A 55540-nucleotide genomic window follows, 5' to 3' on the forward strand; every position below is an offset into this window, starting at 1 on the left:
GAGTTGCCTACGCGTCACAGACACAGTCGTACCGGGTTTCACCCTCGGACGAAGGCAGAACCCGAAGACTGATCACAACCTCACACAGGCCCTAGTGCTGTGACCGAATAGGTTCGCCGGGTTGGATCACGCGGCGAGGGAGGGTCTACCGCCCCAGCGGATTCCTTTCTCGCTGCGGATGCGGGCGCGTTCTCGGCGTTGGGCTGCAAGGACGGCGGGGTGACGGGCGTTGGCGTTGCGCCAGCGCAGGTAGCGGTGCAGTGCGCGGGTCTGGACGGTGTGGTTCGGGTGGTTCGAGTTGGCGAGTGTGAACTGTCGCAGAAGTCCGAAGTGCGCCTCGATCGGGTTCGCCCAGGAGGTGTAGGTCGGGGTGAAGCACAGGTGGACGTTGTTGTTCCCCGCCCAACGGTGGATCTTCCTGCCATTGTGGGCGGAGAGGTTGTCCAAGATCACGTAGACCGGGGCCCCGTCCGGACGGACGGCGCGGATGGATCTCAGGGCGGCGAGGGTGTTGGCGATGCCTTTACGGCGGTGGTTGACGCCCCAGAGGGTGTCGTCGCCGAGTGAGTAGCAGCCGTGGAAGTAGGTGACGCCGTGGGTGCGCGTGTAGGGCGACGGACGTGGGCCGGACTTCCGTCGACGCCCCGCACGACGCCGTCCTCGTCCCGGACGAAGCCGAACTTGGTGGCGACGAAGGCCTGCTCCCGGCGGCCGGAGAGTGCCGTGGCGAGCAGCTTCTCGTCGCCTCCGCAGGCGTACATGTCCGCGGTGTCGAACATGGTGAAGCCCAGTTCCAGGGCCCGCCTGATCGTGGCGACGGCCTCGCCCTCGTCACCGGGGCCGTAGAACTCACTCATCCCCATGCAGCCGAGTCCCAGGCCGCCCACCTTCGGCCCGCCCGGGCCCAGGGTGCGGGCACGCATGATCATTCCTCCTGTTTCGGTCGATACCGGATTCGATCGCAGCGGGCCCGGGGCAACCGCCGCGGACGCGGGCCTGCCGGTAGGCCGGTAGGCCCGCGCCTGGTGCCGGTTCAGGTGAGCTGGCCGGTCGGCATGATGGTGACCTGCTGGAGGTTCACCCGCGGCGGCAGCGAGGCCAGGAAGCCGATGGTCTCGGCGACGTCCTGCGCGGTGAGCCACTCCATGGTCTCCTTCGAGCCGGCCAGCCAGTCCCGCGCGCCCTCGTCGGTGACATGGCTCTGCAGCTCGGTGCCGACGATGCCCGGCTCGATCGCGGCCACCCGCACGTTCTTCGGGCCCAGCTCCGTGCGCAGATGGCGGGAGAAGTGGGTGACGTACGCCTTCGTGGCGGAGTAGACGGCGAAGTTGGGGAAGATGTTCTGCGCCGCGATCGACGAGGTGTTGACCAGGTCGGCCACGCCGCGCTCCCCGGCCGCCCGCACCAGCTGCGGGACGAACGCGCCGGTGACGTTCATCAGGCCGGCGATGTTCAGGTCGATCTGGTGCTGCCACTGGTCGGTCGCCAGCTCCTCGACGGGGGCGGGCAGCATGACGCCGGCGTTGTTGAACAGCAGGTCCGCGCCGCCGAGTTCGGTCTCGACCCGGTCGGCCGCCGCCTGGACGGCCGCCTTGTCGGTCACGTCGGCGGCGATGGCCACGGCGCTGCCGCCGTTCCTCTCGATCCGGGCGACCAGCTCACCGAGCCGCTCGGCCCGGCGGGCCAGCACGACGACGCGGGCCCCGAGTTCGGCCAGCCTCTCGGCGGATGCCTCGCCGATGCCGCTGGAGGCTCCGGTGACGACGGCGACGCGGCCCTGAAGTGCCTTGGCGTTGCTCTGCGTTGACATGGTGCGGGTACCTTCCGGACGAAGTGGACGAAGTACGGGTTCGTGCCGTCGGGTCGTCCCGGGCACAGCTCAAGCACACCAGTCCGCCTCCCCCGGCGGGGCGCCACAACAGGCCCTGGCCAGGCAGGTACTGGCAGGGCCACCCCGGGGCTCCCCGGCGGGACACCGCCGATCCACACTGGGACCATGGACCGCAGCAAGGAGATCGCCGGCTTCCTCCGCAGCCGTCGCGCCGCGATCGGGCCGGACCGGGCCGGGCTCCCCGCCGACGGGCGGGTGCGCCGCGTCCCGGGCCTGCGCCGGGACGAAGTCGCCCGTCTGGCCGGGGTCAGCACCGAGTACTACACCCGCCTGGAACAAGGGCGCGCCCGCAACCCCTCCGCCGAGGTCGTCGCGGCCCTGGCCCAGGCCCTGCGGCTCGACGCGTCCGAGCGCGAGCACCTCACCGACCTGCTGCTGCCCGACCCGCAGGCGGCGCGCCGCACCCCGAACCGGCCCCAGCGGGTCCGGCCCGGCCTGTACCTGATGCTGGAGACGCTGAGCCGGGTGCCGGCGTTCATCCTCGGTCGCCGCACCGACGTGCTGGCCGCCAACCACCTCGCCAGGGCCGTCCTCACCGACTTCGAAGCCCTGCCCGCCACCCGGCGCAACCTCGCCCGCTACTACCTCCTGGACCCGCAGGCCCGCGAACGCGTCGGCGACTGGGAACGGATCGCCGCGGAGACGGTGGCCGTCCTGCGGCTGGAGGCCGGCCGCTACCCGGGCGACCGCCGGCTCGCCGACCTGGTCGGAGAACTCACCCTTGGCTGCCCCGAGTTCTCCAGGTGGTGGAACGACCACAAGGTGCTGCGCCGTACCCACGGCGCCAAGCACTACGTCCACCAGGTCGCGGGCGAACTCCACTTCTCCTACGAGTCGTTCCAGGTCACCGGCGACAGCGAGCAGACCCTGTGCGTCTACAACGTGGAACCCGGCTCCGACACCGCCCGGGCACTCCGGCTCCTGAGCGACTGGACCGCGCCCGAGCTCGCCGCCCCGTCCACCGGCTGAGGTGACCGCCGGCGGGCAGGGGCGTCCCACCGCCGTGGCTCCCTCCCGGGAGGGAGGCGCGGCCCCGCCCCGGCGGGATCCGCGGGGCTCGCCTCCCCGGTTGACTCGGGGCATCGACGACCGGGGAGGCAACCATGCCGCGCAAGCGAATCGGACGACTACTGGCTCAGGCCGGGGTGGCGGTCCTGCTGGCCGGTGCGGCCGCGGTGCCCGCCGCGGCCGCACCGGGGACGGGGCCGGCCGACATCCGGGCGGCCGTCGAGGCGGTGCCGGGCCTGCGCGTCGTGGAGGAGAAGCCGGCCGCGCCCGGGTTCCGGTTCTTCGTCCTGACCCTGCACCAGCCCGCCGACCACCAGCACCCGGAGAAGGGCGGCTTCGAGCAGCGCCTCACCCTCCTGCACCGGGGCACCGACCGGCCCACCGTCCTGTTCACCAGCGGCTACACCGTCCCCACCGCGCAGTTCCGCTCGGAGCCCACCGAGCTGCTGGACGCCAACCAGGTGAGCACCGAGCAGAGGTTCTTCGGCGCCTCCCGGCCCGAGCCCGCGGACTGGACCGACCTCGACGTCCGGCAGGCCGCGGCCGACCACCACCACGTGGTCGAGGCCCTGCGCCAGGTCTACCGGGCGGCCTGGATCTCCACCGGCGGCAGCAAGGGCGGCATGACCACCGTCTACCACCGCCGCTTCTACCCGCAGGACGTGGCCGGCTCGGTCGCCTACTCCGCGCCGAACAACGTCGACGACCACGAGGACTCCGCCTACCTCGACTTCCTGCGCACCGTCGGCACCCCCGGATGCCGTGACGCCCTCCAGGCCGCGCAGCGGGCCCTGCTGGAGCGCCGCACCGCCCTGGTCGCCAGGTACCAGGCCTGGGCGGACTCCCGGGGCGACGGCTTCCAACTGGTCGGCAGCGCCGACAAGGCCTTCGAGATCGCCGTGCTGCGGGCCCCGTTCATGTTCTGGCAGGGGCGCGGCCAGGGCGCCTGCCCGGCCGTACCGGCTCCGGACGCCACCGACGACGCGCTGTACACCTGGCTCTCCGACGTCGCCCAACTCCCGGTCTACGCCGACTCGGTGGCGAACCAGTTCGTCCCGTACTTCTACCAGCTGGGCACCCAGCTGGGGTACTTCCCGGTCGAGACGGCCCACCTGGCCGACCTGCTCCGACACCCCGGCGCCACCGAGCCGCGCACCTTCGTCCCCCGCGACATCCCGCTGCGCTACCGGCCGCAGGCGATGCGCGACGTGGACCGCTGGGTCCGCACCCGCGGCGACCGGCTGATGTTCGTCAACGGCGCCGCCGACCCGTCCGTGGCCGAGCCGTTCCGGCTGGGACAGGGCACCCGGGACTCCTACCTGTACCAGGTGCCGGGCGGCACCCACGCGGCACGCATCGCCCAACTGCCCGCCGCCGACGCCGCGGCGGCGACTGCCACCCTGCGCCGCTGGGCGACGGGGTAGCGCCCGGGAGTGGCGCCCGGTGCGAGGCGGGCCCGGTGTCCGATTCGTTCAAGACCGGGCGGGTGGGGGCGCCTAGCGTGGCGGGCATGGACAGCACATCTGCACCGCGGTTCGCCTTCGTCGGGTTGGCCGTTTCGGACATGGCGGCCTCGGTCGCCTTCTACCGGCGGCTGGGGGTGGGGTTCCCCGAGGGGGTCGAGGGGGAGCCGCACGTCGAGGGCGGGTTGCCGGGCGGGCCGCTTCTGGTGCTCGACAGCGAGGCCACCATCCGGTCGTTCCACCCCGGCCGGCGGCCGCCGAGTGGCGGTACGCGGGCCGCGCTGGCGTTCCGCTGCGCGGGTCCCGCACAGGTGGACGCGCTGTACGAGGAGCTGACGGGCGCCGGGCACCACGGGGAACTGGAGCCGTGGGACGCCTTCTGGGGGCAGCGGTACGCCGTGGTGCACGATCCGGACGGCAACGGGGTGGACCTGCTCGCTCCGCTGTAGCGCTAGAGGAGCAGCGCGGTGACCGGCATGCCCGCCAACTCGCGTACGTCACGGGCCAGGTGGGACTGGTCCGCGTAGCCGGTCCGAGCCGCCGTGTCGGCGAGCGGGACGCCGGAGCGGGCGAGCGCGAGGGCGCGCCGCATGCGCAGGATCCGGGCGAGGGTCTTGGGACCGTAGCCGAAGGCGGACAGCGAGCGGCGGTGGAGTTGGCGCGCGCCGAGGCCGACCGTCTCGGCCGTCGCGGCTACGGACCGTCCGGCGGCGAGGGAGGCGGCCACCGCGCGGATCACCGGGTCCTCGGGCTGCGCCTCGGCGGCCAGGCGCAGGGCCAGTGCCTCCAGTGCGGCGGCCGGATCGGGGGCCGCGTCGATGCGTCCGGTGAGCTGCCGGACCTCGGCGGCGGGCCGCAGGTCGGCCAACTCGACGCGGCGGTCCCGTAGTTCGTGCGCCGGGACACCGAGCAGGGCGGGGGCGGCGCCGGGGCGGAAGCGTACGCCGGCCCACGGGCCGTGCAGTCCGGGGCCGGGGTGGAAGGCGCGGGTGTCCGGTCCGGCGACCAGCAGCCGCCCCTCCGTCCACAGCAGGTCCATGCAGCCGTCGGGCAGGACGGGCCCGGCCTGGGCGGAGTCCGTACGCTCGGCGCCGGTACGCACGAGGGCCCGCTTCGTCCAGACGGCCGCGCCGGGTAGCCGGGACGCGCGCTCCCGGTACTCGGAGGGGATGGAGGACATGACGCGAGGCTACGCCCCGCAGGACGGGGGCGTGGACGCCGACGGCCCCGGCCGCACGAGGCGACCGGGGCCGGACGGGACGGACGGGCCGTGAGGGCCGGGCTCAGCCGACCGGCTCGGCCGTGGGCTCCGCCGGCACCCCGGCCTCCGCGGCGGCGGTCTTCCGCCCGTCGCGCATCAGCACCAGGGTGAGCGCCGCGGCCGCGACGACCGCGATACCGCCCACCGTGAAGGTGGTGGAGGTGGCGGTGTTGAACGCCTCCCGGGCGGCGGCGACCAGTCCGCCGTCCCCGGTGGAGCCGGCCACCGCGAGGGCGCCGGTGATGTCGTGGCGGGCGGCGTCGGGGGCGGCGTCGGGCATCGCGCCGGTGTAGGTGCTGGAGAGCACGGTGCCGAGGATGGCCACGCCGAGCGCCGCGCCGGACTGCTGGATGGTGTCGTTGAGCGCGGAGCCGACGCCGGCGTGCTCGCTGGGGATGGCGCCCATCAGGGCGTTGGCGGCGGCCGGCATGCCGAGGCCGGAGCCGATGCCGAGCACCAGCATGGCCATGGCGACCTTGGTGAAGCCGTCGCCCACCGAGAGGGTGGCCAGCAGGCCGAAGCCGCCCGCGATGATCAGCATGCCGATCGAGGTGAGCACCCGCGCCGGGACCTTCTTGCCGAGCACCGCGCCGAGCGCGTTGAACACCAGCGAGGCGATGGCCAGCGGGATGAAGGCGAGGCCGGTGTCGGTGGGCGAGAACTCCAGCACGAACTGGAGGTACTGGGTGAGGACCAGCATCAGTCCGCCGGTGGCGAAGGTCAGCAGGACGAGCGAGAAGCTGGCCCCGGTGAAGACCCGGTTGCGGAAGAGCTTGATCGGGACCATCGGAGAGTCGGTGCGGACCTGCCGGACGGCGAAGCCGGCCAGCGAGGCCACCGCGAGCAGCAGCGCGCCGAGGGTGCTGGCGCTGGTGAAGCCGTCCCGGGGCAGCACGATGATCGACCAGACCAGCGCCGTCATGCCGACCATCGACAGCACCATGCCCGGCAGGTCGGGGCGGCGCCACGGTCCCTTGGACTCCGGCATCAGCAGCATCGCGGCGACGATGGCGACCGCCGCGATCGGCACGTTGAGCAGGAAGACCGCGCCCCACCAGAAGTGCGCGATCAGCGCGCCGCCCAGTACCGGGCCACCGACCAGGCCGATCATGGCCACCGCGCTCCAGGCGGCGATCGCCTTCGGGCGCTCCTCGTCGTCGAAGACGGTGATCAGGATGGAGAGCGTGCTCGGCATGACCAGCGCGCCGCCGACGCCCATCAGGACGCGCCCGGCGATCAGCTCACCGGGGCTGCCGGCGTACGCGGCGACCAGTGAGGCGGCGCCGAACAGCACCAGTCCGACGATCATCACCTTCCGCCGTCCGAAGCGGTCGGAGAGGCTGCCCGAGGTGAGCAGCAGGCCGGCGAAGACCAGGATGTACGAGTCGATGATCCACTGGATGTCCTGCGCCCCGGCCTTGAGGTCCTCCGCGATCGGCGGGATGGACACCGTGAGCACCATGTTGTCGATCACCAGCACCAGGCTGCTGAGGCAGAGCACGACCAGGATGAGCCAGCGCTGCGGATGCCGTTCCACGGCGTTTCCCCCTTCGGACTTCGGATTCGGTGCGGGGCACACCGCCCTCCGTCCCCAGGGGAACGGTGTGCGCCGCTCCGAACACTGTACGGACACCGCACACTGTTCGCAACGCCGTACGCCGTTCGATCTCCGCACAGCGTTCGCCCCGCCGTACACTGTTCGCATCAGCCTGTGGCGCTGTGCCGGACCGGCCCCGGTCCGGACGACTGGTGAGGAGAGCCCGATGACGGCCAAATCAGAGGACGGAACGACCCCCGGCATCCCCACGCCGTGGAACCGCCCGCAGCGACGGCGGGAACAGCCCGCCCTCAGCCGCGAGCAGATCGTCTCCGAGGCCTTCGCCCTGCTGGACTCGGACGGCATCGAGGCGCTGAGCATGCGCAAGCTCGCCGCCCGTCTGAACGCCGGCGCGACCTCGCTGTACACCCACGTCGCCAACAAGGACGAGCTGCTCGCCCTGGTCGTCGACCAGATCTTCGGCAGCCTCCCGCAGCCCGACGCCGAGGGCTGCGAGGCGCCCGACGTCTGGCGTGCGAAGGTCATGGAGCTGGCCGAGGGCATGCGCGCGGCCATCATGCGCCACCCGTGGATGGTCTCGGTGATCGGCGACGTCGGGATGATCTACCTCGGACCCAACTGGATGCGGCTCTCCGAGACCTTCCTGACCGTGATGGAGACGGCCGGCTTCGACACCGGCGAGGCCAACGACGCGATGAGCGCGGTGATGGGCTACACCATCGGGACCGCCTGCGTGGAGGCCTCCTGGGTGCACGCGCTGGCCCGCAGCGGCCAGGACGAGCAGGAGTGGATGAACCGGCTCCTGCCCGCCGTCATCGAGGCCACCAAGGAGTTCCCGCGACTGCACCGGCTGTACACCACCGAGGTGCCGGACGAGATCGCCGCGGGCCGGGACAACGGCTTCGCCCGCGGGGTCAACGTCATCCTGGACGGGGTCGAGGCGTCCCTGGCCGCCCGGCGCCGGGGCTGAGCGGCCCCGCCCGGCCCCCGACGGCACCCGCGCAACTCCCGCTCAACTCCCGCTGAGCGCCTGCACGTCCGCGTAGCCCGGCACCGGCCCGACCGGCTCGCCCGCCGCGACGGCCGCCGCCGTGGCCAGCGCCGCCGCCAGCGCCGCTCGGTACAGCAGCGAGCCCAGGCTGACCCGGGCCACCCCGAGCGCGGCCAGCTCGGCGAGGCCCGGGCCGCCCGGCGTCCAGAGGACGTTGAGCGGGGCGGCGACCGCGCCGACCAGTCGGCCGATGACCGCCGGATCGGCCGGCCCGGGGACGAACACGCCGTCCGCGCCCGCCTGCTGGTAGGCGTCCAGGCGCCGGAGCGTCTCCGCTTCGGGGTCGTCCTGGTCGCACCAGTAGGTGTCGGTGCGGGCGTTCACGAACAGCTCCGGTACGGCCGCCTTCACCGCCGCGATCTTCGCGGCGTGACGGGCGGGCGCGGTCAGCGTGCCGTCCGCCCGGCCGTCCTCCAGGTTGATGCCGACCGCTCCCGCGCTGGCCAACTCCGCGGCCAGCTCGGCGACTTCGTCCGGGTCGTCGCTGAACCCGGACTCCACGTCGACGCTGAGCAGGAAACCGCCGCGTCCGAGCCGGCGCGCCAGCCGTACGGTCTCCGCACGGGTGGCGGAGGCGCCGTCGGGCAGGCCGGCGACGGCCGCCACGCCCAGGCTGGTGGTGCCGATCGCGGGGTGGCCCTGGGCGGCGAGGGCGACGGCCGAGGCGTGGTCCCAGGCGTTGGGGAGCAGCAGCGGGTGGCCGGGGCGGTGGTGCAGGGCGGCGAAGGGGGTCATCGGGTCGTCTCCCTCGGCTCGTTCGCGAGGGCTCCGGTCGCGCCGAGCGGGCCGGCGGTCGTGCCCGCGGGGCTTCCGGTCGTGCCCGTCCGGCCTCCGGTCGGGTTCGCCGCGCTGCCGGCCGGTCCGGCCGCGCCCCCGGACGGGTCGGCCAGGTGCCCGACGGAGTCCGCGTAGTAGTACCCGGCCTCGGAGACGTGGCAGACGATCTGCCGGAAGCTCCAGCCCGTCCCCGGCGAGTCGTCCAGCCGCTCGTCCGGCAGCGCGGCGACCCGCCGGGACCAGATCCCGGCCAGCCGGGTCAGCCGGCTGCGGGCCTCGTCCAGGTCGGCGGTGGTGAACGGGGCGAGGTCGGCCGGGGTGGTGATGCCGGAGGCGTGCCAGCGGTCCGGCTCGGTCGGTTCGCCGACCAGCCGGGCCTCCAACTCGGCCAGGTGGTCGAGGAGATGGTCGGTGATCCGGCGAACCGCCTTGTGCGGCGTGTAGGTTCGGCCGTCGCCGTTGACGACCGGGCGGCCGTCCCAGACCGTCCAGCCGGCCGCCTGCGCGAGCACGTGGCCGACCATCTCCGGTACCAGGGCGGCGAGTTCGGCCTTCCCGAGGTCCAGAGCCGGAGGCGTTTCGGTGTCCGCGGGATCGGAGGCGCCGTACTGGATGCCCTCGGCGATGGCCAGGGCCTGCGAGCGGCCCGGGCAGCTCCGGGGCGGGGCTCCGAAGGTGAGCGCGACGCCCTCCGGCGCGCCGGCCTGGGCGGCCGCGACGTCCAGCAGGACCATCGTCCCGGCCGGTACCGCGACCCCGCCGACCTCGGTCGGCCGGGCGGCGAGCCGCCGCATCGTCCGGACCGGCGGGTCCGAGCGCAGCACACCGGCCGGCCCGTCGCCGTTCCGGCGGGCGGCCTCGACCAGCGCGGCGGTGGCGTCGCAGGCCTGGACGAGCAGGCCGATCCGGTTCGCGGCCGTCTCCTCGTCCCCGTCCCCCATCGCGGGCAGCAGCCGGGCCACCGCCGCGTCCGCCGCCGTCACGTCCGCCGAAGGGTCCGCCGCCGGGTCGTCCGACATGTCGGCGAAGTACGCCCGGGACACCGCCGCGACATCCCGGGCCACGGCCTCCGGGTCGGCCAGGCCGAGCTCCGCCGCGAGCACCCGGACCACCCGCAGCCGCACGTCGGGCTCGAAGCCCCCGGCGGCGGCCACCCGCAGCCGGGCCGGGTCCAGCCGCTCCAGGTCGGCCAGCACCAGCGCCCGGCGCCGGGCGTGCGCCTCGCCGGAGCTGAACCGGGCGACGGCGGACCGCAGCCAGGCCACCGTGCCGGGGGCGGCGCCGGGCGCGAGGGGCGCGGCGGGCAGCGGGACCAGCGCCGGGTCGGCCAGGGCCGCCGTCACGTCCTCGTAGCGGGAGAAGGTCATGGTCGCGGGGTCGGAGACCACCGTGGTTTCGCTCATGCCGTCATCGTGGCCCCGGGTCGTTTCGGCGCCGGCCGAACCGTGCCGGGGCCACCCTGGAGGCATGTCTCCGGCTCCGCTCCCCCACGCGGCCCCTCACCTGTCCCCTGCCCCGTCCCCTGAACCGTCCCCGAGCCCCGACCATGGAGGCATGACGCTCGCCGCCCTCGCCGCCCTGCTCGCCGACCCCACCCGCGCCGCCTTCTGCACCGCGCTGCTCGACGGCCGCGCCTGGACCGCCGGCGAGCTGGCCCGGCACGCGAGCGTGGCGCCGTCCACGGCCAGCGAGCACCTGTCCCGGCTGATCGCGGGCGGGCTGCTGGCCGAGGAGCGGCAGGGCCGGCACCGGTACGTCCGGCTGGCCACGCCCACGGTGGCCACGCTGATCGAGGACCTCACCGTCTTCGCCGAGTCCGGCTCCGGCCACGCGACCGCACCCCGCAACCTCGGCGAGGCCACCCGGCTGAGCGCCGAGGCCCGCGCCCGTACCTGCTACGACCACCTGGCCGGGCGCCTCGGCGTGGCCGTGTCGGACGCGCTGCTCGCCCGGGGCCTGGTCACCGAGGAGGGCGGGCTGGCCGTCACCGGGCGCGGCCGGGACTGGCTGGCCGCGCAGGCGATCGAGCTGCCGCCGCGCGCGGGCCGTCGGGGCGGACGCCCGGTGGTGCGCGGCTGCCTGGACTGGACGGAGCGCCGCACCCACCTGGGCGGGGCGCTGGGCGCGGCGCTCTGCCGGGCCGCGCTGGACCGTGCCTGGGTGGAGCGGATCGGCTCCGGCCGGGCCCTGCGGGTCACCCCGGACGGCGGCCGGGCGCTGCGCGATCTCCTGGGCGTGGAGCTGCCTTGACCGTCGTCCGGGCGGCCGAGAGCTGCCCGGCCGGCCGACCACCACCGGAGCCCGCTCAGCCCATCGACTTCGCCCCGTCCAGCGACTCCCGGATGATGTCCGCGTGCCCGGCGTGCTGCGCGGTCTCGGCGATCAGGTGCAGCAGCACCCGCCGGACCGACCAGGCCGTGCCCGGCGGGAACCAGGGCGCGGGCGGCAGCTCGTGGGCGAGGTCGAGGTCGGGCAGGGTCCGGATCAGCTCGTCCGTCCCACGCGCCACCCGCTCGTACTCGGCGAGCAGCCCGGCCAGCGTGTCGCCCTCCACCATCCGGAACTGGGCCGCCCAGGTGTCCGCGTTGTCGGGGCCGTGCTCCCCGTTCCGGCCCCGCATCGCCTCCGCGCCGCCGGTCATGAACCGCGCCCAGCGCGCCTCGACCGCCGCCACGTGCTTGAGCAGGCCGCCGAGGCACAACTCGCTGACCGTGGTGCGCTCGGCCGCCTGCGCGTCGGTGAGGTCCCGGGCGGTGCGCCGCAGCAGGTCGCGGTGCTTGTCCAGCGTCTCGACGAGTTCCTCGCGCTCACCCACGGCCCACCCCGGTCCGTCGCCCCGCAGGCCACCGTCCCGCAGCCCGTCCTCCCACACCCCACCGCCCCATCAGACGTCCACCGTCTTCGGCGGCTCGCCGACCGTCCGCCCGAGGTCGATCAGCCCGAAGGCCGCACCCTGCGGGTCGCCGACCGCCGCGAACCGGCCGAACGGGCTGTCCATCGGCCCGACGTACACCTTGCCGCCGCGCGCCGTCAGTCGCTCGATCGCGGCGTCGGTGTCGTCCACCGCGAAGTAGACGCTGATGTACGAGGGGGCCTGCGGCGGCAGGAAGTCGCCCTCCGCTCCCATCCGGCCCAGCACCGGCCGGTCGCCGACCTGGAACATCCGGTAGTCGAACTCCTCGGAGTCCATCCTCGTCACGCCGTACGGGAACACCGCCGGGAAGAAGGCGTCCGCCTCGGCCGGTTCGCGGGTCACCAGTTCGGCCCAGCTGTACGCGCCGGGCTCGCCCTGCTTCTCGAAGCCCTCGTGCCGCCCGGCCTCCCAGACGCCGAACACCACCCCGGCCGGGTCCTTGGCGATCACCATCGTGCCGAAGTCGCCGATCTGCATCGGCCCCATGACCACCTCGCCGCCGTTGGCGCGGATCCGCGCCGCGGTGGCTCCGGCGTCCGGCGAGGCCAGGTACAGGCACCAGGAGGACTGGGCCTCCACGCCGGGCATCGGCGGCACGACCGCGGCGACCGCCTTGCCGTCCGAGTACGCCTGGGTGTAGCTGCCGAACTCCGACGAGCTCTCGCCGAAGGTCCAGCCGAGCACGTCGCCGTAGAAGGCCTTCGCGCCCTCCACGTCGGTGAACATCGCGTCGGCCCAACAGGGTGTGCCCTCAGGTAGCGCAGCCATCTCTCTGCCCTCGTGTGTCGCGAAGTGCGCGCGCCGGAGGGCGCACGCCGACCCCCGGTTCGCCAGCCTAGCCACGGGGCGGCGCACCCGCGCGGCCTGAACTCCGCGCGGGTGCGCCGCCCCGGTGGCGGGCTTCAGCGGCTCACGGGCTTCAGCGGCTCACCGGTGTCACGGGCGCGGCGTGCCCGTCCCCGCACGCGGCGAGGGCGCGCCCAGGCGCAGCGAGGACGTGCCCAGCCCGGTCGGCCCGAGCGGCACCGCGGGCGCCGGCACCGCCGTGGAAGGCGTGGAAGCCGTGCGAGCCGTCGGCGCCTCGGCCGCGGCCGCCGTGGCCGCCCGCCGGAGCTGCGAGGCCTCCGCCAGGTCCCGCTCGGCGCCGAAGTGCCGCTCCAGGTCGGCCGTGCCGTAGCGGAGACAGCCCTCGTGCCAGTTCAGGATCCCCGCGAGCCAGTTCTCCAGCTCCTCCACGTACCCGTCGAGCATTTCCCTGGCCGCCTGCGTCAGCCCGAAGTCCTCGTACACGACCGGGAGTTCCTTCTGCGCGACGTGCTGGAACTGGTCCAGCCGCGAGTGCATCAGGTCGTCGACGATCCGGACCGCCGACTCGTAGTCGCAGTTGAAGAAGTTCTGCACCACCAGGACGACGTTGTGCAGCTCGCCCTCGTACTCGACCTCCTTCTGGTACGAGAAGAGGTCGTTCATCATGCACGCGTAGTCCATCGCGGAGTTCTCCAGCGCGCGCATCGAGCCGTGGTCGTACACCTCCTGCGGGACGGCCTTCCCGTGGCCGAGCCGGGAGAGGCTCGTGGTGAGCTCGGAGCCGAAGGTGGAGCGGCGCATCTCCAGGTAGTCCACCGGGTCCGGGATCCGGTTCTGGATCTGGTTGGTCAGCTCCCAGATCCAGCTGTCCAGCATGGTCTCGACCGCCACCCGGAACCGGCCCCGGGCCTCGACGGTCATCGGACCGGCGGTGCGCTCCCAGAGGTCGGCGAGGCTGCGCTCCAGCGCGTTGCCCGGCTCCGCCGCGGGGGTGCCGTCCACCGGCATGAACAGCGACAGCCGCGCGTTGGCGACCTTGGCGCCGGCCAGGTCGCGGGTGTGCCCGAAGGCCCGGGGGTAGTAGTCGTCGGCCCAGGTGCCCCAGGCCAACCAGGCGGAGGCGATGTCGAGTTGGTCGGCCGTGGCGTCCGGGTGGATGCCGGCCGCGCAGAGCGGGAGGTCGTAGTCGCGCATCGACTCGGCGTCCCAGATGCCGGAGGCGGGAACGCCCGGCTCCGCCGCCAGCAGACCCATCCGCTCGGCCCACTCGATCACCCGCTCCCGGGCGCCGTCCAGGTGAGGGCTCAGCCGGAGGTCGTACGGCAGCCTGAACTCGGGCAGCAGGGAGGGGCCGACGGCCCGGTACGGCACGTGGCTGTACGACCGCGCCCGCCGCCGGGCCGGGCCCGCCGCTCCCCGGGCCGCCGACCCCGCGCCCTCCTTCGCGGAGGCGGCCTGGCCTGTCGAGGCCCCCGCGGCCGTGCTGCGCAGGATTTCCAGCGCCGCCGTGCCGATGCCGCCGATCGCGTACTGGTCCCACCAGTTGCCGCCCCCGGACCCGCCCGGCAGCCCGGGCAGACCCTCCGGTGCACCGCCGGAGCCGGGCGCCACTCCGCCCGAACCGCCCGGACCGCCGAAGCCTCCCGAACCCGCCGCCGCGCCACCGCCGTTCATGTACCGGCTGGACCGCAGGTGCCACTCGTGCCCGCCGGACTGCCAGTCCTGGAGGCCCTTGACGTACGCCATCACCCGGGCACGGCCCGCCGGGTCGAGCCCGGTCTCCGCGAACAGCACGGGCAGTTCGGTGAACACGGTGCTCTCGAACTGCTGGAGCCGCGAGGTGAGCAGGTCGTTGACCGCATCGGCGGCCTCCTGGGTGGAACACTCCAGGAACCGCTCCAGCACCAGGATGCCGTTGCTCAGCTCGCCCTCGTCCTCCACCTCCCGCTGGTACGAGAAGATGTCGTTGCGCAGGTGCACCCCGTCGGAGAAGGCGTCCATCAGCACCCGCAGCGCCCGCGAACCCGACACCTCCGCGGGCACCTCGGCACCGGCCGCGTACTCGACCAGCTGCGCGGACCAGGGGGCTCCGCCGACCTTCCGGCGCATCTCGATGTACTCGACCGGGTTGGCCACCCGGCCCTCGTTGATGTTGGCGAGCTCCCACAGCGACTCGTTGAGCAGGTTCCGGGTGCTCTCGGCGAACCGGATGCGCCAGTCCTCGCCCATCACCGGCACGGTGCGCCGCCACAGGTCGGCCAGGCCCGCCTCGACCGGGTTCTCCGGCTCGGGCAGCTCGGCGGCCGGGTCGGCCGGCATGAACAGCGGCAGCCGGTCGAGGTGGGCCTTGCCCGCCTCGCGGTCGTTGGTGCGCTTGTACATGTCGAGGAAGTGGTCGTCGAAGAAGAAGACCCACACGTACCAGTCGGTGACCAGCGACAGCGCCTCGGCGGAGGCGTCGGGATGGGTGTACGCGCAGAGCAGGCCGTAGTCGTGGGCCTCCAGATCGGCCTGATCCCAGATCCCAGAGCCTTCCAGCATCCCCATCTCCCGGGCCCAGCCGGTGGAATGGGACCGCGCCTCCTCCAGATGAGGGTTGAGACGTGCCGGGTGCGGCACGTAGAAGGACGGCAGTTCGAACGGCTGGGTCACGGCTGCAAGCCTTTCTGGACACGTCGAGTGGACCAAGGATGACCCGCCGTCAGCTCACCGCACCGGCACAACAGAAACAGTCATATGAAATGACTCGCTCCACCCACGCAAATCCACTCCCCCGGCCGAGCGCTCCCACACCCCGCGTCCGCCCCTATGCAGCCTGTGCCCGCCCCACACGCCTGACCTGGCCGCCCTCCAGGTAGGCTCCAGCCGTCACTCCTGAGCCTCACCACCCCGCCCGTGTTCCGGGGAATCCCCGTTCATGGAATGACCGTTCATCGGCCCCTCGAACTTCGCGAAGCTTCCGCCAGACTCCTTGGTCGCGCACTCGTCCGCCGATCCAGGCTGAGCGGGCGCGCCACCGTCCTCCCCCAGGAGCTTTTCCCGGATCAACCGGGCGAACTCCGGTCGGCCAACCGCTTTTGTGCATGCGGCCACCCGGTGTGTGTAAACCTTCCGCTCGACGGAATCCTCGGCCAGATCCACGTCGTCCAGTAGTTGCCTCAACGGCCCGATCACGGCCGGCCCCCCGGTCGGACCGTATGGCCCCACCGGCGCGGGCGGACCGGCAGCGGTCCCATCCTCATCGTCGTTCCCATCGTCGTCCGGGAAGGAATCCGCTCCAGGCACCAGGTGTTCGTAGAGCTCGCTCACCGGCTCGTCGTTGGCCGCCGCCGAAAGCTGCGCGAGCGGGCCGATCATGTCAACGGCGTCCCTGACCTTGTCATCGTGACGAGCCAGCCACCACACGACCGCGCTGCCAGGCGACTTCAGGACGTCATCGCCCAGATAAGCCCTCCGATTCTGCTCGAACCGAAGTTCGGACTCCCAAACCTCCTCGGACTTCCGCACTTCGGACAGCTTCCCCAAGCGGTTCCGGTCATCGTCCGAAAGCCTGAGTTCGACCCGACCGCCCATCGCTTCCACCAACCCCAACGGATCACGGCTCGGAATGCCCAGAGTCCCGTTCAGGCGGTGCACCAGAAGGTCAGGCCGGCCCGGGTCCCCGTGCTCGGTCACCTCCTGGGCCCGGGCCAGCACCATCTCGGCGGCGAGCCCGGCGGGATCGGCATGCACCAGCCCGGTTGAGTTCGGAATCGGACGCCACCACACCCTCGCCGAGAAGATGAAGTCGTAGTCCGGCGCACGGCTCGGCAGTGCCACCTCAGCCACGTACGCGTCTTCCCAGGCCCGCTCCGTCAGCTCCGGCTCAGCGGGTGTCCCGGGCTCCACATGCGGCTTCGGATTCCGCGCCGACGCGATCAGGACGGCCAGTACTACGGCCGTCATCGCCGGCATCGACCACAGCCAGGCCGGCCACCTGGACGACACCCCCAGCACCACAGTCACCGCCCCTGCCGCGAGTGCCATCCCGACCAGCGGCAGCTTCCCCGTGCCTGTCATCGTCCGCTCCCCTCGGCCGTCCCGACCAACGGCTCGATTCCCTGTGCTCGGTCGATCGCCTGGCAAAAGCGCGTGGCCACCTCCGTCCGGGGCGGCAGCCCCGGAGCGTCGTCCGACACGGTCGCCCAGTCGTACGCCAACAGGTAGTAGTGACTCAGCGTTTCAATCCCGCCGTCAGCTGCGGCGATCAACAGTTCCGCCAGCCGCTCACCGCCGTCCCGCTCCTGGCGTGCGGCGGACAGCCAGGCTTCAACACCGGTGGCCCAATCCGTCCGCGGTACCAGTTTCAGTACCGATCGCCATCCCCGCACGAAGTCCGGCGTCCGTACCCGCCCGGGTTGGTGTGAGACGAGCGCCAGGAAGATCTGTGCATCCTGCAGCCAAGGCTTCTGCTTTTCCATCCCGTCGCACACCCGACCGAGCAGTCTCAGGTACAGCCTGGTCTCCGAACGAGCAATCTCGAGGAGGGCGCCCAGAGCCTCTGGAGCTCGCCGTGCCATGTGGTGGATCCGGACGAGTGCCTGTTCGGGGTGGCTCGGCGCCATCACCTCCGAACAGACCCGAACCAGGGTCTGGACCGTGGAGGGCTCCAGCTTCTCCTTCGTGACCTGCTCGTAGATCCACCCGCGGAAGTTCGTTCCGTGAAGTTCGTGTGACAGCGCACGTTCCAGGACCACGGTTGCCTCGTCTCGACGTTCAGGGTCCGCGGCCCACGCTCCAGCAAGCCGTTGCAACACGTCGAGATCTCCGACGCGAAGGCTCTGATCGGTGAACCGGCCCACGAACGTGGCCCGGTCCTCCAGGTCCAGGCATCTCCCACGATCGTTGACCGTCTCCGCCACCCATGCCCCGAAGTGTTCTCGAAAGGCCGGGAAGTAGGTCCAGAAGTGATCCCGGACCGCTCCGCCGTACGCCAGCGACGTGAAGCGGATGCGTCCGGCGGGATCCACCTCCACGGACACTTCCGCCAACCGCTCTGCCAGATCGGCACATTCAAACCCCGGCTTTTCGTCAGGGGTGTGCTCAACTTTCCCGAGCAGGGTCTCAGTGCACCGGAAGACCGCATCCGTGGTGGCGGTTCCTTCGAGCATGGCCGCCGCCAGGAGCAGTGCTCGCTTCCGGCCCGTGGCGAGTGCGGCCACAATCCGTGCGGCTTCCTCAGTGCGATTGCTCCACGCAGCGAGCGCTGTGGCGAGCCAACCGCCGATCCCAGCCGCCCTGTCCAGCACCCGGGCTTGGCCAGTCAGAATCGCAAGGCGCTGAATGTCACGCATAGCGAAGTCGGCCAGCTGGTCGAGAAAGCCGAGCTCCCGAAGCTCCATCGGATCGTACGGCACTCCCTCGACATCGAGATGCCGACGAAGAACCGCCAACTCACGGGGCCTTCCGATCTGTTTCACCACCGTGCGCAGCTGCGGCGGAACCAGTTCGTCCTTCAGCGAGGGAAGCGCAACGGCAAGCCTGGCTTTACTGTTCTCCGTCCGCCCCCAGAACTCGCTCAACAGTTCAGCCGCTTTGGGGTAGGCATCCTCCGCAAGTGCGGAAAGATCGAGCAGGCAGAAGTCGTCCGCCGCCAGGCCGGGGTAGTCTTCCCGCTCACCGGAAAAGGGGATTTCAACCACCCGTCCCCTGCCGTCCGCAACCCAGTGCAGCGCCATCACAGCAGCCGTTCGGCGTCCGCATCCCGGCGGCCCGTCGACCAACACGACCCTGCCCGACTCGGCGAGGTCGGCCTTCAGGTCCCCGAACCCGCTCGGCGGAACGAACCTGGCGCCGAGCCGGCGGCGCTGGTCCAAGGCCACCGACCTCGGATCCGATGGGGGCCTTCTCCCCCATGGTGATTCACTGCCGAGGAAGATGTTCTGGGCGCCATTTCCGGTGTGGGTTGGACCGAACGCCTCTCCGATACGGGTCCCGCCCGAGGAGTCGCTCACCGACGCCGGCCCTCGCGGTCGCCGCGAGGACCGAAGTTGTTGTTGACAGTGCCGCGTTCGACGTAGTTGCTGCCGTCGCCGTGGAACTCGACGCCACCGTTTCGAATCGTGTTGTGCTGCGTGCCGTTCCCGGTGTGGACGGGACCGCTCGCGTTGTTGATGAACGTCCCCACGTCGCGTCCCACGTTGCCGATCCCGCCGCTCTGGTCGTGCCGGTAGTCCCCGGCCTGCACCACGCTGCCGTTCACCCGGCCGATCTCGTTGTGGGTCTCCGCCGCGCCCGCCGCCCTGGCGATCTGCCGCTCCGCCTCCGCGAGCCGGGGGATCGCCTCGGCCAGGTCGTCGCCGAGACGTCGCAGGCAGCTCTCGGCGTCGCGGTTGGAGTACCGGCGGTACTGGCAGTCGGCCAGCTCGGCGATCTCCGGCGGGAGGAGCCGTCGGTCGAGCCGTGTCGTGCTGCCGACGAGCACCGGAACCACCCGGGCTCCGCTCTCGAAGGCCTCGATGATCTCCCGCCTGGTCCAGTCCTCTGGGTCGTCCAGCGCACGTCGGCCGTCCGCCGTACGGGCGTCGGCCCAGCCCGGACCGATGACCGCGATGAGCACGCTGCTGCGGCGGACGGCGGTCAGCAGTTCCCGGGGGAAGGAGCGGCCGATCTTGATGGACTTGCTGGCGCGGAACACCCGCTCGGTTCCGAACCGCCGGGAGAGCTCGCGCTCGATGACGGTGGCGGCGGTGTCCTCGTCGCTGGTGCGGTAGTTGACGAAGATGTCGGGCATGACGGAATCACCTCTCCAGGTGAGTTAGTGAGGGAGGGATGGCGTGGCGGCCCGGGGACGGGCCGGGGCTCGGACGGTCTACGGGTGCAGTGCCCGGGCGAGCAGGGGCTGGAGGTCCTGCACGGGTCGGCTGGCCCGGAACCGGTGCAGCTCGCGGGCGAGACTGCGGACGTCCGATCGGATGGTGGCCGACCGCAGGGCCGGGATCAGGGGCAGGAGCTCCGCGGCGAGTGCGCAAGCATGCTCCGGTTCGCCCGCGGCCGCGTGGGCGAGGGCGCGCCGGATGCCGTACCGGGCACGGCTGCGGACGGCGTGCGCCGGGATCCTCGGATACTCGTGGTCCAGCACCTCGGCGGCCTGGCCCGGGCGGCCGAGGTCGTACAGGCACCAGCCGGTGACCATGGCGGCCGGGTCGGCCAGGTGGGTGGTGCCGAGGAGGGGGGCACCGCCGTTCTCGGCGTCGGCCCTGGCCAACAGTTTGCGGGCTCTGTCGAGGCTCCGCAGACAGGCGGTGTGGTCGCCGGTGAGAGCGTGGCCCTGCGCTTCCCGCTGTGCCGCGAGGCCGCGGATCCGTGGCGGCAGGGCGTCGTCCTGCGCCGGTTCGACCAGTTGTACGGTCCGGGTCCCGTCGCCCGCGTAGAAGGTGACCAGGGCGCGTCGGACCAGCGCGTACGACGCCAGGTCGCGGTCTCCGCCGGCCTGTGCGAGTTCGACGGCCCGAGCGGTCCACCACAGCGCCGAAGCGTTGTCGTCCGCCTCCTGCGCCATCCAGCCCGTGTACTCCGCGTACCGCGCGGCCAGCACGAGCAGTCGGCCCCGGTTCACCGGGTCGGTCCGGTCGGCGAGTTCGCGCAGGGTGTGGGTCTGGACGGTGAGCAGCGGGATCAGCGTGCCGGGGTCGCCGGACTGGCCGAGCTGCCGCATCTGGTCGAATTGGGCCCGGAAGATCTCCACCGGGGCGGACTCCGTGACGGCGGTCGCCGAGGCCGCCGTCGGCAGGGGCGCTCCGAGGCCGCCGCCGAGCAGAGAGGTGGCCCCGACGGCAAGCAGTTGCCGCCGTCCGAGGGATCCTGGCCGACCTGAGTCCTCACGGTCTCCCCCGAGCGGCGGCTCCCTTTTGTCACGGGTGCCGTTCCGGGTGGGGCCGCCGGACTGCGACGGCTCGGCCGCGCCGCGTACGGCCAGCAGCCGCTCCAGCTCGCCACCCGCGTCGAGCTGCACGTCACAGCGGCGGGCCAGCTGGGGTGGGGGCGGCTTGTGGCCGCGTTCGATCTTGCTCAAGTGGCCCTTGCTGTAGCTGAGCAGTTCGGCCAACCGGGTGAGGGTCAGCCCGGCGGCGATCCGGCGTCTCCGCAGCTCCGGCCCGAACTCGCCGGACGACGATCTGGACGCGCTCATGCCAACCCCCATCCTGGATCCGAATGCCCTGGCATCTGCTGCGTGGTGGGCCGGAAGCGGTCACCCCTCGCTTCCGCCTGGAATCTTGGCATGCGATCAAGCCGGCCAAACGGGGATCGGCAGGGTTTCCCGTTTCCTCTTTCCACCTCGAATGGCCATGCGAACAAAACGAGTTGCCGACATGTCCACGCATGGGAACGACACGAATGAATGAACACGCGCCCCGCCGGGGCGGGCCGAGGTCGGCCCGCCCCGGCGGGGCGGAGGCGGCAGCGGAGCGCGGGCGGAGGCCCTGCTCAGGCCGCGAAGGCGAGGACGAGGGAGGCGGCGACGGGCGCCATGTAGACGAGGGGGAAGGGGACGTGGGCGTAGGCGCGGGCGCGGAGGACGGTGACGACGGCGCCGAGGAAGTAGAGGACGATGCCGACCGCGGCCGCGTAGCCGACGGCCGGGACGGCGAGGCCGACCAGCAGACCGAGGGCACCGGCCGCCTTGGCGACGCCGAGCCAGGTCCACCAGGCGCGCGGGACGCCGTATTCGGCGAGGGGCTTCACGACGTACTCGGCGCCGGCGAAGACGGAATAGGCCGAGAAGCCGACCATGAGGGCGCCGAGGACGGTGACGACGGTGTGGGCGACGGACATCGGAGGGCTCCCCATTCGACGGCTGTTCGGTTCGACACTCCCCTGACCCGGGGCGCCCGGCGGGTGTGACAGGCGCGGGCAAAAAATTGTCCGCCTCACCCCGTTGCCCCGCCCGAAAACCGCTCCGCCGACGAACAATGCCGCTCTGACAAGGCCTTGAACAGACAAGACTTCCCCGGATACGGGCGTGTTGACCGCGTACGCCAACGCCGCTTCCACCAGACTGGGCGCCGACCCGACGTCAACTCCGAGGAGGGCAAGCCCATGAACGTCACCGTTCGGCTCGCACAGCAGCCCGAGGCCGACGAGCTGCTCGGACGCAGTGCGCTCGCCGCGCTCGTCGGCATGCTGCTGGACCAGCAGGTCCCGATGGAGTGGGCGTTCACCGGCCCGCTGACCATCGCCCAGCGCCTCGGCCACGACGACCTGGACGCCCACGAGATCGCCACCTACAACCCGGAGGAGTTCGTCGCGCTCCTCTCCGCGAAGCCCGCGGTCCACCGCTACCCGGCCGCGATGGCCAAACGGGTGCAGCAGCTCTGCCAGTTCCTCGTCGCGCAGTACGACGGCGACGCCGCCGCGCTGTGGAAGAACGTCCGCACCGGCAAGGAGCTGCTCAGCCGGCTCAACGCCCTCCCCGGCTTCGGCAAGCAGAAGTCGCAGATCTTCCTGGCCCTGCTCGGCAAGCAGTACGGGGTGCGGCCCGAGGGCTGGCGGGAGGCGGCCGGGGCGTACGGCGAGGAGGGCGCGCACCGCTCGGTGGCCGACATCACCGGCCCCGAATCCCTCGTCCTGGTACGGGAGTTCAAGCAGGAGGCAAAGCGCGCCGCGAAGGAGGCCAAGGCCGCCGCCAAGCCGCGCACCACCACCCGCACGACCGCCGCCCCCGCCCCGTCCGGTGCGCGCTGACCGACGGCCGATCCACCCGCCCGACCGCACCGGGGCCGGGCCTTCCCAGAGCGCGACGCGGGCCCCGGCCGCGCCGCGCGACCGGGGCCCGCGAACGGGAGTGCTCCGTCAGGCCAGGACGGGCTCCCGCTCCTGCGCGCCGGAGCCGGCCACCGGCCCGACCGCCCTGCGCCGCCGCGGCAGCGCGAACATCAGCAGGAACACGGCGAGCAGCACCCCGGTGACCCACCACATGGCGTGTACGAAGGCCCCGCCGAACGCCGTCCCGACCGCCTCCGGCGCGACCACGTCGTCCATCGCCCCGAAGAAGGCCACCGACACCAGGCCCAGCCCGAGCGCGTTGCCGACCTGCTGCACGGTGTTGATCAGCCCGGACGCCGAACCGGCGTGCTCACGCGGCACCTCCGCCAGCACCGCGTCGGTGATCGGCGCGACGATCAGCCCCATCCCCAGGCCCATCACCACCAGCGGCAGCGCCATCTGCCAGGCCGCGATCGCCGTCCCGTACCGGTCCGCCTCCCAGATGTAGACGAGCACGCCCGCCGCCATCACCAGCGCGCCGGTCTGCAGCACCTTCCGCCCGAACCGCGGCACCAGCTTCTGCACCGACAGCCCGGCCGCCGTGGAGACCGCGATCGAGAACGGGATGCCGGTCGCACCGGCCTTGAGCGGGCTCCAGCCCAGCCCGACCTGCATGTAGAGGGTCCAGACCAGGAAGAAGATGCCGAGCGCCACGCCGAAGGCCAGCTGCACGCAGATCCCGGCCGCGAAGGACTTCACCCGGAACAGCGCCAGCTCCACCAGCGGCGAGCCGTCCCGCCGCGTCTTGACCTTCTCGTACACCACGAACAGGACGAACACCGGCAGGCTCCCGGCCATCGACAGGTAGCCCCACAGCGGCCAGCCGGCCTCCCGGCCGTGCGTCAGCGGGTAGATCAGCATCAGCAGGCCGAGGCTGGCCAGCGCCACGCCCACCAGGTCCAGCTTCAGCGCCTGGTCGGCCTTCGACTCGTCGATGAAGCGGCGGCCGAGCAGCAGCCCGGCGATGCCGACCGGCAGGTTGATCAGGAAGATCGGCCGCCAGGCCAGGCCGAACAGGTCCCACTCGGTGAGCAGCGCGCCGATCATCGGACCGGAGACCGCGCCCAGCCCGACCACCGCGCCGAACAGGCCGAACACCTTGCCGCGCTCCTCCGCCGGGAAGGTCGCGTGGATGATCGACAGCACCTGCGGCACCATCAGCGCCGCCGTCCCGCCCTGCAGCAGCCGGGTCGCGACCAGCATCTCCGGGTCGGCCGCCAGCCCGCACAGCGCCGAGGCCAGCGTGAATCCGCCGATCCCGATCAGGAACACCCGCTTGCGGCCGTGGATGTCGCCCAGCCGGCCGCCGGTGATCAGCCCGATCGCGAAGGCCAGCGCGTAGCCGCCGGTGACCCACTGGAGGGTGCTGAAGGAGGCACCGGTGTCCTGCTGGATGCTCGGGATGGCGATGTTGACGATGGTGACGTCCACCAGGTCCATGAAGGAGGCGACCATCACGATCGTCAGCGCGATCCACCTCCGCCGGTCCGCTGCCGCGGTGGTCATTCCGTTGTCCTCTTTCTTCTTCACGTCCGGGACGGTAACGGGGATATAGGTCAGGAGCTGTCCTAGTGGGTCCGGCATCCTGGACGGCATGAGTGACACCCCGGCCCGGCTGCTGAACCTGCTGTCCCTGCTCCAGACCCCGCGCGAGTGGCCCGGCAGCGAACTCGCCGAGCGGCTCGGCGTCAGCACCCGCACCATCCGGCGCGACATCGACCGGCTGCGCGAGCTCGGCTACCCGGTGCGGGCCAGCATGGGCGCGGTCGGCGGCTACCGGCTGGTCGCGGGCACCGCGATGCCCCCGCTGCTGCTGGACGACGACGAGGCGGTGGCCATCGCGGTCGGGCTCCGCGCGGCGGCCGGGCACGCCGTGGTGGGCATCGAGGAGGCCTCGGTCCGGGCGCTCGGCAAGCTGCTCCAGGTGCTGCCGGGCCGGCTGCGGCACCGGGTCGGGACGCTCAACTCCGCGACCATGCCGCTGCTCACCGGGGACGGGCCGACCGTCGACCCGGAGGACCTCACCGTGCTCGCCCGTGCCGTCACCGCCCGGGAGCGGCTGCGCTTCGGCTACCGGGCGTACGACGGCGCCGAGACCAGGCGGCAGGTCGAGCCCGAGCGGCTGGTCTCGGTGGGGCGGCGCTGGTACCTGGTCGGCTACGACCTGGACCGCGCGGACTGGCGGCTCTTCCGGGTCGACCGGGTGAGCGACCCGGCCGCCACCGGCGTCCGGTCCACCCCGCGCCGGCTCCCCGCCGAGGACGCCGCCGCGTACGTGGCGAGCAAGCTGCACCGGCCCTCACCGAGCGGCACCGTGGTCGCCACCGTGCACGCCCCGGCCGAGCGGGTCCGCCACAGCCTCAGGTCGGGTGACTCCGAGGTCGAGCCGATCGACGGGCACAGCTGCCGGCTCCGCTCCCGCTCGGACTCGCTGGAGTGGACGGCGATGCGGCTGCTGTCGCTGGACTGCGCCTTCGAGGTGCACGAGCCGCCGGCGCTGCGCGAGCACCTGCGCGGGCTCGCCGCCCGCGCCCGGCACGCGGCGGGCGCGGAGGGCACGGAGGGCGCGGCGGGCGTGGAGGGCTAGGAAGGCCAGGACGCCGGAACGGCCGTGGGGGTCAGGCCGCCACCCGGAACCAGCCGTCGCCGGACCGGAACCAGAGCACGCCGTCCCGGCCGTACGCGCGCTCCCGGTCGAGGTCCCCCGGGGCGGCCACCCGCTCGCGGCGCACCTCCCGCCAGCCCTTCCGGCTCTCCCGTTCGCACCGGACCAGCTCACCGTCGGGCTGGAGGAACACGGCCCGGTCCCCGGCGATCGCGAAGCCCACCGGCTGCCGGGCCGGCAGCCGCATGACGACCGGCTCGTCCCCGGTGGGGTCGATGCCGGTGAGGTGGCTCCGGTCCCCGTACCAGGCGAGCCAGGCCCGCCGTCCCTCGGTGGCGGCGGCGAGGCCCTCCAGGGGTTCGTCGCCCAGCGCCTTGAGGTCCGGCCGCCAGACGGTCCGCCCGGCGGTGTCCAGTCCGAGCAGGCCGCACCGGCCGAGCGGGTTGTCGCCGTAGTTGCCCTCGTCCCCGAAGGCCAGCCAGATCCGGCCGTCCCGGTCGGTGATCAACGCCTGGACGTCGTCTCCGAGTTGCAGCTCCCGGGCCGGTCGGCCGTCCGCGCCGAACACCTGGCCGTTGTGCTCCCAGCCGTCCGCAGTCTCCTCCGCCCGGCGCCCGGCCAGCAGCACCCGCCCGCCGGGCAGCAGCGCCAGCAGGTCCGGCGAGACCTGGGCCCCGGCGAGCGGCACCCGCCACTCGCCGTGCGGGCCGTGCACCACCACCTCGCCGTCGAACGGCAGCCGGGCGGCCGGCCACGAGCCGACCGGCGCCAGGCACCGCTCCGGTACCAGCAGGACGGCCAGCTGCCCCTGCGGCCCGACCGTCCAGGTCGGGGCCCGGCGGCCCGCCCGGACGTCCTCCTCGGGCAGCCGCCAGACCTCGACCGGACGATCAGGCGTCACCAGTGCTCAGACCCCGTACTCGGCCGTCAGCAGCGCCCGGCCCAGGGTGTGGAAGGTGAGGTTGAAGCCCACCTGGGCGGGCGGGGTGTCGGCGGCGACGTCCAGCTTCTCCACGTCCAGCGCGTGCACCGCGAAGACGTACCGGTGCGGGGCACCGGGCGGCGGGGCGGCGCCGTCGTACCGGTTGCCCGGGAAGTCGTTGCGGCCGTGGAAGGAGGCCTCGCCGGGCAGGCCGGCGTCCGAGGAGCCGGCGCCGCGCGGCAGCCCGGTGGTGTCGGCGGGCAGGTTGAGGGCGAGCCAGTGCCACCAGCCGGAGCCGGTCGGCGCGTCCGGGTCGTAGCAGGTGACCGCGATGCTCCGGGTGCCCTCCGGCAGGCCCGACCAGGCCAGCTGCGGCGAGAGGTTGCCGCCGGCGTGGACGAACTCCTGGCCCAGCGTGCCGCCTTCGGTGAGGTCCTGGCTGCTGAGCTGGAAGGACGGCACCTGCGGCAGGAACTCGTACGGCAGCGGCGGACGAACACTCATGGGGTGGTCACCTCTCACGGTCGGAATGACACGAGTCACTGTAATGGGGTGCACGGCCGATCCCGGCGCCCCTACAGTCGGTGCCATGGCCGCCAAATTCGCCCAGTTGTTCGCCGATTCCCGTCGCGCACTGTTCACCATGCTCGGCATCCAGGCCGTCATCTGGTCGGTGCAGGTGGTCAACTGGCTGGACGACTACGGGCTGTCGCGGGAGTTCGGCCTGCGCACGGAGCAGGTCGGGGACCTCCCCGAGATGTTCACCATGCCGTTCCTGCACTTCAGTTGGAGCCACATCGAGGCCAACTCCTGGCCGCTGTTCGTGCTCGGCTTCCTGTCCGCGTACCGCGGCATGAAGAAGTTCCTGCTGGCCAGCCTGGTGATCCTGGTGTCCGGCGGGCTGCTGGTCTGGCTGCTGGAGAGCCCGAACACGGTGACCGCCGGGGCGAGCGGCATGGTCTACGGCTATCTGGGCTACGTGGTGCTGCGCGGCGTCCTGGACCGCAACGTGCTGGACGCGGTGGTCGGCGTCGTCATCGCGGCGGTCTACTCGACGATCCTGATCGGGGTGCTGCCGGTCACCCCGGGCGTCAGCTGGCTGGGCCACCTCGGCGGGCTGATCGGCGGACTGGCCGCCGCCGTGCTGCTCCGCGAGCGGCGGGCCGCCCGGAAGGCCGCGCCGGCGACCGTCCCGCAGGCGACCGCACCCGACAGCCCCGGATCCGCCCTGCTCAAGCAGTTGGACGAGCTCGGCCTCTGAGGCCGTCCGCCGCGTCCGGAGCATCAGGTATAGACCAATCCCACCCCTGCGGCTAGCGTGGATCGCTCACCCTCCCAGCTCCGGAGCCGCACCGTGCAGTCGTCCGTCCTCGCCTTCGCCACCGACCTGCTCGACGAGGGCGCCGACACCTTCTTCGGCAACCTCGCCGACCGCGCCGGGGTCGGCGGCGTCACCCTCGCCTCGGTCTACCACCAGGCCCGCGACGTCTTCCCGCACAACCCCCGCCGGGTGGTCCGCTACCTGGAGCCGGGCGCCGCCTACTTCCGCCCCGACCCGGTCCGCTGGCGGGGCCGCCGCCTGGCCCCCGTCCCGTCCACCGCGCTGGGCGGGCGCGACCCCTTCGCCGAGGCCGCCGAGGAGGCCCGCCGCCAGGGCCTGAACCTGCACGCCTGGACGGTCTTCTGCCACAACGACCGGCTCGGCTTCGCCCACCCCGACTGCGCCCCGGCCAACGCCTTCGGCGACCGCCACCTCACCGAGCTCTGCCCGGCGAACCCGGAGGTCCGGGAGTACGCGCTGACCCTGGTCGCCGAACTGGCCCGGTACGGCGTGGACGCGATCCGCGCCGAGTCCCTGCACTTCCACGGCCTGCGCCACGGCTACCACCACGAGCGCTACTTCGAGGAGCTGGGCCCGAGCGCCGAGGCGCTGCTCGGGGTCTGCTTCTGCCCGCACTGCCGCGCCGCCGCCACCGGTGCCGGCGTCCCGGCCGAGGAGGTGGCCGAGGCGGTCCGCACCGAGCTGCGCCGCCGGCTGGCCGACGAGTCCGCGGCCGCCGAGCCCGCCGACCTGAGCGCCCTCGCCGACGGCGCCTTCGCCGCCTACGTGGACGCCTCCGCGGCCACCGTCACCTCGCTCGCCGCCGAACTCACCGAGCAGGCCCGCCGGCACGGCATGCGGCTGAGCTTCATGGACGGCGGCGGCCCTGGCACCGGCTGGCTCTCCGGCATCGACCTCCCGGCCCTCGCGCTGGTCACCGACCAGATCGAGACCCTCGGCTACGTGAGGACCCCGGAGGCGGTCCGGGAGAAGATCGCCGCCTTCGCCCTGCACGGCGTCCACCCGCGGTCCATGGCGGTGATCATGCGCCCGATGTCCTCCGACTGCGACGGCCCGGCGAACCTCGCCGCCAAGATCGCCGTGCTGCGCCGACTCGGTGTCCCCGAGGTGGAGTTCTACCACTACGGCCTGATGCGGCTGTCCTCCCTGGACCGGATCGGCGCCGCGCTCGCCGGCTGACCGGATCGGCACCGGGCCTGCCGACCGCCCCACCGACGCCCCGCCGACCGCCCCGTCAGCGACGCCGCTTGGACGTCCCGAACAGGCTGCGCGAGATCTCCTGCCCGAGCTGCCGCCCGGCCGAGCGCGCGAAGGACTTCACGGTCGGGTTGTTCAGCAGCGACCCGAGCAGCCCGCCCGCACCCGACTGCTCCCTCACCCGCTCCCCCGACTCCGCCCGATCCCCCCGCCCCGGCGCGGGCCGCTCGGCCGGCTCGGGCCCGGTCGGCGCCGCCTCCGGCCGGGGTGCGCGCGCCGCGAGCTTCTCGTACGCCGACTCCCGGTCGACGGCGTCCCGGTAGCGCGCCGTCAGCGGCGAGGCGTCCACCACCGCCCGCAGGTCCGCCGCCTCGATCGGCCCCATCAGCGACCGCGGCGCCCGCAGCCTGGTCGCCGCGACCGGCGTCGGCGCGCCCTTCTCGGAGAGGACGGTGACCACGGCCTCGCCGGTGCCCAGCGAGGTCAGCACCGCGCCGAGGTCGTACGAGGAGCGCGGGAAGGTCGAGACGGTGGCCTTGAGCGCCTTGGCGTCGTCCGGGGTGAAGGCGCGCAGCGCGTGCTGCACCCGGTTGCCCAACTGCGCCAGCACGTCGGACGGGACGTCCCGCGGCGTCTGGGTCACGAAGAAGATGCCGACGCCCTTGGAGCGGATCAGCCGCACGGTCTGGGTGATCGCCTCCAGGAAGGCCTTGGAGGCGCCCTTGAACAGCAGGTGCGCCTCGTCGAAGAAGAACACCAGCTTGGGCCTGTCCAGGTCGCCCACCTCGGGCAGCTCCTGGTAGAGGTCGGCGAGCAGCCACATCAGGAAGGTGGAGAACAGCCGCGGCCGGTCCTGCACCGCGGGCAGTTCCAGCACCGAGACCACGCCCCCGCCGTCCGGGGTGGTCCGCAGCAGCTCGGCGGTGTCGAACTCGGGCTCGCCGAAGAACGCCCCGGCACCCTCGTTCTCCAGCACCGTGAGCGCGCGCAGGATCACCCCGGCGGTGGCCGCCGAGAGCCCGCCGATGGTCCGCAGTTCCTCCTTGCCCTCGGGCGAGGCGAGGAAGGCGATCACCGCGGTGAGGTCCTTGAGGTCGTAGAGCTCCAGGCCCTTGCCGTCGGCGTAGTGGAACACCAGGCTGAGCGAGGACTCCTGGGTCTCGTTCAGGTCGAGCACCTTGGCCAGCAGCAGCGGCCCGAAGCTGGTGACGGTGGCCCGGATCGGGATGCCCGTACCCTGCCCGCCGAGCGCGTAGAACTCAGCCGGGCAGCCCCGGGGCGCCCACTGCTGCCCCACCTCGGCGGCCCGGGCGGCGGTCCGCTCGCTCGGCGTCCCGGGCGCGGCGACGCCGGAGACGTCCCCCTTGATGTCGGCCAGGAACACCGGCACGCCCTGCTCGGAGAGCTGCTCGGCGATCAGCTGGAGGGTCTTGGTCTTCCCGGTGCCAGTGGCCCCGGCGACCAGCCCGTGCCGGTTGAGCACGCCCAGCGGGATGCGCACCCGGGCGTCCGGGTACGCGGTGCCGTCCAGCAGCACCGCGCCGAGTTCGAGCGCGGGACCGGTGAAGGCGTACCCGTCGGCGATCTCCCGGACGGCCGGCGGGGTGAGGTCGGAGGACATCGGTGCACACTCCTGAGCGGATCGGAACGCTTCGGAACGGTTCGGCATCGGCTCGGAACCCGATCGGCACCGGGCGATGTTCGCGACATTTCCCATCAAACAGCCGCATTCGTCCACGCGCAGTTCACACCGGCGCGCGTGGCGGCGCCGCGGCTGCTGCGCCATCCGCCGCCCAAACGGTAGGCTTTCCGTGTGATCTTCAAGCGCATCGGCAATGGGCGGCCGTACCCGGATCACGGCCGGACGAGCACCCGCCAGTGGGCTGACGTCGCCCCGCGCCCGGTGCGACTCGACCAGCTGGTGACCACCAAGGGGCAACTCGACCTCGAAACCCTCCTGGCCGAGGACTCGACGTTCTACGGGGACCTCTTCGCCCACGTGGTGAAGTGGCACGGCGACCTCTACCTGGAGGACGGCCTGCACCGGGCCGTCCGGGCCGCGTTGCAGCAGCGCCAGGTGCTGCACGCCCGCGTCCTCGAGATGGAGTGACGGCCCCCGCCACCGGGACCGTCGGACCGCCACGGGCTTTTCCGGACCGCCCCCTCGCCACCCGGCGGAGGGCGGTCCGCGCGTACCCCGGTACCCCCGTTCGGGTACCGGGGTACGCCAGATGATGATCGTTTAGTACCTTCGAGGCCGTACGGCACTACGCTGCTGACTACGGCCGCGACCAGGGGATTCCGCCCGCAGCGGGGGAAGTCCCCACCCGGCCGATCCGTCATCCCGACCCCGCCCCGGCACGAGGGGGAGACAAACCGTGAGCATGTTGACTCCCCAAGGCCTCAAGGGGAAGCAGTACCGGGTCACCGGCAACACCTACCCGCGGTTGGGCCGGCCCCCGAAGAAGAGCCGCAAGGTGATCGCCGCGCTCGCCGGCCTGCTCGCCCTGGCCCTGATCGGTCTCGGTGGCGTGCAGCTGTACGACATCTTCACCGGCAGGAACAAGAACGCCTCGGCCCAGGCCTGCGCGACCCCGTCCGGCAAGGCGCTGGCCGCCCCGACCCCGGGGGCCACCCCGGGCGCCTCCGGCGCGCCCGCCGCCGCGCAGGGCGACCCGCACGCCGTCCCGCAGCCCGCCGCCGTCACCGTGAACATCTACAACGCCACGACCAAGGCCGGTCTGGCCGGCCGGACGGCCGAGGAGTTCAAGAAGCGCGGCTTCGTCATCGGCAAGGTCGGCAACGCCCCGGCCGAGCTGGACAAGAAGGTGCCCGGCACCGCCCAGGTGATCGCCGGTCCGGCCGGCGCCGGCGCGGGCACGCTGGTCGGCTCGCAGATCGCCGGGGCCGCCGTCACCGCCGACGCCCGCACCGACGCCACCGTGGACTTCGTGATCGGCGACAGCTACAACGCCCTGCTGGACGAGACCCAGGCGGCCGCCGCCCTCGCCCTGGCCACCAAGCCCTCCCCCACCCCGACCGCCACCGGCAGCTGCTGAGGCACCGGACACCGAGAGCCCCCGGCAGACGCAGTGCCGGGGGCTCTCGGTGTTCGGTGGTTCGGGTGGGGAGGCTCAGCCGGCCGTGCCGTACAGGCGGTCGCCCGCGTCGCCGAGGCCGGGGACGATGTAGCCGTTCTCGTTGAGCCGCTCGTCCAGGGCGGCGGTGACCACGGTGACCGGCAGGCCCGCCAGCTCCCGCTGCATCACCTCGACGCCCTCGGGGGACGCCAGCAGCACCACGGCGGTGACGTCGGTGGCTCCGCGCTCGATCAGCATCCTGATCGCGGCGACCAGGGTGCCGCCGGTGGCCAGCATCGGGTCGAGCACGTAGACCTGGCGGCCGGAGAGGTCGTCCGGCATCCGGGTGGCGTAGGTGGAGGCCTCCAGGGTCTCCTCGTTGCGGATCATGCCGAGGAAGCCCACCTCGGCGGTCGGCAGCAGACGGGTCATCCCGTCCAGCATGCCGAGGCCGGCCCGCAGGATCGGGACCACCAGCGGTCGCGGGTAGCTGAGCCGGGTACCCAGCGTGACCGCCACGGGGGTGGTGATCTCCACCTCGTCAGTGCGGACGTCCCGGGTGGCCTCGTAGGCGAGGAGGGTCACCAGTTCGTCCGTCAGGCGACGGAAGGTCGGCGAGTCGGTGCGCTCGTCGCGCAGGGTGGAGAGCTTGTGGGCGACCAGGGGGTGGTCGACGACGTGGAGACGCATGTACCGAGGTTAGCCCGGTCCTGGACGGGTGTACGACCCGCCGTGCCCCAGCCGCGCGCCGGTCCGGGTGACGTTCCCGTGACACGCCGTGACCCACCGCGAATGTCCGGACGGAACTGCCCCCTGTGGTATCAACCGGGCCGTTCGGGGAATGTCACCTCTTATGACGAGCAACCCGAACGCCGGGGACGGCTCGAAGGACGAGCCCGTCGACGGGACGGGCCGCAGCCCGGGCCCGCCGTACGACCACCCGGAGACCGAGGCGGAGCGCCGCAAGCGGCGGGCCGTCTTCCTGCGCGAGCTCACCGAGGCCCGCGAGCTCCGGGAGCGGGTGCAGCCCCGACGGACCAAGGAGCGGCGGATGCGCGAGGCGATGCGGATGCGGACCTTCCGGATCTGACCCGGCCCGGACGAGGCCCGGGCACCGCCCCGCACCGCCCGACGCGCTCCTGACGCGCGCCCCGCAGCACCCGGGGCGGCCCGCGAAACGGCCCGCCACGACCCCGACGGGCGTTCGGAGCAAATTTCGACCGGCCTCGGACCGGCCCGCCGCGGCTTCGCCGTCCGCCACCCGGTCCTTCCGACACGACCTGCAAAGACGCGCTGCCGAACACCCCCCGCGAGGGCGGGCTTTCTGTCACGATTCCGATGGGACGGTCCGAACAAGCGGGCCGCCTCTGGCGCGGGGGCGGCCGGATTACCGCGTTGCCCGTACGCGCCGACAGCCGAGGCCGATGATCTTGGGAGTGTCCCTGGTGGCGTACTTCGCTGCAGTGCTTGCTCGCACCGAGGACGGGTGGGATGTGAGCGAGACGGAACTCGACGACGTCGAAACCCTGGCCGATCTGACCGATCTGGCCCGCGACGCCGCCCAGGACGACGACAGCGTCCTGATCTTCATCGAACAGGAGGACGTCTGGTTCGCCGTCGTCCGCGTGGACGGCGAGGAGGACCCGCGGATCTTCGTGTCGGACGGCGCCGCGGCCGCCCGCAGCTCCTACGGCTCCGTCCTCACCGACGAGTTGGTCGACCAGGCCGGCGAGAGCGAGTTCGGCGACCTGGACCACCTGCTGGACGAGACCGAGGAGCAGGCCGAGGAGCGGGACGAGGAGGACGCCGACGCCCGCGGCGGCGTCCCGGTCGGCCCGCTCGGCGACGCCCACCTGCTCACCGAGTTCGGCTTCGCCTCCGACGCGCTGCTCGCGCTCAGCGGCGAGGGCGCGGTGCCGGGCGACGCCCTGGAGGAGATCGCCGAGGCCCTGGGCTGCGGCGAGGTCCTGGAGGCCGTCCGGTAGCGGGGTCGGTCATGCCGGTGTCCTCCACCGGATACCCGACACTGGATGCCATGCAGCCCGCATCCACCCCACTCACCGTCCCGCCCGTCACCCCGCTGCCCGCCCCCGTCCGCCCCGACCCGGTCCGCGACCGCTGGGCGGCGCCGATGCGCCTCGCGATGGCCGAGGCCGCGCTGGCGCCGGCCACCGGGGACGTACCGGTCGGGGCGCTCGTCCTGGACCCGGACGGCGAGGTGATCGGACGCGGCCACAACGAGCGCGAGGCGGTCGGCGACCCGACCGGGCACGCCGAGGTGGTCGCGATCCGGCAGGCGGCCGAGAAGACCGGGCAGTGGCGGCTGAGCGGCTGCACGCTGGTCGTCACGCTGGAGCCGTGCACCATGTGCGCCGGCGCCATCGTGCTGTCCCGGATCGACCGGGTGGTCTACGGCGCCCTCGACGAGAAGGCCGGCGCGGCCGGCTCGCTCTTCGACGTGATGCGCGACCGCCGGCTCAACCACCGCCCCGAGGTGATCTGGGGTGTCCTCGCCGACGAGTGCGGCGAGCAGCTGCGCGCCTTCTTCGACACCCACCGCTGAGGCCCGCCGATCGCCGTAGCGGTACGGATTTCGTGACTGCGCCACACCTCCGGTAGAGTTCCTCTCGGTAGCGTGTCCGAGCGGCCAAAGGAGCACGCCTCGAAAGCGTGTGTGGGGGCAACTCCACCGTGGGTTCGAATCCCACCGCTACCGCTCGAAAGCCCGAGGGCCCGTCCGATCCGGACGGGCCCTCGGCGTTTTGTGCACCAGGCGCGACTCACGCCCGGTGCCGGGCCTGCGCGGGCACGAGGAACGGCTCCGTACGCCGGGCTGATGACCACCGGTGCCCGGTCCGTACGGAGCCTGGAGGGGGAGCGGCTCGGGGGGACTGACCGCTCCCCCCACGGAGTCCCACAACCGGCGCCGCGTCGGGGGGAAGCCGCGGCGACCGGTCCCACAGCGGGGAGCTCCGGATCCACGTGCCGGGGATTCCTGCCAGATCCTCGACACGTCCTCCATCCTGCCGCCCGGGCCGCGGCCGGGCCCCCGGAGAAAGGCCCCACTCGCGGGGACCTTCGTCCCGCCGGCCGAACGCGTCGCACACTTGATAGCCCGTCCGGGTGGATAAGCTGCCCCTGCAGGCCGCTCGGGGACCGGAAGGCGGCGGCCCACAGCTCGGAGGAAGGTCACCCGATGGCGCAGGCGAAGAAGATCGGCACGATCCTTCTGCTCGTCTTCGTGCTCTACTCGATCATCACCTCGCCCTCCCGGTCCGCCGAGCTGGTCCAGCTCGGGTTCGAGGGGATCTCGAACGCGGCCAAGGCGGTCGGCACCTTCATGACCGGTCTGATCAAGTGACGGACGGCCTCCTCCCCTCCGGATGACAACCGGCCCCGCGCACCGGCTACGGTGAGCGCGACCCTCTGTCCCCGTCCGCGAGGAGCGGCAATCGTGATCCGGCACCTGGTCCTGTTCAAGCTCAACGAAGGCGTCCGCAAGGACGAAGAGCGCGTGCTCGCCGGCGCCAAGGCCTTCGACGCGCTCGGCGCGGTGATCCCCGAGCTGCGCGAGTGGGAGTGCGGCTGGAACACCACCGAGCGCGACATCGCGTACGACTACGCGATCAACAGCCTGGTCGAGGACCGCGACGCCCTCCAGGCCTACCTGACCCACCCGGACCACCAGGCCGCGGCCGACCTCTGGCGCGAGTTCGCCACCTGGGTGATCGCCGACGTCGAGGTCTGAGCACCCGTCCGGCTCCGACCCGTCCGACCCAGCCCGTCCGAAGCCCACCCCCGGGCCCTTCCCCCGGACGGACCGCGGCGCCCCGTCCGACCTCCGGACGGGGCGCCCTGCTCTGTCCCGGAACGACCCTTGCGGCGCTTCGCCGGCCGGCCCGGGAAAGGTTGAACGCCCCACCAACACACCTCCGTCGGGTGCTTGCCCGACGTGTGCCCACCTTGTGATGCTATGACCGGTTTTGCCGGACATGGCGAGGTAGTGAACCAGCCGCGACACCCGCTCCGCAGGGACCGCCGTTGACGACTTTGGGAGGGGTGAGATGTCCGTGGACGAAGTGCTGGCTGCGATCACCAGCCCGGCCGGCGAACTCCGCCCGGACCGGCTGCGCGGCCCCGGCGGCCGCCCCGCCGTGGACGTCCGGACGCTGACCCGGGTGCTGTTCGAGCGGCTCGCCGAGCTGCCCCCGGACGCCCCCGAGCGGGAGCGGGTCCGGGCCGCCCTGATCGAGGTGAACATCCCGCTGGTCCGCTACGCGGCCACCCGCTTCCGCAGCCGCAGCGAGCCGATGGAGGACGTCGTCCAGGTCGGCACCATCGGCCTGATCAACGCGATCGACCGCTTCGACCCCGGCCGCGGCGTCCAGTTCCCCACCTACGCGCTGCCGACCATCCTGGGCGAGATCAAGCGCTACTTCCGGGACAACGTCCGCACCATGCACGTCCCGCGCCGGCTCCAGGAGCTCTGGGTCCAGGTCAGCGGCGCCATGGAGGAGCTGACGGTGCTGCACGGGCGGGCCCCCAAGGTGCCCGAGATCGCCGCCAGCCTGCGGATCCCCGAGGAGGACGTGCGGGCCTGCCTGGACGCCGGGCGGGCCTACAACGCGGCCTCCCTGGAGGCCGCGCAGGAGCACGAGGGCGGGCTGGCGCTGCTCGACCGGCTCGGCTACGAGGACTCCGCGCTGGCCGAGGTCGAGCACCGGGACATGGTCCGCCACCTGCTGGTCCAGCTCCCCGAGCGGGAGCGGCGGATCGTGATGCTGCGGTTCTTCGCCAACCTGACCCAGTCCCAGATCAGCACCGAGCTGGGGATGTCCCAGATGCACGTGTCCCGGCTGCTCTCCCGGATCCTGACCAGGCTTCGGACCGGCAACTCCTGGGAAGAGTGAGATTGCAGCCAGTTACCCCCGCGTGACATCTTGCGACGTTCGGGTTTGCCGTGGACCGTGTTCCGGTATGGAGGGGGAAGGCCCTCGCCGGGAACCTCCGCGCGACGGCCCCCGTTCTGCTGACAGTCACAAGGGGGTGGGTGCATGTCCGGAGAGTCGGCCACTGCGGAGATCCACGCTGGACAGGCCGACGGCACGGCCGTCGTCGAGGACCTGGTCCCGCGGCAGCGGGTCGAACCGGTCCGGCCGCCCGGCCCCGACGCGGCACCGGAGACGCCGCCCGGCTCCGCGCTGGACACCCGGACGCTCTCCCGCTCGCTGTTCCTGCGGCTGGCCGCACTGGAGCCCGGCAGCGCCGAGCACACCTACGTGCGCGACACCCTGATCGAGCTCAACCTGCCGCTGGTCCGGTACGCCTCGGCGCGCTTCCGCAGCCGCAACGAGCCGATGGAGGACATCGTCCAGGTCGGCACCATCGGCCTGATCAAGGCGATCGACCGGTTCGACCCGGAGCGCGGGGTGGAGTTCCCCACCTTCGCGATGCCCACCGTGGTGGGCGAGATCAAGCGCTTCTTCCGGGACACCAGCTGGTCGGTCCGGGTGCCCCGGCGGCTCCAGGAGCTGCGGCTGGCCCTCACCAAGGCCGGCGACGACCTCTCCCAGCGGCTGGACCGCTCCCCCACCGTCGCCGAGCTGGCGGTCTGCCTGGGGGTCAGCGAGGAGGACGTGGTCGAGGGCCTCGCGGTCGGCAACGCGTACACCGCCAGCTCGCTCGACTCCAGCACCGGCGAGGAGGACAGCGACGGGCCGCTGGCCGACCGGCTCGGCTACGAGGACCTCGCGCTGGAGGGCGTCGAGTACCGGGAGTCGCTCAAGCCGCTGCTGGCCAAGCTGCCGCCGCGCGAGCGCCGGATCATCATGCTGCGGTTCTTCGGCAACCTGACCCAGTCGCAGATCGGCGAGGAGATCGGGATCTCCCAGATGCACGTCTCCCGGCTGCTCACCCGGACGCTCACCCAGCTGCGCGAGGGGCTGATCAACGAGGGCTGAGCCGGCCGCCGGTGGCCGGGCCGCCGCCCGGCCCGGCCACCGGGTCGTCCAGCAGGTTGGCGCGCAGCCCGGCCAGCACCTCGTCGTCCAGTCCGAGTCCGTCCCGCCAGAACGCGTCGAAGCCGCCCCAGCCGGCCTCGACCTCGGCGAAGGCCGCGTCCAGGTAGCCGCCGTCGGCCCGGAGGACGGGCAGCAGCAGCTCGGGCTCGCGCATCAGGCCGCGGCCGCCGAGGTCGTCCAGCACCCGCCGCACCAGCGGGGCGGAGCGCTCGTTGGTGAGCAGGTAGTCCGTCCGGACGGTCCCGCGGTCCACCCCGAGGGCGGTCAGCAGCAGTGCGGCGGCCCAGCCGGTGCGGTCCTTGCCCGCGGAGCAGTGGAACAGCAGCGGCGGGCCCTCCGGGGCCGCCAGCAGGCGCAGCAGGGCCGCGAAGCGCTCGCGCGCCACCCGGTCCGTGACGAACCAGCGGTAGAGGCCGGTCATCAGGGCCGCCGCCCGGCCGTCGCCGAGCAGCGCCCGCTGGCGCTGCGGGCTGTGGTCGGCCAGCGCCTCGCGGACCAGCAGGAAGACGTCGAAACCCGTTGCCAGCAGCGGGAGGTGGTGGAGGGTCACGCCGGCCGGCAGGCGGTCCAGGCCGGTCGCGCGGACCTCGCCCATGCTCCGCAGGTCCACCACGCTGCGCAGGCCGATCGCGCCGAGCGGGCCGATGTCCTCGGCGGTGACATGGTTCAGGCCATCGCTGCGCAGGGCCACCCCGCGCCGGAGAATCCGCCCGTCAGCCGCCCGGTACCCGCCCAGATCGCGGGCATTCAGCGCACCGCGCAAACCGAGACTGCGCCCGACCAGCGGCGTTCCGTACGGCTCCGGTGACGCATTCCGTACGCTCCGGAATCCCGCCGGCTCGGTATGCTGATCGACCACGCGAGCGCCTCCATTGCATATTCGGACTGTCACATGGCACAGCGGTGCCCGATATTGCATGAACCTGCCCGACCGGGCGGCGGGATGTGCAAGAGTGTCATGCGCAACGACGACAGTGTAGGTGTCCAGCCCGACCCGCCGAGCCACACCGTCGGTAACCGCTTGTAGCACTCAGCTTCCGGTTTTTCATTTTCAATTCATTATTTGCGCCGCCGGTACGGTTCCGGTCACAATCAGCGCCTTCATGGCTTCGCCATGAACGTTGGTAACAGGTTCGCTGCACTCTCGCCCGATTGGTCCCTCGCACCGCCGTCCCTCGACCAGGATGGGCCCGGGCAGCCTGCTGCCCGCGAACAGCTACACGGGCAGGCGAGCGCGGAGCAGCGCGACGCCGGTCCCAAGGGGAGGATCACCATGGGTCGAGCGACCCGAAGAGTCGCCGCGTGCGCGGCGGCAGTCCTGCTGGCCAGCGGCTTGCAGACCACCCTGGCCCACGGCGACACCGCGCCGCCCAGGATCGACCTCACCGTCCTGGTCATCGACGACGGCGGCCCGTCCGTCGCGGCCATCACCGCCGAGCTGAAGAGCCAGGGCACGCCTTACAAGGTCGTCAGCCTCAATGACCCCAACCGCCCCGTCATCAACTCCGCTTTCCTGAGCGACACGGTGAACGGCCAGTCCCGCGGGAAGTTCCAGGGCATCGTGCTGCCCAACGAAAACCCCTTCCCCAACAGTGCCGCCGAGATGACGGCGATCGCGAGCTACGAAGCCGCATTCAACGTCCGCCAGATCGACGCGTACACGTGGGCCAGTCCGGCGGTGGGGCTGAACTACGCCCAGAATCCCGGATTCGCGGGCACCCTCGACGGATTCCAGGGCGCCACCACCACGGCCGGAACGTCGGGACCGTTCGGGTACCTCAAGGGCAGCGTCCCGTTCGAGGACAACGACGCGAACGTCAGCGAGAGCTACGGCTACCTGGCCACCCCCCTCGCCGGTCTGCCGGCCGGCGCCTCCTTCGTGCCCCTGGTCGACGCGCCGATACCCGACACGACCGCCCGCGGTTCTCTGGTCGGCGAGTACACCCACGACGGCCGCAAGGAACTGGTCGTCACGTTCGTCTACAACCAGTACCAGCAGCAGTACCGGCTGCTGGCCCGCGGCATGGTCGACTGGCTCACCCAGGGCGTCCACCTCGGCTACGACCGCAACTACTTCGCCACCCACGTGGACGACGTCTTCCTGGCCGACGACCGCTGGGACACCGTCCTCAAGTGCACCCCCGGCGACGTCACCTGCCCGCCCGGCACCCCGGACTCCGCCCACCCGATCCGGATGACCCAGGCCGAGGCCCAGCGCCTCAAGCAGTGGCAGACCGCCAACAACTTCACCCTGGACATGGTGTTCAACGGTGGCGGCAGCGAGGACTGGAAGGCCGACCACGAGACCACCGTGGACGCCGCGGCGGACCAGCTGATCACCGACCAGAACAGCTACCGGTGGATCAACCACACCTACACCCACCCGTACCTGGGCTGCGTCCAGGACGTCTCGGTGGTGCCGTGGCGCTGCTCCAAGGACGCCGCCGGCAACACGGTCTGGGTCGACCAGAACACCATCTCCACCCAGATCAAGAACAACGCGGACTGGGCCACCGCCCGCGGCCTCCGGTTCGACCCGCAGACCCTGGTCACCGGTGAGCACTCCGGCCTGCTCACCGCCCCGCAGGAGACCAGCGACAACCCCAACCTGGCGCCGGCGCTGGCCGCCCACGGCATCAAGTTCACCGCCAGCGACGCCTCCCGCGAGGCGGGCCAGCGCGCCGTCGGCAGCTCCACGCTGACCGTGCCGCGGTACCCGATGAACGTCTTCTACAACGCCGGCACGGCGAAGGAGGAGACCGACGAGTACAACTGGATCTACACCAGCAAGGCCAACGGCGGCAGCGGCGTCTGCGAGAACAACGCCAACTCGACCTGCCTGCCGCAGCCGCTGGACGTCAACACCGGCTACCAGTCGTACATCGTGCCGCTGGAGGCCCGGATCGACCTCGGCCACGTGCTGAGCAACGACCCCCGGCCGCACTTCGTGCACCAGTCGAACCTCTCCGAGGACGGCATCCTGTACCCGGTGCTGGAGAAGATCCTCGGCACCTACCGCTCGCTGCACGCGGACAGCGCCCCGATCGTGAACCTGAGCCAGCGCGAGACCGGCCTGGAGTTCCAGCGCCGCGCGGCCTGGCACACGGCGGTCGCCGCCGGCCAGGTCACCGCCTACCGGGTCGGCAACACCGTCACCGTGAACGCGCCGTCCGGCGTTCAGGTCCAGGCCACCATGCCGACCGGAACCGCTCAGAAGCTGGCCATCGGAACGACCGGGTTCGGTTCGTCCTACGCCGGTACCCTCTCGGGTTGGGTGGCCCCGGGCGCGCTGCAGAGCAGCGTCACCCTGCAGCTGCCGTCCGCGCCGACCGCCCCGGCCGCCGTCGCGCCGAGCGTCGCGGCCAAGTCCGTCCCGGCCCCGGCGCCGGCGGACAAGACGGTCGTCCCGCAGGGCGTCGCCACCCCGGTCCCGGCGGGCCCGGGCGACACCACCCGCCGGCCCGCTCCGTCCCTGGTCCCCGGTAGCGGAACCCCGGTGCCCGGCAAGGACCTCGCCGCTGGCAACATCGGCCAGGGCGGCAACGGCCACCACGGCGACAAGGCCGCGACGAAGAACGGCAAGGCCTCCGGGGGGACGGCCACGCCGAGCAGCACCACCGGACGCCCCGGCAACCGGTAACCGGTACCACCCGCTGGTGGGGTCGGGCCGGTCGCCCGGCCCGACCCCGCCACGGCACCCGTTCCGGTCATCCAGACCGGAACCGACGCAAGAACAGGAGGGGGGACAGGAATGCGCGTCACCCTGCTCACCGAGGGGACGTACCCGCACCAGCACGGCGGCGTGAGCGTCTGGTGCGACCAGCTCGTTCAGGGCATGCCGGACGTCGAGTTCGACGTCATCGCCGTCACCGGAACCGGCCACGAACCACTGGCATGGGAGCTGCCCGCCAACGTGCGGTCGGTCACCACCGCACCGCTGTGGGGGCCGGCCTCGGAAGGCCGGCCGCCCCGTGGCAAGGAGATGCGGCGCTTCCTCAACGCGTACGAGCGCTTCCTGCACTCCATCCTCGACCCGGTCTACACCACGCACTTCGGCACCGAGCTGTACGGCTTCGCCGACCTCGCCCGGCGCGGGCTGCTCAGCCCGGCGCTGCGCAGCGAGCGGGCGCTGCGCACCCTCCAGCAGGTCTGGACCCGCGACTACCTGCCGACCGCCGTCTCCCGGCCCACCCTGCACGACGCCCTGAACGCCACCGACCTGCTGGAGCACGCCCTGCGGCCGCTCTCGGTCGAGCCGCCCAAGGACGGCGTCGCCCACGCGGCCAGCGGCGGGCTCGCCACCCTGCCCGGGCTGATCGCCGCCCAGCAGTACGGCGTACCGTTTCTGCTCACCGAGCACGGCATCTACCTGCGCGAGCGCTACCTCGGCTACCGCACCGGCCCGTACCGCTGGCCGGTCAAGGCGCTGCTGCTCGGCTTCTACCGGATGCTCGCCGAGGAGAGCTACCGGCAGGCCGCGCTGGTCACCCCCGGCAACCGGTACAACCGGCGCTGGGAGGAGCGCGGCGGCACGCCGTCCTCGCACATCCGCACCGTCTACAACGGGGTGGACCCGGCGGCCTTCCCGCCGGCCGGCCCCGAACCCGAGACGCCCACCCTCAGCTGGGCCGGCCGGGTCGACCCGATCAAGGACCTGGAGACGCTGATCCGGGCCTTCGCCATCGTCCAGCGCGAGATCCCCGAGGCACGGCTGCGGCTCTTCGGCGGCACCCCCAAAGGCGGCGAGGCGTACCGGGACGGCTGCATAGCCCTGGCCGCCGAGCTCGGCATAGCCGACTCGGTGGCCTTCGAGGGCCGCGTCGCCGACATCACCGACGCGTACGCGGCGGGCAACGTGGTCATGCTCTCCAGCATCAGCGAGGGCTTCCCGTTCACCCTGATCGAGGCGATGTCCTGCGGCCGCGCGACCGTCTCCACCGACGTCGGCGGCGTCCGGGAGGCCGTCGGCGACACCGGACTGGTCGTCCCCCCGCGCGAACCCGAACCGATGGCGGCCGCCGCGATCGAGCTGCTGCGCGACCCCGAACGGCGCGCCCGGCTCGGCGAGGGCGCCCGGCTGCGGGTGATCGAGCAGTTCACCCTCCGCCAGAACATCGACGGCTTCCGCGGCATCTACACCGAACTCCTGGGCACCGCCCGCTGGATGCCCGGCGGGGTGGTCGCCGTCACCGACCAGGTCCCCAGCCCCGACTGGGACCAGCGGCTGGCCGTCGCCCGCCCCGAGCCGAGCGAGGTGGGCGCGTGAGTGGTCCTCTGCGTCTGATTCCAGGTGAAGGCGGGCCCGAGCACACCATGCAGCTGCGCACGCTGCCGCTCAAGCGCCGTCGCCCCGCTCCGCCGGAGCCGGAGCCCGAGGAGTCGCTCTACCTCCCCGCGGACCCGCTGGACGAACTCGCCGAGCGCCTGCGCGACGTCTGCGCCGACGCCGTCCATCCGTACGAGATCGCGGCCTTCCTGGAGTCCGACGGCCTCTCGGACGAGCAGGCCGCCCTGCTGTACGGCCGCCCCGACGCGTTCACCGTCGCCGAGGAGCTGTTCGAGAAGGTCGAGCGCCGCTACCCCGGCCCGAGCTCCGAGTTCGCCAACCCCTGGCGGGCCGATCCCTGGCGCTGCGTGGTGCGCGGCCTGGTGTTCGCCCTGCCGGGGCTCGGCTACCTGCTCGGCGCCAACCTGTTCGCGACCACCCGGATGCGCTTCGGCCTGCCGTCGGGCATGCTCGCGCTGTCCGTCGCCACGCTGGTCAGCTGGGGCTTCAACCAGGCGCTGGCGCACCGCTCCTACCGCTGGCTGGGCCGGCTGCGCCGCCGCGAGGCGGCGGTCTGCCTGGCCGTCGGCGCCCCGCTCGGCGCGCTGGTCGCGGCGGCCGCCGCCTACCTGGTCGGCGGGCCGCTCGGCTCGCTGTACTTCGCCGCCGGGCAGTCCTGCTACCTCGGCGCGGCCACCGTGCTGCTGGTGCTGGGGCGGGAGAAGTTCCTGCTGCTGGCGCTGGCCCCGGCCTCGGTCGGCGCGGGCGTGGTGCTGGCGGTGGACGTCCCGCAGGTGGTCCGTACGGTCGTGCTGCTCGCCTCGCTGGCGCTGGCCGTCGGACTGGCCGTCCGGGAGCTGCTGGCCTGCGTCCGCGGCGGCGAACGCGAGTCCGGGGAGCTGAGGCTGCCGGTCCGCCAGGAGGTCCCGCACCTGCTGTTCGGCCTGGCCTGCGGCGCGCTCACGCTGATCGCCGGCCTCGGCGGGACCATCCACCAGGCCGTGCAGACCGGCGGCCACCCCGCGCAGGAGACCTCGACCACCCCGACCGGCCCGGCCATGATCGCGCTGACGCTCAGCCTGGGCCTCGCCGAGTGGCTGCTCTTCCGCTACCGGGCGCTGGCGGTGGCCGCGCTGCGCACCAGCCACACCAGCGGCCAGTTCTCCCGCCGAACCGGCGCGATCCTGTTCGGCTGCCTGTTCATCTACCTCACCACCGTGGCCGCGCTGGACGCCGCCGCGACCGTGCTGTGGCCCGGCGCCCCCGCGCTCGGCGTACCGCAGCTCGGCGCGATGCTGCTCCTCGGCGGCTCGCTCTGGCTGGCGCTGCTGCTGAACGCCTTCGGGTTCAGCTGGAGCACCGCCCTCGTCTGTCTGGCCGCCGCGGTCGCCGAGAGCGCCGGGCTGCTGGCAGGTGCGGACCCGATCGTCCTGCAGCTGATCGGCTGCGGGACGGCCGCCGTCGTCCTCACCGCACTCGCCGGGCCCGCGCTCGGCCGTACCACCCAGCACCGCTGAACACATCGAAAATCCCGCACGCCTCCCTTCGCGTGCACGTCGTACCCGCTCCACCTGAGACACCCACCGGGCCCCGGCGGCCGGCCACCACAACGCGTCGGACCGCCCCGGCAGATCGAGAAAGCGAAATCCGCATGAGCAGCGTCGCGGTTACCGGAGCCGAGGGCTTCATCGGCTCCCACCTCGTCGAGACCCTGGTCGCCGACGGGCACCACGTCCGCGCGATGGTCCAGTACAACTCGTTCTCGTCCTTCGGCTGGCTGGAGACCCTGCCCGAGGAGGTGCTGGACTCGGTCGAGATCGTCCTCGGCGACGTCCGGGACCCGGGCTCGGTCAACGGCCTGGTCAAGGGCACCGAGGCGGTCTACCACCTGGCCGCCCTGATCGCGATCCCCTACTCCTACCGCGCCCCCCACTCGTACGTGGACACCAACGTCACCGGCACCCTCAACGTGCTGGAGGCGGTGCGCCACCTGGAGATCCCCCGCCTGGTGCACACCTCCACGAGTGAGACCTACGGCACCGCGCAGACCGTGCCGATCACCGAGGACCACCCGATCAACACCCAGTCCCCGTACGCCGCCTCCAAGGCCGGCGGGGACCGGCTGGCCGACAGCTACCACGCCAGCTTCGAGACCCCGGTCGTCACCCTGCGCCCGTTCAACACCTTCGGCCCGCGCCAGTCGATGCGCGCCGTCATCCCGACCGTGATCGCCCAGGTCGCGGCCGGCCAGACCGAGATCACCCTCGGCGACCTGCGCCCGACCCGCGACTTCACGTTCGTCAAGGACACCGCCAACGCCTTCCGCACGGTGGGCACCGCGCCCGCCGAGGCCGTGGTCGGCCGGACCTTCAACGCCGGCACCGGCGGCGAGATCTCGGTCGGCGACCTGGTCACCCTGGTCGGCAAGCTGATGGGCGTGGACCTGGTGGTGAAGGAGGACGAGCAGCGCATCCGTCCGACCAACTCCGAGGTCATGCGCCTGGTCGCGGACGCGACCCGGCTGCGCGCGGCCACCGGCTGGGCCCCCGCCTTCAGCCTGGAGCAGGGCCTGGAGCAGACCATCGAGTTCTTCCGCGACCCGGCCAACCTGGCCCGGTACAAGACCGACATCTACAACGTCTGACCGCCGCGACCGAGCTTGCTCGTCCTGGTAACCAAGGTTCGTGTCCTGCACATCCGTTCCGTGGGGGAAACACATGCACGCAGTGATCCTGGCCGGCGGTAAGGGCGTCCGTCTCCGCCCGTACACCACCGCGCTTCCCAAGCCTCTCGTCCCGATCGGCGACCAGCACGCGATCCTGGAGATCGTGATGCGCCAGCTCGCCGCCGCGGGCTTCCAGACCGTCACCCTGGCCATCGGCCACCTCGGCCACATCATCCGCGCCTACGTCGGCAACGGCTCCCAATGGGGCCTGCGGGTCGGCTACGCCGTCGAGGACAGCCCGCTCGGCACCATGGGCCCGTTGCTCACCATGCAGGACCGCCTGCCCGAGCACTTCCTGGTGATGAACGGCGACATCCTGACCGACCTGGACTTCGCCGGGGTGCTCAAGCACCACGAGGCGTCCGACGCACCGCTGACCATCGCCACCTACGCCCGGCAGGTCAAGATCGACTTCGGCGTGCTGACCGCCGCCGAGGGCCGCATCACCGGCTTCCAGGAGAAGCCCAGCATCGACTACCGCGTCTCGATGGGCGTGTACGGCGTCTCCCGCTCGGCGCTCGCCAAGTACACCCCCGGCCTGCCGCTGGGCTTCGACGAACTGGTGCTGGACCTGCTGGCCGCCGGGACCCCGCCGTCCGCGTACGACTTCGGCGGCTACTGGCTGGACATCGGCCGGCCCGACGACTACGACCGGGCCAACGCCGAGTTCAACACCATCCGCCCGGTCCTGATGCCCTTCGAGTCGACCGGCATCACGTCCGACGTCGCGGAGCTGCCGATCCCGGCCGCCCGCACCGCGCCGGACGACCAGCCCGCCGAGCCCGCCGCCGCGGGCGTCGAGAGCGACGGACGGGCCGCGTGAGAATACTGCTCCTCGGCGGCGACGGCTTCCTCGGCCGTCACGCCACCGCCGTCCTGCGGTCACTGCCCGGTGCCACCGTGCTGACCGCGGGCCGGCGGCCCGCCCACGACCTCCGGCTGGACCTGGCCACCGCCCAGGCCGGCCCGCTCGGCGAGGAACTGTCCGCGCTGGCCCCCGACGTGGTGGTCAACTTCGCCGGCGCGGTGGCCGGCAGCGCGGTGAAGCTCGCCGAGGTGAACGCCCGCGGCCCGGCGGTGCTCTGCGAGGCGCTCTCCCTCGGTGCCCCGAAGGCACGTCTGGTGCACATCGGTTCGGCCGGCGAGTACGGCGTCTGCGCGCAGGGCGAGTCGCTCGCCGAGGACGCCGACGCCCGCCCGGTCGGCGTGTACGGCGCGACCAAGCTGGCCGGCTCCCTCGCGGTGGCCGGCTCGCCGCTCGACGCCGTGGTGCTGCGGGTGTTCAACCCGGTCGGCCACGGCGCCCCGGCGGGCTCGCTGCCCGGCCGGCTGGCCGCCGAGCTGCGCCGGGTGGCACCCGAGGGCGCCGACGGCGTGATCACGGTCGGCGACCTCTCCGCCTACCGCGACTTCGTCGACGCCCGGGACGTGGCGAGGGCGGTCGGCCTGGCCGTCACCGCCGACCGTCCGCTCCCCCGGGTGCTCAACCTGGCCTCCGGGCACGCCCGGCAGGTCCGGGCGATCGCCGACGGGCTGGTCGCCGCGGCCGGCTTCACCGGCCGGATCGACGAGAGCGGGGCGGGCTCCGAACGCTCGGCCGCGGTCTCCTGGCAGCAGGCCGACGTGTCGGCCGCCGCCCGGGAACTCGGCTGGCGGCCGGAGACGGACCTCGCCGACACCCTGCGCGACCTGTGGCTCGGCACCGCCGGGCCCACCCCCGACCCGGTGGTCGCATGACCGCCGGGCAGACCCCCGACGGCCGCCTGCTGGTGCCGCTGTACGTCCACCCCGCGGTGGACCCGGCGGCCTGGCGGGCGGTCGCCGCCGCCGACCCCGCCCGGATCGCCGCCGTCGTGCTCAACCTCGCCGACGGCCCGGGCGAGGTCCCGGACCACGTCTTCGCCGAGGCGGCGGACGAACTCCGCGCCGCCGGCCTGCCGTTGGTCGGCTACACCGACACCGACTACGGCCGCAGACCGCACGCCGCCGTGGTCGCCGACATCCTGACGTACCGCCAGCGGCACGGCATCACCGGCGTCTACCTCGACCAGGTGAGCACCCACCCGGGCGCGTTGGCGCACTACCGGCGGCTGGCCACGGCCGCCCGCGCGGCCGGCTGCGGCACCGTGGTGTTCGGCCACGGCGAGCACCCGGACCCGGGCTACGCCGAGGTCGGCCTGGCCGACCTGCTGGTCACCTTCGAGGGCGACTGGGACGCCTACCGCACCATGACGCTGCCGCTGTGGACCGGCCGCCACGCGGCCTCCCGCTTCTGCCACCTGGTCTACGACGTCCCCGCCGAGCACGCCCAGGACGCCGCCGCCCTGATCGCCGCCCGGCGAGCCGGCGTCGGCTGCGCCGTACCGGGAGCCGGGGAGAACCCCTGGCGCACCCTGCCGTACGGCCTGAACGCCGCCGAACTGACCTGACCCGATCCGGAGTCCGACTACCGTGAACCGCCGCAACCGGCTACTTCCGGCCGCCCTGGCCCTCGCCACCGCCACCGCCCTGCTGGTCAGCTCGTGCAGCAGCTCGGAATCGGAGGACGACCAGGACTCGGCCGACGGCACCCCGAGCAACTCCCCCGCGGCCACCGCGCCGAGCACCCCCGGCACCCCGGACGCGACCACCACCGCCCCGGGCACCCCGGCCCCCGCGTCCACCACCCCGGGCACCACCGCCCCGGCCCCGGGCACGCCCGGCGGCAGCCCGCCGCCCGCCACCCCGCCTGGCAGCCCGGCACCGCCGGCCGGCGCCCGCTGGCAGCCCACCCCGGGCCTGGCCTGGCAGTGGCAGCTAGGCGGCGGCGTCGTCGACCAGTCGGTGGACGTCCCGGTCTACGACATCGACGGCTTCGAGAACGACGCCTCGGTGGTGGCCGCGCTGCACGCCAAGGGCCGCAAGGTGATCTGCTACGTCAACGCCGGCTCCTGGGAGGACTTCCGCCCCGACTCCGCCGCCTTCGCCAAGTCCCTCCAGGGCTCGGACACCGGCTGGAAGGGCGAGAAGTGGTTCGACATCCGCAAGCTCGACCAGCTGAGGCCGCTGATGGCCGCCCGCTTCGACATGTGCAGGAGCAAGGGCTTCGACGCCGTCGAGCCGGACACCATCGAGGCCTACAACCAGAACAGCGGCTTCCCGCTGACCCCGGACGACCAGCTCAGGTACAACCGGATGCTGGCCCAGCTCGCCCACGAACGCGGCCTGGCCATCGGCCTGAAGAACGACCTGGACCAGATCCCGGCGCTGCTCGCGGACTTCGACTTCGCGGTCAACGAGGAGTGCGCGCAGTTCGACGAGTGCGACCGGGTCGCCCCCTTCGTGAAGGCGGGCAAGGCGGTCTTCCACGTCGAGTACAAGCTCGACACGGCCCAGTTCTGCGGCAAGGCCAAGTCGCTGGGCTTCAGCTCGATGCAGAAGAAGCTGGAGCTGAACGCCTGGCGCAAGCCCTGCTGACGCGTCGCGCGCCCGTCGCGCGGGTGACCCTCGGCCGGGTCACCCGCGCGAGGGTCACTTGACCGCCAGCCAGATGACGCCGCCCAGGACGACCAGCGCGACGACGGCGACCAGCGCGATCACGCCGGTGCGGCTGCCGCCCTTGCTGCTGCCGTAGGTGGAGACGGAGCCCGGTGCCTGCGGCGCCGGGGTCTCGTCGACGAACGCCCGGAACATCTGGGTGCTGCCGGCGGGGTCGTAGTCGTTGTCAGCCATGGCACGGACTCTAACGAATCGGCCCACCTCAGGCACACCCCGGACCCCCGTCGCGCGGGACACGCTTCCCCCACGTGCGACAGCGGTACGACAGCCTCGTGAAGACCTCGCGGTTCACGGAATGCCCGGCCGCGCGATCGGGTTGACTGCCACCATGACCGGAACCCACAGCCGGGTGAGCCTCGGCACCTCCGACCTGTCCGTCTTCCCGCTCTCGCTCGGCGGCAACGTCTTCGGCTGGACGGCCGACGAGCAGCAGTCCTTCGCCGTCCTGGACGCCTACGCGGCGGCCGGCGGCAACTTCGTCGACACCGCCGACGTCTACTCCGCCTGGGCCCCGGGCAACACCGGCGGCGAGTCCGAGACCGTCCTCGGCAACTGGCTGCGCAGCCGCGGCAACCGCGAGGACGTCGTGATCGCCACCAAGGTCGGCATGCTCGCCGAGCGCAGCGGCCTGGGCGCGGCCAACATCAAGGCCGCGGCCGAGGACTCGCTGCGCCGCCTGGGCGTCGAGCGGATCGACCTCTACTACACCCACCGGGACGACGACACCCCGGTCGAGGAGTTCGTCACCGCGCTGGACGAACTGGTCCGCGAGGGCAAGGTCCGGGCGGTCGCCGCCTCCAACATCTCCGCCGAGCGGCTCACCGAGGCGCTGGCCTTCGCCGAGCGCGAGGGCCTGGCGAAGTACGTCGCGGTCCAGCCGCACTACAACCTGGTCTCCCGCGGCACCTTCGAGGGCCCGCTGGCGGACGTGGTCGCCGAGCACGGCCTGGCCACCGTCCCGTACTACGCGCTGGCGTCCGGCTTCCTCACCGGCAAGTACCGCCCGGGCGCCGAGGGCGTGGACAGCGCCCGCGCCGAGGGCGCCGCCCGCTACCTCGCCGAGCCGCGCGGCCCCAAGGTGCTGGAGGCGCTGGACACCGTCGCCGCCGAGCTGGAGGTGGAGCCCGCCTCCGTCGCCCTGGCCTGGCTCGCCGCCCGGCCGACGGTCGCCGCCCCGATCGCCAGTGCCCGCACCGTCGAGCAGCTCCCGCCGCTGCTGGCCGGCGCCACCCTGGAGCTCACCCCGGAGCAGACCGCGCTGCTGGACGCCGCCTCCGCCTGAGCCCCGGCCCGGCACCCCACCGTGCCGTGCACCGCAGGCCGCGGACCCGCCCCGCCCGGGGCGCGGTCCGCGGCCTGCGGCGGTCCGGACGCATCCGCCCGTCCGGGAACCATCGGGCACGGTGACAAGTCATGGTCAATGAACCATCAAGCACGCATCAAGACTTCACTCGCACAACGCCGACACGGGGGACGCTTTGGCCGACAATCCTGCCTGGGACGGTCTGTTCGACGACGAGGACCGCAAACGGTACGCGGGCCTGCAACTCAACTCCGCGGGCGGCAGCGGGGGCGGCGGCGGCAAGGTGACCGTCAGCCCCGCCGACCTGAAGGCGCGGGCCGGCACCGTCGACGAGATCAAGGGCAACTTCCACACCGTCGACGACACCGCCGACGAGAAGACCACCGCCGCCTACGGCGCGCTGACCAGTTGGCAGACCGGCCCGGAGCTGCGCAACCGCTCCATCCGCTGGGACAGCCAGGTCGCCACCCTCGGCAACCTCCTCTACGACATCGCCCAGCGGCTGCGGAAGACCGCCGACCAGTACACGGCGACCGAGAACGCCAACAAGCAGAACCTGTCCGGCGGGAACTGAGGGGGCCACCACCGTGCTGAGCTACGAGATCGTCCGCAACGCCAAGATCGAACCGCTGCACGCGGCCGCCGAGGAGTGGAAGACGCTCCAGGCCCGCTACGTCGGCCTGAAGGACCGGCTGACCAGCGAGGTCGCCAACAAGCTGGCCGCCGGCTGGGAGGGCGAGGCCGCCACCCAGGCCCGCACGCAGATCCAGAAGGCCGCCGAGCAGCTCGACGCCGCCGGCAAGGAGTCCGCCGACATCGCCGGGCTGCTCGCCGACGCCGCGCAGCAGTTCACCGCCGCGCAGAACCTGCTCAAGAAGATCGCCGACGAGGACGGCCCCGCCGACAACCTGAAGGTCGACGGCACCGGCAAGGTCACCGACGTCCACCCGCTGCTCCACGACAAGACCGCGCAGCACGACCCGGACTACCAGACGGTGTTCCTGCCCCAGCGCAGGCAGGCGGTGGAGAACCTGGTCCACAGCCTCGAAGCGGCGCTCCAGCAGGCCGCCGACGCGGACCAGGCCGCCGCCTGGGCGCTGCGCTCGGACCCGAACGGCGCGAACGACCACTCGTTCAACGCCAACGGCTACCACAGCCTCAAGGAGGCCACCGAGGCCCGCAAGGACCTCTCCGACGCGCTCGCCCTGGCCGGAAAGGGCGGCGACCTCTCGGTCGAGGAGCTGACCAGGCTCAACTCCCTGCTGGAGAAGCGCAAGAACGACCCGGCGTTCGCCGAGCAGTTCGCCACCACGCTCGGCCCGCGCGGCACCCTGGACTTCTGGCGCGACGTCAACGACCCGACGAAGTTCCCCGGGGGGTACAGCAAGGAACGCAACGAGGCCATGAAGAAGCTCCAGGCCTCGCTGGGCGTGACCCTGGGCACCGCCACCCAGAGCCACTCCCAGGCCATGCAGGACTGGGAGAACGAGATGATCAAGCTCGGTCCCCAGCTCGTGGCGCGGGAACACGGCGGCCCGCTGCCGCGGGGCTACCAACTGATGAGCAGCCTGATGCGCTCCGGCGAGTACGACACCGACTTCCTCAACGCCTACGGCGGCGGCCTGCTCAAGTTCGAGCGCAGCGCCCAGACGACTCCGCAGGGGCTCTGGTCGCCCGACTCCACCCAGCCGAGGTGGGACTACCTCACCGAGGGCCGCGGTGGCGACGCCGTGGGCGGCTTCCTGGAGTCCCTCAGCCACAACCCGCAGGCCTCCACCCGCTTCCTGGACCCGGGCGACCCCCGCACCAACGACCACCTGAAGTACCTGCTGGACGACCGCCGTTGGCCGGAGGAGATCGACCGGCACGCCAAGTACGTCCAGGACAAGCACTCGCTCGGCCTGGCCATCGAGGCCGCCGCCACCGGCGACCGGGCGGGCCAGGAGGACGGCGTCCGGCACCACAGCGAGGCGCAGGCCCGGGTGATGCGCGACTCGATCAACATGCTGGACGGCGGCATCAAGAACGAGGGGCTCCCGGCCGGCATGCAGCGCCCGATAGCCAACGCGCTGGCCGACTACGCCGCCGACACCCACGACATCCTGTCCGGCTCCAACCGCGCCGCCAAGGACCACTCGGGCGAGGACGCCAGCGGCGTCTGGGTCGACCCGGTCACCGGGGAGACCAGGATGGCCACCGACAAGGGCTCCCTGATCCGGGTCCTGCGCGGTGTCGCCGACGACCCCGAGTCCCACCACATCGTCCAGCAGGCCGAGATGGTGCACGTCGCCCAGCAGCTCGCCGAACTCCCGCCGAACGTGAGCGAGAAGGAGTGGAAGGGCGTGATGGCCAACTCCTCGGTCGCCCTCGGCGTGTACGACGCCGTCCAGGCCGACGCCATCCTCGACCAGCGCGACGACGACACCAAGGTCGCGGCCTGGCGGGCCAAGGGCATGTACCAGGGCATCGGCACGCCGCTGAAGCTGGTCCCGGTCCCCGGCGTGGCGGACATGGCGCAGAGCCTGCTCGGCAGCGGGATCATGGGGTGGCAGATGAACGCCACCGAGGAGATCAACGCGACCGCGGCCGGCAAGATCGAGGAGAACACCCTCACCGGCGCCAACGGCCGCAGCGGACACGAGGGGATCAGCGCCATGGTCGAGAAGTGGCAGCAGCAGCGGGCCGGTCTCAACCCGGACGCCCCCGCCGTCGACTGGGACGAGCAGCAGATGCGGACGATCTACAACACCGGTCGCAGCGACGCCGCGTCCGCCCTCGGCCGCGGAGGCGAGAACAAGTGACGCCCGAGCCCGCGGAACCGCGCGGGGCCCGTCGGCGGTGGCGGCTCCCGGTCGCCGCCGCCGTCGGGCTGGTCCTCGCCGCCGGCGCGGTGTTCTACCTGGGCGGCGGGTACGACCGCTGGCAGGACGGCCGCTCGCTGGCCGGGCTCTGCCACGGCAGCGTGGACGCCGCCGAGGTCAAGGCCCTGCTCGGGGTGGACCGGGTGCGCGGCAAGGACGCCGGGGCGCCCGAGGGCCTGGCCTCCTGCTCCGTGGGCAACGCCGGGAGTCCCGGCAACGGCTACCTGGACGTCCGGATCGACCGGGGCCCGGAGGGGGTCGGCACGGCACTGCACGCGCTGGGCCGGGACCGCCCGAGCCTCGCCACCGGCATGGTGATGCCGCTCGGCCACGGCCGCCGGGGCGTGCTGGACCTCCAGGGCCGGGCCGGCGCGACCGCCGTGGTCGCCCTGGACTGCCCGGGCCAGGGCAAGGAGGGGCTGCTGGTCACCGCCCACACCGTCCCCGCCGGCGGCGACCACCTCCTCGACGACCCGGCCCAGCGCGCCCGGTTCGCCCGGATCGCCGCCCGCGCCGCGGACGGGGCGGCCCGGGTCTGGGGCTGCACCGCCTCCTCCGGCCCGGAGATCACCGAGGTCCCCGCGGACACCCGGTACGTCAAGGTCCCGGACGGCGCGGCGAGCGGCACCTGCGCCGGGCTGCCCGGCGCCGTCAACGAGTCACCGGCGGACCCGAACGCCCCCGTCGAGGACTGCTTCCTGTACGCCGGCCAGGACGCCCCGCGCTTCCGCCTGGGCGCGTACTACCCGCCGTTCGCGGACGGTCTCCCGGCCGTCGCGGACTACCCGGTCACCGGCCCTGCCGGCGGCAAGGACGGCCTGGCCTGGGCCACCGCCGCCTGCCCCGGCGGAGCCACCGCCCTCTTCACGGTGGACACGGTGTTCGACGGGAACCGGGCCGCCGCACCCGACCCGGCCCTGGAGAAGGACGCCCTGCGCGCCTTCGCCACCCGCTCCGCCCAGCGCCACGGCTGCTCGGCGCCGCAACTGCCCTGAGACGACTGCCCTGGGACGACTTCCCCGGGACCACGGAACGGGCCCTCGGCGGTATCACACCGCCGGGGCCCGTCACCGTTCCCGTGGCTACGGCCGCCCGAAGTGGGTCGGGTGGTAGCCCGCGCTGAGCGTCGAGACCCGGACGGTCGTGCCCGGCCGCGGCGCCTCCACGAACGTGCCGCCGCCCAGGTAGATCCCCACGTGGTGGATGCCGGAGGCCCGGCCGCTGTCGGACCAGAACACCAGGTCGCCGCGGCGCAGCTGCCCGGCGCTGATCGGCGTGGTCGCCGCGTACTGGTCGTCGGCCACCCTCGGCAGGCTGATCCCCGCGCGCCGGTAGGCCTGCTGGACCAGTCCCGAACAGTCGTAGCCGGACGGGCCGTTGCCGCCCCAGACGTACGGCTTGCCGAGCTGGGCGAGCGCGTAGTCGACGGCCGACTCCAGGCTCCCGGAGGCCGGGACGGATTTCGACGACGGACGGCTCGCGGGGGGCGCGGGCTGCGCGGGGGCCTGGGCCGAACCGCCGCCGGACTGCCCGGTGCGGCTGGCGTAGACGCCGTAGTGGCTGGTCCAACGCCACTCGCCGCTGCCGTTCTTGAACCAGTACTTCGACCCGTCCCAGCCCTGGCGCATCCCGGCGGAGGAGGCCGAGCCGTTGGAGACGGTCCGGTCGGCGGGGCCGGCCGAGCCGCCGGACTGCCCGGTGCGGCTCGCGTAGACGTCCTGGTGGCTGGTCCAACGCCACTCGCCGGAGCCGTTCTTGAACCAGTACTTCGACCCGTCCCAGCCCTGCTTCCCGGCCGCGGCGTGCGCGGATCCGGCGCCGGCCGTCAGGCCGACGACGCCGGCGCCCGCCAGCACGGTGGTGGCCAGACAGGTGTTCCGCACGGCCCGGTGTATTCGGCCGCCGCCGGCCGCCGCCGCGGAGCGGGCGGGGCGCGGCCGGACGACGCAGTGGGGGCAGCCGCAGTCCGCGATCGCGGGAATGCCGCCGAGGCTCTCCTCGAAGCCGATCAGCCCGGGATCGTCCTCGGTTCCGACTGCGCCGACTGCGCCGTCGGTGCCAGCGGTGACAGCGGTGACGGCGGGTTCGGCGTACGGGCCGGTGGCTATCCTCATGCGGGTCGTCCTTCCTTCCGTCCGGCACGGACGG

General features: G+C 72.7%; 52 protein-coding genes, 1 tRNA gene and 2 pseudogenes (1 of these 55 cut by a window edge). 31 read left to right on the plus strand and 24 right to left on the minus strand.

The features are described from left to right. Positions 1–126 precede the first annotated feature (126 nt). From ACZ7RU_RS16110 to ACZ7RU_RS16120, 3 genes and pseudogenes are all read right to left on the minus strand, one after another. Positions 127–612 (minus strand): annotated as a pseudogene (locus ACZ7RU_RS16110) (transposase); the annotation flags it as partial. Further along, a complete protein-coding gene (locus ACZ7RU_RS16115; RefSeq protein ID WP_470341578.1) occupies positions 495–929 on the minus strand; it encodes an aldo/keto reductase in 435 nt (144 codons plus the stop codon). The pseudogene ACZ7RU_RS16110 and the gene ACZ7RU_RS16115, both read right to left, overlap by 118 nt. A 104-nt stretch (positions 930–1033) precedes the next feature. Then, positions 1034–1810: an SDR family oxidoreductase gene (locus tag ACZ7RU_RS16120; RefSeq protein WP_470341579.1), complete on the minus strand. Its 777-nt coding sequence runs from the start codon at positions 1808–1810 to the stop codon at positions 1034–1036. Between the two features lie 186 nt (positions 1811–1996). On the opposite strand from ACZ7RU_RS16120, the gene ACZ7RU_RS16125 reads away from it, so the two are divergent. From ACZ7RU_RS16125 to ACZ7RU_RS16135, 3 genes are all read left to right on the plus strand, one after another. After that, positions 1997–2860, plus strand: a complete 864-nt coding sequence (locus tag ACZ7RU_RS16125; protein ID WP_470341580.1) for a helix-turn-helix domain-containing protein — start codon at positions 1997–1999, stop codon at positions 2858–2860. 134 nt (positions 2861–2994) lie between these two features. Next, a complete protein-coding gene (locus tag ACZ7RU_RS16130; RefSeq protein ID WP_470341581.1) occupies positions 2995–4323 on the plus strand; it encodes a S28 family serine protease in 1329 nt (442 codons plus the stop codon). Positions 4324–4409: 86 nt separating this feature from the next. Next, the gene (locus ACZ7RU_RS16135; RefSeq protein WP_470341582.1) at positions 4410–4811 is read left to right on the plus strand and encodes a VOC family protein; all 402 of its coding nucleotides are present in this window, start codon (positions 4410–4412) and stop codon (positions 4809–4811) included. Between the two features lie 2 nt (positions 4812–4813). On the opposite strand, the gene ACZ7RU_RS16140 is transcribed toward ACZ7RU_RS16135, so the two are convergent. Both ACZ7RU_RS16140 and ACZ7RU_RS16145 read right to left on the minus strand, forming a co-directional pair. Then, positions 4814–5542 carry a helix-turn-helix domain-containing protein gene (locus ACZ7RU_RS16140; RefSeq protein ID WP_470341583.1) on the minus strand — a complete coding sequence of 243 codons (729 nt, stop codon included), beginning with the start codon at positions 5540–5542 and terminating at the stop codon, positions 4814–4816. A gap of 103 nt (positions 5543–5645) precedes the next feature. Continuing rightward, positions 5646–7160 (minus strand): MFS transporter, encoded by a 1515-nt coding sequence (locus ACZ7RU_RS16145; protein ID WP_470341584.1) that lies wholly within the window; start codon positions 7158–7160, stop codon positions 5646–5648. A gap of 226 nt (positions 7161–7386) precedes the next feature. Here ACZ7RU_RS16145 and ACZ7RU_RS16150 point away from each other — a divergent pair, with 226 nt between their 5' ends. Beyond that, a complete protein-coding gene (locus tag ACZ7RU_RS16150; RefSeq protein WP_470341585.1) occupies positions 7387–8151 on the plus strand; it encodes a TetR/AcrR family transcriptional regulator in 765 nt (254 codons plus the stop codon). Between the two features lie 42 nt (positions 8152–8193). Here the strand turns inward: ACZ7RU_RS16150 and ACZ7RU_RS16155 are convergent, their stop codons facing one another. Together ACZ7RU_RS16155 and ACZ7RU_RS16160 are read right to left on the minus strand one after the other, a co-directional pair. Further along, positions 8194–8967 (minus strand): isocitrate lyase/PEP mutase family protein, encoded by a 774-nt coding sequence (locus ACZ7RU_RS16155; RefSeq protein WP_470341586.1) that lies wholly within the window; start codon positions 8965–8967, stop codon positions 8194–8196. Then, complete coding sequence (locus tag ACZ7RU_RS16160; RefSeq protein WP_470341587.1) at positions 8964–10412, minus strand: hypothetical protein; 1449 nt, start codon at positions 10410–10412, stop codon at positions 8964–8966. The genes ACZ7RU_RS16155 and ACZ7RU_RS16160 overlap by 4 nt, the downstream gene beginning before the upstream one ends. A 151-nt stretch (positions 10413–10563) precedes the next feature. Between ACZ7RU_RS16160 and ACZ7RU_RS16165 the strand changes: the two genes are divergently transcribed. Beyond that, positions 10564–11259, plus strand: a complete 696-nt coding sequence (locus tag ACZ7RU_RS16165) for an ArsR/SmtB family transcription factor (protein ID WP_470341588.1) — start codon at positions 10564–10566, stop codon at positions 11257–11259. A 55-nt stretch (positions 11260–11314) separates the two neighbouring features. Here ACZ7RU_RS16165 and ACZ7RU_RS16170 read toward each other — a convergent pair whose 3' ends face one another. From ACZ7RU_RS16170 to ACZ7RU_RS16205, 8 genes are all read right to left on the minus strand, one after another. Further along, positions 11315–11824 carry a DinB family protein gene (locus ACZ7RU_RS16170; protein ID WP_470341589.1) on the minus strand — a complete coding sequence of 170 codons (510 nt, stop codon included), beginning with the start codon at positions 11822–11824 and terminating at the stop codon, positions 11315–11317. Between the two features lie 69 nt (positions 11825–11893). Continuing rightward, positions 11894–12691 carry a VOC family protein gene (locus ACZ7RU_RS16175; RefSeq protein WP_470341590.1) on the minus strand — a complete coding sequence of 266 codons (798 nt, stop codon included), beginning with the start codon at positions 12689–12691 and terminating at the stop codon, positions 11894–11896. Between the two features lie 168 nt (positions 12692–12859). Next, a complete protein-coding gene (locus ACZ7RU_RS16180; RefSeq protein ID WP_470341591.1) occupies positions 12860–15382 on the minus strand; it encodes a terpene synthase family protein in 2523 nt (840 codons plus the stop codon). 216 nt (positions 15383–15598) lie between these two features. Further along, positions 15599–16789, minus strand: coding sequence for a hypothetical protein (locus ACZ7RU_RS16185; RefSeq protein WP_470341592.1), 1191 nt, complete (start codon positions 16787–16789; stop codon positions 15599–15601). Continuing rightward, complete coding sequence (locus tag ACZ7RU_RS16190; protein WP_470341593.1) at positions 16786–18585, minus strand: hypothetical protein; 1800 nt, start codon at positions 18583–18585, stop codon at positions 16786–16788. The genes ACZ7RU_RS16185 and ACZ7RU_RS16190 overlap by 4 nt, the downstream gene beginning before the upstream one ends. Positions 18586–18719: 134 nt before the next feature. After that, entirely contained in the window at positions 18720–19502 is a 783-nt protein-coding gene (locus tag ACZ7RU_RS16195; RefSeq protein ID WP_470341594.1) for a toll/interleukin-1 receptor domain-containing protein, read from the minus strand. Positions 19503–19580: 78 nt separating this feature from the next. Beyond that, positions 19581–20900, minus strand: a complete 1320-nt coding sequence (locus ACZ7RU_RS16200) for a helix-turn-helix domain-containing protein (protein ID WP_470341595.1) — start codon at positions 20898–20900, stop codon at positions 19581–19583. Between the two features lie 296 nt (positions 20901–21196). Beyond that, positions 21197–21544, minus strand: a complete 348-nt coding sequence (locus tag ACZ7RU_RS16205; protein WP_470341596.1) for a DoxX family protein — start codon at positions 21542–21544, stop codon at positions 21197–21199. Positions 21545–21808: 264 nt separating this feature from the next. Between ACZ7RU_RS16205 and ACZ7RU_RS16210 the strand changes: the two genes are divergently transcribed. Further along, positions 21809–22453 carry an HhH-GPD-type base excision DNA repair protein gene (locus tag ACZ7RU_RS16210; RefSeq protein WP_470341597.1) on the plus strand — a complete coding sequence of 215 codons (645 nt, stop codon included), beginning with the start codon at positions 21809–21811 and terminating at the stop codon, positions 22451–22453. A gap of 108 nt (positions 22454–22561) precedes the next feature. On the opposite strand, the gene ACZ7RU_RS16215 is transcribed toward ACZ7RU_RS16210, so the two are convergent. Further along, a complete protein-coding gene (locus ACZ7RU_RS16215) occupies positions 22562–24040 on the minus strand; it encodes an MFS transporter (RefSeq protein ID WP_470341866.1) in 1479 nt (492 codons plus the stop codon). 88 nt (positions 24041–24128) lie between these two features. Between ACZ7RU_RS16215 and ACZ7RU_RS16220 the strand changes: the two genes are divergently transcribed. Next, positions 24129–25121 carry a helix-turn-helix transcriptional regulator gene (locus ACZ7RU_RS16220; protein WP_470341598.1) on the plus strand — a complete coding sequence of 331 codons (993 nt, stop codon included), beginning with the start codon at positions 24129–24131 and terminating at the stop codon, positions 25119–25121. 31 nt (positions 25122–25152) lie between these two features. Here ACZ7RU_RS16220 and ACZ7RU_RS16225 read toward each other — a convergent pair whose 3' ends face one another. Together ACZ7RU_RS16225 and ACZ7RU_RS16230 are read right to left on the minus strand one after the other, a co-directional pair. Then, positions 25153–26040, minus strand: coding sequence for a hypothetical protein (locus ACZ7RU_RS16225; RefSeq protein WP_470341599.1), 888 nt, complete (start codon positions 26038–26040; stop codon positions 25153–25155). 6 nt (positions 26041–26046) lie between these two features. Then, positions 26047–26565 (minus strand): YbhB/YbcL family Raf kinase inhibitor-like protein, encoded by a 519-nt coding sequence (locus ACZ7RU_RS16230; RefSeq protein WP_470341600.1) that lies wholly within the window; start codon positions 26563–26565, stop codon positions 26047–26049. Between the two features lie 85 nt (positions 26566–26650). Between ACZ7RU_RS16230 and ACZ7RU_RS16235 the strand changes: the two genes are divergently transcribed. Both ACZ7RU_RS16235 and ACZ7RU_RS16240 read left to right on the plus strand, forming a co-directional pair. Next, the gene (locus ACZ7RU_RS16235) at positions 26651–27322 is read left to right on the plus strand and encodes a rhomboid family intramembrane serine protease (protein WP_470341601.1); all 672 of its coding nucleotides are present in this window, start codon (positions 26651–26653) and stop codon (positions 27320–27322) included. A 93-nt stretch (positions 27323–27415) separates the two neighbouring features. Beyond that, positions 27416–28582: a hypothetical protein gene (locus tag ACZ7RU_RS16240; protein WP_470341602.1), complete on the plus strand. Its 1167-nt coding sequence runs from the start codon at positions 27416–27418 to the stop codon at positions 28580–28582. Between the two features lie 55 nt (positions 28583–28637). On the opposite strand, the gene ACZ7RU_RS16245 is transcribed toward ACZ7RU_RS16240, so the two are convergent. After that, entirely contained in the window at positions 28638–30221 is a 1584-nt protein-coding gene (locus tag ACZ7RU_RS16245) for a helicase HerA-like domain-containing protein (protein ID WP_470341603.1), read from the minus strand. Between the two features lie 192 nt (positions 30222–30413). Here ACZ7RU_RS16245 and ACZ7RU_RS16250 point away from each other — a divergent pair, with 192 nt between their 5' ends. Both ACZ7RU_RS16250 and ACZ7RU_RS16255 read left to right on the plus strand, forming a co-directional pair. Continuing rightward, positions 30414–30710: a type II toxin-antitoxin system VapB family antitoxin gene (locus ACZ7RU_RS16250; protein ID WP_030061387.1), complete on the plus strand. Its 297-nt coding sequence runs from the start codon at positions 30414–30416 to the stop codon at positions 30708–30710. Positions 30711–30984: 274 nt separating this feature from the next. Further along, complete coding sequence (locus ACZ7RU_RS16255; protein ID WP_470341867.1) at positions 30985–31659, plus strand: LytR C-terminal domain-containing protein; 675 nt, start codon at positions 30985–30987, stop codon at positions 31657–31659. Positions 31660–31734: 75 nt separating this feature from the next. Here the strand turns inward: ACZ7RU_RS16255 and upp are convergent, their stop codons facing one another. Further along, a complete protein-coding gene (upp, locus tag ACZ7RU_RS16260; protein WP_470341604.1) occupies positions 31735–32370 on the minus strand; it encodes a uracil phosphoribosyltransferase in 636 nt (211 codons plus the stop codon). Positions 32371–32533: 163 nt separating this feature from the next. On the opposite strand from upp, the gene ACZ7RU_RS16265 reads away from it, so the two are divergent. The 8 genes from ACZ7RU_RS16265 to ACZ7RU_RS16300 all read left to right on the plus strand — a co-directional run bounded on the left by ACZ7RU_RS16265 (position 32534) and on the right by ACZ7RU_RS16300 (position 37640). Continuing rightward, the gene (locus tag ACZ7RU_RS16265; protein ID WP_470341605.1) at positions 32534–32770 is read left to right on the plus strand and encodes a hypothetical protein; all 237 of its coding nucleotides are present in this window, start codon (positions 32534–32536) and stop codon (positions 32768–32770) included. Positions 32771–33104: 334 nt separating this feature from the next. Beyond that, positions 33105–33665 (plus strand): tRNA adenosine deaminase-associated protein, encoded by a 561-nt coding sequence (locus ACZ7RU_RS16270; protein WP_470341606.1) that lies wholly within the window; start codon positions 33105–33107, stop codon positions 33663–33665. A 50-nt stretch (positions 33666–33715) separates the two neighbouring features. After that, on the plus strand, positions 33716–34243 hold the full coding sequence (tadA, locus tag ACZ7RU_RS16275) for a tRNA adenosine(34) deaminase TadA (RefSeq protein ID WP_470341607.1): 528 nt from the start codon (positions 33716–33718) through the stop codon (positions 34241–34243). 66 nt (positions 34244–34309) lie between these two features. Further along, positions 34310–34396, plus strand: a tRNA-Ser gene (locus ACZ7RU_RS16280). Between the two features lie 480 nt (positions 34397–34876). After that, positions 34877–35041: a hypothetical protein gene (locus ACZ7RU_RS16285; RefSeq protein WP_470341608.1), complete on the plus strand. Its 165-nt coding sequence runs from the start codon at positions 34877–34879 to the stop codon at positions 35039–35041. Between the two features lie 93 nt (positions 35042–35134). Beyond that, positions 35135–35428 carry a Dabb family protein gene (locus ACZ7RU_RS16290; protein ID WP_470341609.1) on the plus strand — a complete coding sequence of 98 codons (294 nt, stop codon included), beginning with the start codon at positions 35135–35137 and terminating at the stop codon, positions 35426–35428. Between the two features lie 316 nt (positions 35429–35744). After that, entirely contained in the window at positions 35745–36590 is an 846-nt protein-coding gene (locus ACZ7RU_RS16295; RefSeq protein ID WP_387752299.1) for an RNA polymerase sigma factor SigF, read from the plus strand. 144 nt (positions 36591–36734) lie between these two features. After that, positions 36735–37640 carry an RNA polymerase sigma factor SigF gene (locus tag ACZ7RU_RS16300; RefSeq protein ID WP_470341610.1) on the plus strand — a complete coding sequence of 302 codons (906 nt, stop codon included), beginning with the start codon at positions 36735–36737 and terminating at the stop codon, positions 37638–37640. Here ACZ7RU_RS16300 and ACZ7RU_RS16305 read toward each other — a convergent pair. After that, positions 37627–38619, minus strand: a complete 993-nt coding sequence (locus tag ACZ7RU_RS16305) for a tyrosine-protein phosphatase (RefSeq protein ID WP_470341868.1) — start codon at positions 38617–38619, stop codon at positions 37627–37629. The genes ACZ7RU_RS16300 and ACZ7RU_RS16305 overlap by 14 nt on opposite strands. A 354-nt stretch (positions 38620–38973) precedes the next feature. Between ACZ7RU_RS16305 and ACZ7RU_RS16310 the strand changes: the two genes are divergently transcribed. The 8 genes and pseudogenes from ACZ7RU_RS16310 (at position 38974) to ACZ7RU_RS16345 (ending at position 49147) form a co-directional block, all read left to right on the plus strand. Beyond that, positions 38974–41340, plus strand: a complete 2367-nt coding sequence (locus ACZ7RU_RS16310; protein WP_470341611.1) for a hypothetical protein — start codon at positions 38974–38976, stop codon at positions 41338–41340. A 111-nt stretch (positions 41341–41451) separates the two neighbouring features. Further along, the gene (pelF, locus tag ACZ7RU_RS16315; protein WP_470341612.1) at positions 41452–42966 is read left to right on the plus strand and encodes a GT4 family glycosyltransferase PelF; all 1515 of its coding nucleotides are present in this window, start codon (positions 41452–41454) and stop codon (positions 42964–42966) included. A 47-nt stretch (positions 42967–43013) separates the two neighbouring features. Beyond that, positions 43014–44483, plus strand: a complete 1470-nt coding sequence (locus ACZ7RU_RS16320) for a hypothetical protein (protein ID WP_470341613.1) — start codon at positions 43014–43016, stop codon at positions 44481–44483. Positions 44484–44617: 134 nt separating this feature from the next. After that, positions 44618–45610 (plus strand): SDR family NAD(P)-dependent oxidoreductase, encoded by a 993-nt coding sequence (locus tag ACZ7RU_RS16325; RefSeq protein WP_470341614.1) that lies wholly within the window; start codon positions 44618–44620, stop codon positions 45608–45610. A 73-nt stretch (positions 45611–45683) separates the two neighbouring features. Then, positions 45684–46385 (plus strand): annotated as a pseudogene (locus ACZ7RU_RS16330) (nucleotidyltransferase family protein); the annotation flags it as partial. Between the two features lie 125 nt (positions 46386–46510). Then, positions 46511–47428: an NAD-dependent epimerase/dehydratase family protein gene (locus tag ACZ7RU_RS16335; protein ID WP_470341615.1), complete on the plus strand. Its 918-nt coding sequence runs from the start codon at positions 46511–46513 to the stop codon at positions 47426–47428. Further along, the gene (locus ACZ7RU_RS16340) at positions 47425–48120 is read left to right on the plus strand and encodes a spherulation-specific family 4 protein (protein WP_470341616.1); all 696 of its coding nucleotides are present in this window, start codon (positions 47425–47427) and stop codon (positions 48118–48120) included. The genes ACZ7RU_RS16335 and ACZ7RU_RS16340 overlap by 4 nt, the downstream gene beginning before the upstream one ends. Before the next feature lie 22 nt (positions 48121–48142). Then, on the plus strand, positions 48143–49147 hold the full coding sequence (locus ACZ7RU_RS16345) for an endo alpha-1,4 polygalactosaminidase (RefSeq protein ID WP_470341617.1): 1005 nt from the start codon (positions 48143–48145) through the stop codon (positions 49145–49147). A gap of 54 nt (positions 49148–49201) precedes the next feature. Here ACZ7RU_RS16345 and ACZ7RU_RS16350 read toward each other — a convergent pair whose 3' ends face one another. Further along, positions 49202–49402 (minus strand): hypothetical protein, encoded by a 201-nt coding sequence (locus tag ACZ7RU_RS16350; RefSeq protein WP_470341618.1) that lies wholly within the window; start codon positions 49400–49402, stop codon positions 49202–49204. A 154-nt stretch (positions 49403–49556) separates the two neighbouring features. On the opposite strand from ACZ7RU_RS16350, the gene ACZ7RU_RS16355 reads away from it, so the two are divergent. The 4 genes from ACZ7RU_RS16355 (at position 49557) to ACZ7RU_RS16370 (ending at position 54387) form a co-directional block, all read left to right on the plus strand. Next, positions 49557–50510, plus strand: a complete 954-nt coding sequence (locus tag ACZ7RU_RS16355) for an aldo/keto reductase (RefSeq protein ID WP_470341619.1) — start codon at positions 49557–49559, stop codon at positions 50508–50510. A 196-nt stretch (positions 50511–50706) separates the two neighbouring features. After that, positions 50707–51105 (plus strand): WXG100 family type VII secretion target, encoded by a 399-nt coding sequence (locus ACZ7RU_RS16360; RefSeq protein WP_470341620.1) that lies wholly within the window; start codon positions 50707–50709, stop codon positions 51103–51105. A 13-nt stretch (positions 51106–51118) separates the two neighbouring features. After that, positions 51119–53332 (plus strand): PPE domain-containing protein, encoded by a 2214-nt coding sequence (locus ACZ7RU_RS16365; protein ID WP_470341621.1) that lies wholly within the window; start codon positions 51119–51121, stop codon positions 53330–53332. Further along, a complete protein-coding gene (locus ACZ7RU_RS16370) occupies positions 53329–54387 on the plus strand; it encodes a hypothetical protein (RefSeq protein ID WP_470341622.1) in 1059 nt (352 codons plus the stop codon). Before ACZ7RU_RS16365 ends, ACZ7RU_RS16370 begins: the two co-directional genes overlap by 4 nt. An 87-nt stretch (positions 54388–54474) precedes the next feature. Here ACZ7RU_RS16370 and ACZ7RU_RS16375 read toward each other — a convergent pair whose 3' ends face one another. Then, on the minus strand, positions 54475–55506 hold the full coding sequence (locus tag ACZ7RU_RS16375) for a C40 family peptidase (RefSeq protein WP_470341623.1): 1032 nt from the start codon (positions 55504–55506) through the stop codon (positions 54475–54477). After that, a protein-coding gene (locus ACZ7RU_RS16380; RefSeq protein WP_470341624.1) for an SPFH domain-containing protein crosses the window boundary here: on the minus strand, positions 55503–55540 show its 3' end. Its footprint extends 1231 nt past the window's final position; 38 of the gene's 1269 nt are visible here — the last part of the coding sequence; its start codon lies beyond the right edge, outside the window; it ends in the stop codon at positions 55503–55505. The genes ACZ7RU_RS16375 and ACZ7RU_RS16380 overlap by 4 nt, the downstream gene beginning before the upstream one ends.

The organism is Kitasatospora sp. NPDC114501 (genome assembly GCF_055633695.1).

Coding starts and splice junctions, on each gene's coding strand:
- ACZ7RU_RS16115 (WP_470341578.1), bottom strand. CDS start 929: ATGATCATGCGTGCCCGCACCCTGGGCCCGGGCGGGCCGAAGGTGGGC.
- ACZ7RU_RS16120 (WP_470341579.1), bottom strand. CDS start 1,810: ATGTCAACGCAGAGCAACGCCAAGGCACTTCAGGGCCGCGTCGCCGTC.
- ACZ7RU_RS16125 (WP_470341580.1), top strand. CDS start 1,997: ATGGACCGCAGCAAGGAGATCGCCGGCTTCCTCCGCAGCCGTCGCGCC.
- ACZ7RU_RS16130 (WP_470341581.1), top strand. CDS start 2,995: ATGCCGCGCAAGCGAATCGGACGACTACTGGCTCAGGCCGGGGTGGCG.
- ACZ7RU_RS16135 (WP_470341582.1), top strand. CDS start 4,410: ATGGACAGCACATCTGCACCGCGGTTCGCCTTCGTCGGGTTGGCCGTT.
- ACZ7RU_RS16140 (WP_470341583.1), bottom strand. CDS start 5,542: ATGTCCTCCATCCCCTCCGAGTACCGGGAGCGCGCGTCCCGGCTACCC.
- ACZ7RU_RS16150 (WP_470341585.1), top strand. CDS start 7,387: ATGACGGCCAAATCAGAGGACGGAACGACCCCCGGCATCCCCACGCCG.
- ACZ7RU_RS16155 (WP_470341586.1), bottom strand. CDS start 8,967: ATGACCCCCTTCGCCGCCCTGCACCACCGCCCCGGCCACCCGCTGCTG.
- ACZ7RU_RS16160 (WP_470341587.1), bottom strand. CDS start 10,412: ATGAGCGAAACCACGGTGGTCTCCGACCCCGCGACCATGACCTTCTCC.
- ACZ7RU_RS16165 (WP_470341588.1), top strand. CDS start 10,564: ATGACGCTCGCCGCCCTCGCCGCCCTGCTCGCCGACCCCACCCGCGCC.
- ACZ7RU_RS16175 (WP_470341590.1), bottom strand. CDS start 12,691: ATGGCTGCGCTACCTGAGGGCACACCCTGTTGGGCCGACGCGATGTTC.
- ACZ7RU_RS16185 (WP_470341592.1), bottom strand. CDS start 16,789: ATGACAGGCACGGGGAAGCTGCCGCTGGTCGGGATGGCACTCGCGGCA.
- ACZ7RU_RS16195 (WP_470341594.1), bottom strand. CDS start 19,502: ATGCCCGACATCTTCGTCAACTACCGCACCAGCGACGAGGACACCGCC.
- ACZ7RU_RS16200 (WP_470341595.1), bottom strand. CDS start 20,900: ATGAGCGCGTCCAGATCGTCGTCCGGCGAGTTCGGGCCGGAGCTGCGG.
- ACZ7RU_RS16205 (WP_470341596.1), bottom strand. CDS start 21,544: ATGTCCGTCGCCCACACCGTCGTCACCGTCCTCGGCGCCCTCATGGTC.
- ACZ7RU_RS16210 (WP_470341597.1), top strand. CDS start 21,809: ATGAACGTCACCGTTCGGCTCGCACAGCAGCCCGAGGCCGACGAGCTG.
- ACZ7RU_RS16215 (WP_470341866.1), bottom strand. CDS start 24,040: ATGACCACCGCGGCAGCGGACCGGCGGAGGTGGATCGCGCTGACGATC.
- ACZ7RU_RS16220 (WP_470341598.1), top strand. CDS start 24,129: ATGAGTGACACCCCGGCCCGGCTGCTGAACCTGCTGTCCCTGCTCCAG.
- ACZ7RU_RS16230 (WP_470341600.1), bottom strand. CDS start 26,565: ATGAGTGTTCGTCCGCCGCTGCCGTACGAGTTCCTGCCGCAGGTGCCG.
- ACZ7RU_RS16235 (WP_470341601.1), top strand. CDS start 26,651: ATGGCCGCCAAATTCGCCCAGTTGTTCGCCGATTCCCGTCGCGCACTG.
- ACZ7RU_RS16245 (WP_470341603.1), bottom strand. CDS start 30,221: ATGTCCTCCGACCTCACCCCGCCGGCCGTCCGGGAGATCGCCGACGGG.
- ACZ7RU_RS16255 (WP_470341867.1), top strand. CDS start 30,985: ATGTTGACTCCCCAAGGCCTCAAGGGGAAGCAGTACCGGGTCACCGGC.
- upp (WP_470341604.1), bottom strand. CDS start 32,370: ATGCGTCTCCACGTCGTCGACCACCCCCTGGTCGCCCACAAGCTCTCC.
- ACZ7RU_RS16265 (WP_470341605.1), top strand. CDS start 32,534: ATGACGAGCAACCCGAACGCCGGGGACGGCTCGAAGGACGAGCCCGTC.
- ACZ7RU_RS16270 (WP_470341606.1), top strand. CDS start 33,105: ATGATCTTGGGAGTGTCCCTGGTGGCGTACTTCGCTGCAGTGCTTGCT.
- tadA (WP_470341607.1), top strand. CDS start 33,716: ATGCAGCCCGCATCCACCCCACTCACCGTCCCGCCCGTCACCCCGCTG.
- ACZ7RU_RS16285 (WP_470341608.1), top strand. CDS start 34,877: ATGGCGCAGGCGAAGAAGATCGGCACGATCCTTCTGCTCGTCTTCGTG.
- ACZ7RU_RS16295 (WP_387752299.1), top strand. CDS start 35,745: ATGTCCGTGGACGAAGTGCTGGCTGCGATCACCAGCCCGGCCGGCGAA.
- ACZ7RU_RS16300 (WP_470341610.1), top strand. CDS start 36,735: ATGTCCGGAGAGTCGGCCACTGCGGAGATCCACGCTGGACAGGCCGAC.
- ACZ7RU_RS16305 (WP_470341868.1), bottom strand. CDS start 38,619: ATGCAATATCGGGCACCGCTGTGCCATGTGACAGTCCGAATATGCAAT.
- ACZ7RU_RS16310 (WP_470341611.1), top strand. CDS start 38,974: ATGGGTCGAGCGACCCGAAGAGTCGCCGCGTGCGCGGCGGCAGTCCTG.
- pelF (WP_470341612.1), top strand. CDS start 41,452: ATGCGCGTCACCCTGCTCACCGAGGGGACGTACCCGCACCAGCACGGC.
- ACZ7RU_RS16320 (WP_470341613.1), top strand. CDS start 43,014: ATGCAGCTGCGCACGCTGCCGCTCAAGCGCCGTCGCCCCGCTCCGCCG.
- ACZ7RU_RS16325 (WP_470341614.1), top strand. CDS start 44,618: ATGAGCAGCGTCGCGGTTACCGGAGCCGAGGGCTTCATCGGCTCCCAC.
- ACZ7RU_RS16340 (WP_470341616.1), top strand. CDS start 47,425: ATGACCGCCGGGCAGACCCCCGACGGCCGCCTGCTGGTGCCGCTGTAC.
- ACZ7RU_RS16350 (WP_470341618.1), bottom strand. CDS start 49,402: ATGGCTGACAACGACTACGACCCCGCCGGCAGCACCCAGATGTTCCGG.
- ACZ7RU_RS16355 (WP_470341619.1), top strand. CDS start 49,557: ATGACCGGAACCCACAGCCGGGTGAGCCTCGGCACCTCCGACCTGTCC.
- ACZ7RU_RS16375 (WP_470341623.1), bottom strand. CDS start 55,506: ATGAGGATAGCCACCGGCCCGTACGCCGAACCCGCCGTCACCGCTGTC.